Here is a 57671-nt window from a genome sequence, read left to right as displayed (position 1 = left end):
AGAACCAATGCCGCAACCCAACCAATCCGCCACAGTTCCTACCGACTCCCACAGCCCGCCAGGCACCAAGGCTCGTAAGCCCACCTTCCTGAGCAACCTTGGCGCAGACCTCCCGGCGTCACTTGTCGTCTTCCTTGTCGCCCTCCCGCTTTCCCTCGGCATCGCCGCAGCCTCAGGTGCTCCCGTCATGGCCGGTCTCATTGCCGCAGCCGTCGGCGGCATTGTCGCAGGCAGCCTGGGTGGCTCCCCACTGCAGGTGAGCGGCCCGGCCGCCGGACTGACCGTCGTCGTAGCTGGTCTGGTTGACGAGTTCGGCTGGCAGGTGACGTGCGCCATCACCGCCGCTGCCGGCGTCGTGCAGCTGCTCATGGGTGTCAGCCGCATAGGCCGGGCGGCGCTGGCCGTGTCGCCAGTGGTGGTCAAGGCGATGCTTGCCGGCATCGGTATCACCATCATCCTGCAGCAACTCCACGTACTTCTTGGCGGTCAAGCCGCTGGATCGGCCATCGAAAACCTCACTGCGCTTCCTGCAGCCATCACCAACGTCGAGCTACACTCGGCGCTCCTGGGCCTGGCCGTCGTCGCAATTTTGCTGACGTGGAAGTTCCTCCCCGCCGCAGTCCGGAGGATTCCTGGGCCGCTTGCTGCCGTCGTCGCGGTTACTGCACTATCTGTTGCCGTAGCGCCGGGTGTTGAGCGCATCAGCTTCAGCGGATCCATCTTCGACGCCATCGCCCTCCCAAGCCTGCCCGACGGGAACTGGCGTGCCGCAGCCATGGCCGTCATTACGGTGGCACTTATCGCGAGCATCGAGTCGCTCCTCTCAGCCGTTGCCGTGGACAAAATGGGCGGCTCGCGCACCAACCTCAACCGCGAACTCGTCGGCCAAGGCTCCGCGAACGTCGTTTCCGGCATGCTTGGCGGCCTTCCCGTGACGGGAGTAATCGTCCGCAGCGCCACCAACGTTGAAGCGGGCGCCGCAAGCCGCACATCGGCCATCCTGCACGGCGTCTGGGTTCTGGTGTTTTCTGCCCTCTTTGCCGGCCTCATCCAACTGATCCCGTTGTCGGTACTGGCCGGCCTGCTGTTGGTCATTGGTGCGAAACTCATCAAAGTCGCCGACATCCGGACCAGTCTCCGCACCGGCGATCTCCTGGTCTACAGCGTCACGCTGGTGTGCGTCGTGGTCCTCAACCTGCTCGAAGGCGTCATTATCGGCCTCGCGCTTGCTGCTCTCTGCGTGCTCTGGCGTGTGCTCCGGGCGCAGATCCACGCGCATGCTCCTGCTGCTGAGGCGACGCCGTGGCGCGTCACCATCGCCGGCTCGTGCAGCTTCTTCGCCCTGCCCCGGCTCAACCGCGTCCTCCACTCCGTGCCCGAAGGCCAGGATGTCGTGGTGGAACTCAACGCCGACTACCTCGATCACGCCTTCCGCGAAGCCTTGGTCGCGTGGCAGAGGCAGCAACGGAATTCCGGCGCCTCCGTGATCCTTGAGGAGCACGGCACCACTGCCTTCAGCGACGCCGAGGACAACACGCCACAGCGCCAGGACCCGCGCGAATTCCCGCTGCCGCCCCGTACTTCCTGGCAGCCGCTTTCTGCGCGGGTCAACCAGGTAGATGATGACGAAGACGGCGGGCAGCCGCCGCTGCGGTCCATCCTCCTTGGCATCGATAAGTATCACCGGCGGCACGCAGAGAAGGTCCGCCCGTTGGTTCAGGACCTCACCGACGGTCAGAACCCCGACACCCTGTTCGTTGCATGTGTAGACTCCCGGGTGAACCCCAATCTGATCACCAGCAGCGGACCGGGCGATCTCCTCACGCTCCGAAATATCGGCAACGTGGTGTGCAATGACGGGCGCGATGCCTCGATCGACTCCGCACTGTCCTTCGCCGTCAAGGGCTTGACCGTGGACTCGATCGTGGTCTGCGGCCACTCCAACTGCGGCGCGATGAAGGCTGTCATTGCCGATGCTGAGGGTGCTTCGCCTGACATGGGCGACGGTTTCGATGAGTGGCTGGAGCATGCACGGCCGAGCTACTCTGCCTTGCTGGCCGGTCACCCGGTGGCTCTGGCTGCTTCCGCTGAGGGCTACAGCCGCCTCGATCAGCTGAGCATGGTGAACGTTGCCCTCCAACTCCGGAAGCTGGAACAACACCCGGTTACCGGCCCGGCCCTGGCTTCCGGTCGGGTGCAGGCCACTGGATTGTTCTACGACATCTGCACGGCGCGCGTTGTCTTGGTGACACCGGAAGGCATCGAGCAACTGGATCCGAGCATGGCGGTCCGTTCCTGATTCCGCCGGGGGACGGCCACCACCCACATTGAGCTGCATTCAGCCCCGACACGCCCCTAGTGGCGGCGTGTCGGGGCTGCTGCAATTTCATAGTGGGTGGTGGTGGTACATGCGCAGCCGCGGGTTTCAAACGTCGAGCGCCGGGGTACGGGGAATAACCTCAGCAACGTGCGGAATACTGGATTCGGAACCACGAATTCCGGCAGGCGAAGGCTGCCGTGTGAGGAGGTGGCGGGAACGTGAACGCCGAGAACAACGCCTTCAGGCGGAAGCTCGAGCGGGGTGCGGAACTGCGGGCGGTGCGGTCTTGGGGCGGAAGTGCCGAGGAAGACGCAGAGCTTGAGGCCGCGGATGCCGAAGAACGCGAGAAACGTCGCAAGGTGGATGACGCTGCCCGCGTTGAGTACCTCATCCGGGACGCCATGAACCAGGGCAAGTTCGACAACCTGAAGTATGCCGGCAAGCCAATTCCCGGCTTGGGGGAGCACTACGACCCCGACTGGTGGGTCAAGGGACTCATCCAGCGGGAACGGCTGAGCGGGATCGGCCCGCCCGCCATTTTGCTGCGGATCGAGGACTCTGAGCTCGACGCCAAGCTGGACCAGCAGTACACGGACAAGCAGGTCCGGGACATCCTCGAGGACTTCAACAAACGCGTGATCGAGGCGCGCAGGCAACTACAAGGCGGGCCTCCAGTGATCACCAGGCTCCGTGATGTGGAGGCCGAGGTGGAAAAGTGGCGGAAGCGCAGGGCGGCCGCAGCATCTCCCGAGCCGGAAACCGAACCGCCGGGCAAGCGGACGTGGTGGCAGCGCCTGTGGAACGGCTCCGGCTAATCCAACTGAGTCGCAGTTGATGTCGTTTTGAGACGTCAGAACGACATTAACTGCTACCTACTTGGGCGGGGACGGCACAAACAGCAGCCGACGGCGGGACTGAACTTCCGCCGTCGGCTGCTGTTCTGCGAAGGGTCCCTTAGGCGAAGCTGTCCTCCTTGGCCTCCGGAACGGCCGCAGCCGGCTTCCGCGCAACCAGGGCCGAGAGGTGCGCCTGCTGTTGGCGGAAATGGCCGTGAGCGGTGAGGCCGAACTCGTAAGCGGACTCGGCGTGCTGGGTGAGGTCGACGCCGGTGACTTCGTGCTCCAAGGGAACCCGGAATCCGATGGTCTTGTGGATAGCCCGGCCGATCACCAGCGTGCCCAAACCGGACAGGGCGATGGTGATCAGCACGGCGACTGTCTGGGCAATGAGCTGCTGCGGGCCGCCACCGTAGAGGAGGCCGCCGGCCGTGCCGTCGGTGGGGAAGGCGATGAATCCCAAGGACAGTGTGCCGATGACGCCGGCGCCGAAGTGGACGCCCACCACGTCCAGGGAGTCGTCGAAACCGAACCTGTACTTCAGATCAACGAACACTGCGCAGGCGGCGCCGGCCACCAGGCCCAGGCCGAGAGCTGCAAGCGGGCTGATGTTGGCGCAGGAAGGGGTGATCGCCACCAAGCCGGCCACGACGCCGGATGCCGCACCCAGGGAAGTGGGGTGTCCGTGGCGGATCTTCTCCACCACGAGCCAGCTGAGCATCGCCGCTGCCGGTGTCACCAAGGTGTTGATCCAGATGAGGCCGGCCTGCTCGGCCGTGGTTGCTGCGCCGCCGTTGAAGCCGAACCAGCCGAACCAGAGGATGGCCGCGCCAATCATGATGAACGGCACGTTGTGCGGGCGGTGGTTGGGGTCCTTGGCGAATCCGTGACGCTTTCCCACGATCAATGCGAGGACGAAAGCGGCGGTTCCGGAACTGACCTCAACCACTGCGCCGCCGGCGAAGTCGATGACCTGGCCGAAGATTTGGGTCACGGCACCCCCGGCGCTCATGAGGCCACCGCCCCAGATCATGTAGGCCAGCGGGCAGTAAACCACGGTGATCCAGATCGGAACGAACAGTGCCCAAGCGCCGAACTTGGCGCGGTCGGCGATCGCACCGCTGATGAGGGCCACGGTGATGATGGCGAAAGTGGCGGCGAAGCCGGCCTTGATGAGATCGGGCGAGCCGATCAGGTCCTGGAGGCCGAAGTGCGCGAAGGGGTTGCCGAACAGGCCGAGGAAGCCGTCGCCGGTGGTCATCGAGTAGCCCCACAGGACCCACACCACGCCCACGATGCCCGCCGAGATGAAGCTCATCATGATCATGTTGAGCGCAGCCTTGGCTCGGGTCATGCCACCGTAAAAAAGGCCGAGGCCGGGGGTCATGAACAGCACCATTGCCGCCGACAACATCATCCAGACGTGTTGCGCAGAGATCTCCACCTGCGTTCCCTTCTCATTGAGCCTGTCCGAAACGGGGCCGTTGTTCCGGCCCACGCCAACCCCCCGATCAATATTCGGTGAGCTATGTTTCCGACTCAGAAGAGCTAAGTTGCAGGTAAGTTACAGAAATCCCCCGTTCGTGAAGATCACGTCACTGCCATGTTTCGGGAATGTTAACGGCGCTTCTCTTGCGGCCCGGCTGGATAGCCTCCGCGTCGGCTGGCGATGATGATCACCAAGGCGATCGCTGTGGGCAGGGCTGCGGCCAGTGGCACAAGTTGGGCACCTACTGTGGTGAGGGCGAAAGCTCCGTACACGGCGCCGACGGCGATACCCAGCTGGATGGTCACCACGGTGAGCCCGTTGGCAGCATCCTTGTGCTCGCCACCTGCACGGAGAATCGCGGCCTGGTTGTAAATGCCCACCGCACCGAACGCAATGCCCCACAGCGTCATCAGCCCGAACGCCCCCACCCAGGTGCCGCCCAGCGCAGGCAGCAGGGCGAACGCAAGGGTCAAAAGTCCGACGGCGGCAATCACCGAGGTGCGTGGGCGGGAGTCTGCCGTCATGCCGGCAATCCAAATACCTACAAGGCTGGCGATTCCCACCACGGACAGGGAGATGCTCGTTGCAGATTCCGGCAGACCGGAGGCGAGCAAGAACGGAGCCACGTAGGTGAACAGCGTGAAGTGGGCAAGCAACAGAAGTGGCCACGCGACGGCCACAGCGATCACGCCGGGCAGTTTCATTGCCGCACGGAGGGATGGAGTCTTCTGGCTGGCTTGGTCATGCGCGCCCGGGAGAAGCCAGAACGCCAGAACTGCCAGGAGCGCGCCCACTCCGGCAAGGACCAAGAACGAGGCCCGCCACGTCATGAGTGAACCCATCAGCGTCCCAATGGGAGCGCCGACGGCCAGCGCGATGCTGTTGCCGCTGAACACAACAGCCATGGCCTTGCCCACGGAATGTGCTGGAACGATGCGCGCCACATACGGCGCCATGCTGGACCACAACATTCCGTGCGCGATGCCGCCAAGGAGCCGCGCCCCGATCGCCCAACCCAACGTGGGGCTGAGTGCGAGGAGTACGTTGCTGAGGGCAAACGCCAGAACAGTGGCGATCAACAAGGTCTTGCGGGGAACCCGTCCAGCCAGGAACCGGGAGAGCGGAAGGGCGGTAAAGACGATGATCGCAGCGTAGACCGCAGTGAGATAACCTACGGCCGATTCGTCCACGTCGAGATCCCGGCTGATCTGGGGGAGCAGACCCGAGGGCAGGAGTTCGGTGGTCACTGCAGTGAAACCGGCAGCCGCCAGTACCAAGAGGCCGCCCCACGGGATCTTCTTCGGTTGCTGCGTTTCAGCACGCGACGCCTTGGATGATGGCGTTCCGACGACCACGGGGTGCTGCTTCAAAGATTGCTCCTCTGGAATGATTCTGGGGGTGTTGTAGGGATCCCTACAACGTTATGCAGCCACGGTGATGCGAGGGAGTCTCTGTCAGAAACCCCCTCAGGTTTGCAACACACTTTGTCCGTCAGCCATTCCTCGCGCAGACTGGGCCTGTGAAGCCCTTCCTCTTGCTGGCCACCCGCGCCGAAGATGCCGCAGCCGATGACGAATACCAGGCCTACCTCCGGTACTGCGGCCTGAAACCGGAGGAACTGGTCCGTATTCGGCTGGAATCCGGGCCTTTGCCTCCCTTTGAACTGTCCGACTATTCCGGCGTGATCGTTGGTGGCAGCCCTTACACGTCCAGCGATCCTGTGGAGGAAAAGAGCGCGGACCAGATCCGGGTTGAGACGGAACTCTCATCACTCCTGGACCGAATCGTGGCCGATGACTTCCCTTTTCTGGGGGCTTGCTACGGCGTCGGCACCCTGGGCGTGCACCAAGGGGCCGTGATAGATCGCCGATTCGGCGAAGCAGTGGGGCCAACGGAGATCACGCTGACTGCAGAGGGGGAGCAGGATCCCATGCTTAGCGGCGTCCCCCACACCTTCGAGGCGTTCGTTGGGCACAAGGAAGCGTGCAGCCAACTTCCCGAGCACGCTGTGCTGTTGGCCAGTTCGGAGGCGTGCCCGGTGCACATGTTCCGAATCAAGAACAACCTCTACGCCACGCAGTTCCACCCTGAACTCGACGCCGACGGCCTGATCACCCGCATCAACATCTACAAGAATGCCGGTTACTTCCCGCCCCACACAGCCGATGAACTCATCGAGACGGCCCGCCAGTCATCCGTGACCGAACCCATGCGGGTGCTCCGGAACTTCACGAAGCGCTACGCCCGCTAACCCCTTGAGTTGTGGGGCCTGCTTTGCAGCCTTTGGCGAAGGAATTGTGCGCAGAATAGGCCTCGCAACGTGGGTGGTGGTTTGTTGTGGGGCCTGCTTTGCAGCCTTTGGCGAAGGAATTGTGCGCAGAATAGGCCTCGCAACGTGGGGGTGGGGGGTCACCGCCGGGTCAGCTGCGGAGTCGCCGGTGTGGTGGGCGCGGGGGAGGGCGGCGGAGCCGGTGCCACGAACGGCCCGCTCGGGTACAGTGCCACAGCTTCCACCATGTAGTTGGCCCATTGCGGCCCGGCGATCATGTACCCGTCCAAGGATTTGTAGAACTTGCCGTTGATGGTGACGTTCTGCCCCGCCCGCTGCTGTCCCGCCGTCGTATCGCCAAAGAACGACGCCGTGGCGAGGGTCGTGGTGTAACCGGCCACCCACGTAGCTCCGTTGTTGTTGGACGTCCCCGTCTTTGCGGCCACGGGGACCTTGGTGTGGACCTTGGGTTCAATCCAGACGCCGGAACCCACCTTCATCACATCCTGAAGGACGGCGTTCACACCGCGGGCCACGGCCGGTTTCACAGCTTCCCGGCATTCGGGTGTTTGAGCTTCGAACTGGCGCCCTTGGGAATCGCTGATCCCGGTAATGGCAATGGGTTTGCAGTAGGTGCCGTCATTGGCAAAGGTGGCGTAGGCGCTGGCCAGAACCATCGGGGCCACGCCGATGGAACCAAGGAGATTGCCGATCTGGTGCATGTTCACCGGCGCGTTGTCCAAACCGCTGTGGAGGCCAACGGCGTCCACCATTTTCTGGATCCCGCAGAAGTCCAGTTGGGCTGCAGTGGCGAAAGTGGCGGTGTTGATGGAGTTGTAGAGGCCGTAGTTGATGGGCATCGGGCGGTAGTAGCCGTCGTCGTTATTTTGCAGGTCGTCGTCGGCACCCAGGTTCTGGGCCTTCTGGGCTGTGCTGTAGCCGCCAAGGACCTTGCCACAACTCGAACGCCAGGGGAAACCCACCGGGTACACCCTGCGCGAGGCGTCGACCGTGGCGGTGGGGTGCTTGCCCTCATTGAGCCACTCGGCGTAGATGAACGGTTTCATGGTTGAACCGGGCTGGAAACCGCCCGCCCCATTGAGGTCGTAGCCGTTCTCGTCTTTGGCATCCACATTGAAGTTCAGCTGGGTGTCGTACTTTCCTTCCTGGGGTACGAACACCGTGTTTTGGGCCATCGCCAGGATCTTCCCCGTGCCCGGCTGAACAGTGGTCATCGCCGCGCCCCACTTGTCCGGGTTGGCTCCGGCGGACGCGTCCACTTGTTGCTGGGCGAGATTCTGGAGGCGACTATCCAACGTGGTGGTGATGGTCAGGCCACCGCGGTAGAGGAGCCGCTCACGTTCCTCCAACGTTGAACCGAAGGCTTCGTTGTTCAGGATGAGGTGGGAAACGTAGTCACAGAAGTAGGTGGCGAAGGATGTGCCCGCACACCCTTGCAGGGAAGGAGTTATGTCCAGTTCGATAGGTGTGGCCACCGCTACGCCGTGGTCCACAGCCGTGATCTTGCCCTGTTCCAGCATCCGGTCCAACACCAGATTGCGGCGGTCGAGTGCAGCCTGGGGATCGGCAATGGGGTCGTAAATGCTGGGACCATTGACCAAACCGGCCAGGAGGGCTGCTTGGGGCAGAGTCAGATCCATGGCGGAGGTACTAAAGAAGTAGCGGGATGCGGCCTCGATGCCGTAGGCGTTCCGGTTGAAGAACACGATGTTCAGGTAACCCTCAAGGATCTGGTCCTTGTTGAAGCGCTTCTCCAGTTCCAGGGCAAGCTTGATCTCGCGCAACTTGTCGCCCACGGTCTTCTGGCCGCTGAGCACCACGTCCTCCGGCCGCCCGTCGGACAGGCGGGACTCGTTGAGGACGTTGGTGACGTACTGCTGGGTGAGCGTGGAAGCGCCTTGCCGGGTGCCTTGGGTCAAGTTGGAGCTCAGGGCCCGCATGATGCCTTGGGCGTCCACACCCGCATGCTCGTAGAAGCGGCTGTCCTCGATAGCGATGATCGCCTCACGGATGAACGGCGACATCTCCTCCAGGGGGACTTTCACCCGGTTCTCGGCGAAGAAGGTGGCTATTAGTTGCCCGTCTGCAGAGACTACCGTGCTGGAAAGCGAGGGGGAATCGACGTCGAGCTCGGCCGGCAGGCTTTGATAAAACCCTACGGACCCGCCCACGGTGGTGCTGGTGAAGGCAACCACGGGGGCCAGGAATCCTGTGATCAGCACCCCGCAGAGAATGCTCACGAAGAAGAACCCGAAGACCCTCAAGAGGACCTTGCCCAGACTTATCTTTGGACCCTTGTTCCGCTTCATTTTCGTGCCACTCCCTAGGGATGTCAGGCTGAAAAGTAGCTACAGAATACGTCCGCCAACGCTGTGGGGCTATGGGTTTGACGCCCTAATATGGTCCCAAATCGGACTCAATCCAGCGGCAGCGTAACCCTCACAGTGGTGCCCCGCCCAACCGCAGAATCGATGTCTACTGTCCCGCCGGCGTCGTGCACTGCAATGGACATCAGCAGCAATCCGAAACCGTGCCGCCGGCCACTGGGGGCGGCGTGGATTTCGAAACCGCTGCCATCGTCCGTGATGGTGATTTGGATGCCGTGGTAAACGGCGTTGAGCCGGACGGTGAGCTGGCTGGCGTTCGCGTAGTTGAGGGTGTTGCTGAAGGTCTCCTGCGCCACGTGATACAGGAGGGCGGCGGCTGAGGAAGAGATCTCGATGCCGTGATGGGGAGTGTGCCAGTGCACTGTGACGCCTGCACGCCGGAGCGGTGCGGCCAGCCGGTCGATGCATCCTGCGACACCCAGCGCGTAGAAATCCACGGGGTGCTGGTCCTGGATGATGCCCTTGACGGAGACCACCTCGGTTAGTGCTGATGCCTGTTCCATTGCTTCCCCCACATCGTCGTGTTTCATACTGGAAATTCGTTGCCGAAACGCCTGTGTATTGGTGCTCCGTCTGTTTCCAGCGTGGCGCTGCTATATCAAGGAAGCTTTTCGATTGGCTCAAGTTCTCATCAAGTTTGCGGGGGAGGCTTGCGGACCCTTGCGGGGTTCTTCAAAAAGCGCCCGACGACGGCATTTGAGTGCCGTCGTCGGGCGCTGCTCTTTGTGTTTAGGACAGAGCCGCGAGCACCAGCCGGCAGGCGCTTGGGATCGGTTGGATGATGTCGACGGCGGTTGTCTCCGCCAGCCGCCGCGCGGTGGCGCTGAGTGGGCCGCCGGCGATGATGACTGCCTCAGTGTTGTCAGTGGCCGTAGCCTCTGTGACGGCCTGCGCCAACTCCTGGAACTGGTGTTCAGGGTCTGCCGCCAAGACCAAGGGTTCGGACAGCGTCAGCCGTACACCGGTGAAGTGCTCCTGGAACCCGTGGTCTGCCACCAGCTTGCCCAGGGCTTCCACCAACAATGGTGTGCTTGTTGCCATACCGAAGTGACGGAGCCCGCCGTGAGAGTTCTGTGCGGCGGCGTAAACGGAGCCTTGTCCTATGCCGATCACCGGGATATCCAGTTCGTCGTCCAACTGTGCCCGCCCCGGATCACCTATCGCTGCAACGATCACAGCGGCCACCCTGCCGCCGTCGGGCCCGGAAAGGTAGCCGTTCACAGCATTGCGGACGTGCACCTCAGATTCGGACAAGGAGACCGGATCCACGATCATGGAAGGCCCGGCGGCTGCGGTAATGCCCACAACCCGGAGACCATGCGCCGCCAAGGTCTCCTCAGCCAGGTCCACCATCATGGTTGTGGTGTCGCCATTGGTGTTCGGATTTACCAGGAGGACAGTGTCCGGGGTTGGAAGGTCAGTGTCCATAGATCGCAGCTTCCTCGTCATCGCCCGGTTCAGCGTCCTCTTCCAGTGGCTTGTTGAAGGTCTCGGGCGGGAATTGGACCACGATCGCCAGGACGACGAACAGCACTGCCAGAGTGGTGAACATGCCCGGCAAACCGGCGGAGTCGAACACGGCCCCGGAGATGAGCGGGAACAGGCCTCCGGACAAAGAACCCGCTGCCAGGATGATGGACGTGCCGAAACCACGGGTGCGCGTGGGGTAGAGCTCCGGCGCAAACAGCCAAATGGTGGTGTTAAGGATGATCACCGAGAAGTTGAAGAGGACTCCAAAGATCACAACGAGCACGATGTCGGTGGCAAGGAAGGCCATGGACAGCCCGGACAGGCAGCCAAGAATTGCGGCCGCTGTGAGCACTTTCTTCCGGGGCAATCGGCTGGCGAGGTAGGCGGCTGTGCAGGCACCCAGCAATGAACCCGACTGCATGATCAGCGTGAACCAGAGGCTCGTGTTCACGGCATAACCGCGGGACACCAGGATGGTGGGCATCAGCGTCAGCATGGAAATCTGGGCGGCGTAGGACATGCAAACGGCAATGCACAGCAGCACCGTACGCTTGAGGAGCTTGCCGCGGAGGGCGTCCTTCCAGTGGCCGGACGATTTCACCACCACAGGATCGGGTACTGCCGTGATGTATGTTTCCGGGTCCTTGATGGGGCCGGAGAGCTTGTTGCGGGCAAGCCGGGTGATGACGAGGTTTGCCTCATCGATTTTGCCTTGGGAAGCCAGGAAGCGCGGCGTTTCCGGAACGTACCTCCTGAAGAACATCACCAGCAGGGCGGGGATGAAGAGCAGGCCGAACACCCAGCGCCACTTGTCCGGGCCGTCGAAGAGCGTGAAGACGAGGATGCCGAAGGCCGGTGCAAGCATGTTGCCCAGACCGGCTGCGGTGACGTTGATCAGTCCCACAGCGGTGCCGCGGTGTTTGGCGGCGAAGAACTCCGCCATCATGATCACGGCAACGGCTATTTCACCACCGAGCCCGAAACCGACAATGAAGCGGCCCGCGGCCAAAATGGGATAGTTCGGGGCAACGGCGCAGAGCAATGAGCCACCGGCGAAAATGATGAGGTTAATGACCAGCATGTGCCGCCGGCCGTATTTATCGACGATGAGGCCCGTCGCGAGCCGTCCAAGTGCAGTTGCCGTAAACGTCATTGTGTTCAGCAAACCGATTTCGGTGGCTCCCAATCCCCACGATTGGCGGAGGATGGGGCCGGTGATTCCTACGGCATTTTGTTCGAGGGCGTCGAAGAAGACGCCCAACAGGATCATGAAGACAATCTGGCGATGTGCGCCAGTCACCCCAATCCGTTGATACGCGCCTTCGATTTGTTTGGCCAGGGATCCGGTCCGCGGTGTTGCAGCCTCCTGGGCAAGGTCTTTTTCCACAGTGCGCTCCTATCTGAGCTCTGAAGGTTTCATTCATTGCCACGCGAATGGTTCCGTCATGCGGAATGCGAATATCACATGAGGGAATGTGATGGAGATTACACTTTGGGATACCAAAAGGCTATGGTTGGCGTGTAAACAGAATGTGACCGGGAGCTCATTGAGAGGTGGAGCCGGTGCGGCGTGACCCGCTTTAGAAGGATAGATGCCCGAATGCACCCGAAATAAGTTGATTTTCGGCACCGTTGGAGTCAAAGGTGGTCAGGAAGCCGCAGCCCACAGCCACCGAACTTCGCTTGGAAGAATCCAGGCGATAGTGGCCTGTGAGCCCGTTAGTATGCCAGCGCCTCCCCGAGCCGCCTATGAAGGTTTAGGCGGTGTTTTTGCCTGCCTGCAGCGCCGCCTGCTCTATGCGGGCACAGTGGGCTGCCCACTCTTCCGTGGACCGGCCCGGGATGTTCGGGTCGCTTGGTCTCTGCCCAATGTTGCCGTCAATGAGTTCGCGAATAATGTCCGCGTGCCCCGCATGCCTCGACGTTTCCACGCACATATGGACCAGGATCTGGTGGAGAGTGACGTTCTTTTTCTCCTCCGACCACCACGGCACGACGCCCGGCGCATCCAGCGGGAGGGATTCGATGGTCTCATCGCTATGCTTGGCGGAAAAGTGGTGAAGCTCCATGATGTCCTCGCGGCTCTCACTTGCCGGAACCCACATGTCCGAATCCGGTGCCGCATCGTCCGCAAACCACGGCAGCTCCCTGCCGCTGGACCGGCCGAAGGTCTCGCCGAAATACCCCAGCTCCACACTGGCCACATGCTTTACCAAACCCAGTAGGTTGGTTCCCGTGGGGGTCATGGGCCTGCGGGCATCGTACTCGCTCAGCCCGTCCAGTTTCCCGAGCAGGTCTGCCCGGCGGAGGCGCAAGTATGTGAGCAGCGTCGCTTTTTCATCCATGCTCAGGACTCTACCGAAGGGGTCCGACAGTTCCGGGACCGCGACCGCGACTTCGCGGGAACCGTGCTGGATCGCCGGAACGCTCGGGCGGCTTGGCAGCTTTCCCGCCGACCGTGCACGTTTCCGGCGACTTGGGACCCCAGCGTGGGATCCGACGGCGCTGCTACCGCGGGCTTTTGTCGATGACACAGAAGCCGATGGTCAACATTCGCCCAGCCGGATCGCGGGAGGGTCTTGTGGCAGAACAAGGGCGGATGCGACAGTGAACCATGGCCACCGAGGACGATGTAAGACGCATCTGCCTGGGCATGCCCGGAGTGACCGAGCGCCGGAGCTGGGGGCAGCCCGCGTGGTTCGCCAAGTCCCTCATGGCCCGCATGTGGGAAGAAGGCGTGGGCACGGTGAAAACCGAAGAACGCGAAGCACTCGCAGCCATGGAACCCGACACCTTCTTCTGGACGCCGCATCACGAACAGTCCCCGAAGCTGATGCTGATCCGGCTGGAACGAATCGACACGGAAGAGCTCGACGAACTGCTCCAGGAGTCGTACCGAATCGCCGGCGGCCCGGGCAAACCCAAACCCAACTAGGTAACAGCAAACGTTCCATTGAGGGCTCAGTAGGACGTTTGCTGTTACCTAGTTGGGTGAGGACGCGCAGGCTAGACTCGGCTGCATGGGGGATTACAACAAATTTGGGGAACAGAGCACACCGCAGCCTGCCCGCAGCGTCTCTGCCGTCGTCGTGCCTTTGCTGGGGCTGCTCGCTGTGATCGTGGGGCTGATCGTGGCGTGGACCAACCAGAGCACGAACTTCGGCTGGTTCGCCTACGCACCGTTGAGTGACACTGTCTTCGTCGGGAACGGTGGGGCCATGGTCAGCCAAGGCACACAGCTCGGGCTGGTCGTGACGGTCGTTGGCCTGCTTGTCCTCGCGTTCCGGGCCGGGCTCACCATAGGCCGCCGAAGCCGCTGAGATCGCCGGACCGCTGAGTTCGCCGGACCCGCGCCGAAACCGCCCGAGAAACGCGAAATCGCCGGAAAGCTGCCAGCGAACTGGCAGCTTTCCGGCGATCCCGGCGCAAGCGAAGCGAGGATCAGGTGAGCTTCACCTGGCGGTTCATGTCCTTGTACAGCAGGTAACGGAACTCGCCCGGGCCACCCGCGTAGCAAGCCTGCGGGCAGAACGCGCGCAGCCACATGAAGTCGCCGGCTTCCACCTCAACCCAGTCGTTGTTGAGCAAGTACATGGCCTTGCCCTCAAGCACGTACAGGCCGTGCTCCATGACGTGGGTCTCCGGGAAGGGGATCACGCCGCCGGGCTGGAAGGTGACGATGTTGACCTGCATGTCGTGGGCGAGGTCGCTGGAGTCCGTGAAACGTGTGGTCTTCCAGACGTCGTCGGTGTCCGGCATGGAGGTGGGCTCCACGTCCTTCTCATTGGTGACGAAGGACTTGGCCTCGAAGCCTTCAAGGCGCTCGTAGGCCTTGCGGATCCAGTGGAAGGAGACGATGTCGTCGGACACGTTCTCCAGGCCCCATTCCGCGCCGGCAGCAAGGTAGGCGTAGCCGCCCTCTTCGAGGTGGTGCAGTTCGCCGTCCAAGGTCAGGTCGACCTGGCCCTTGGTGACGAAGATGACGCCTTCAACGCCTGCCTCAAATTCGGCCTTGGGTGCCCCGCCGCCCGGTGCGATCTCCACGATCAGCTGGGAGAACGTGGTGGCAAACCCAGAGATCGGGCGTGCGATGATCCACGAACGAGTGTTGGAGAACCCCGGCAGGTTGCTGGTGACGATGTCCGTCATGACGCCCTTGGGGATCACCGTGTATGCCTCGGTGACGATGGCCCGTTCGGTGGTCAGCTGGGTCTGCGGCGGCAGGCCGCCCTGAGGGTAGTAGTACTTGCCCATGCGAAATGCTCCTATCAGTGCGAAGTTGGTTGTGCGAGCCGCGGGTGCGCCAGTGCGGTCAGCTGCGAAAGTTCGACGCCGGCAAGCGCCTTGACCTCGTCGGTCCCCACGGCGCCGCACTGGACGCCGCGGAGGACGAAGCCCGCAAGCGCGCGGGCCGTGGCTGGCTCGTCCATGACGCCGCCTTCGGTGCGCTCCACGTAGTTCCGGAGGCGCAGGGCTGCGGCCGGGAGGCCTTCGCGGTAGAAAGCGTACGACGCCGAGAAGCGGCTGGGCAGTTGGGCTGCATGCAGGTCCCAACCCTGGTAGTAGCCGTTTTCCAGGGAGCGACGAACCAAGCGGCCGTGGAGCTTCCAGGCATCCTCCACGCCATCGCCCACGGGGATGATGTTGGTGGAACCGTCGGAGAGCCGGATGCCCGTGCCGGCGACGGCGAGCTGCATGACTTCCTTGGCGAAGTCGGCCACCGGGTGCTCCATGGACTGGTATTCCGCGGAGATACCCAACGAAGCGCTGTAGTCGTAGGTCCCGTAGTGCAGGGCGCTGATGCGTCCCGGAACAACGTGGGGGAGCTGGGCTACCGGTGAGGTTCCGTCAGCGCCGATGATGAGCTGCGGTGTTTCCACCTGCACCTCAAAGCGGAGCCGGCCGGCGGGAAGCCCGTGGACTTCTTCAAGGCGGGACACCGCGAAGTCCATCGCCTGCACCTGGGCCACCGTGGTGACCTTGGGCAGGGTGAGGATCAGGCCGGCCGGGAGTTCGCCAGCCGCGGCCAACGTGGAGACGAACAGGTCCAGCGTCTTCAGGCCGCGGGCCCTCGTGGGGGCTTCGAAGCACTTGAAGCGGATGCCGATGAACGGCGGAGCTGTTCCGGCCGAAACTGCAGCGGCAACAGCCTTGGCGGCAGCAACGGCGTCGGCGTCTTCTGCCGCATCGCCGCGGTCGCCGTAGCCGTCTTCGAAGTCCAAACGGAGGTCCTCGATCGGCTCAGCCGAAAGCTTCGCCGTCACACGGGAAGCAACAGCCGCCGCGAGGTCGGGCTCCTGGCCCAACAGCTGACCGAGCTTTTCGAGACCGCCGTGAGCCTCCGCCGCCGCGAGTGCCTGGGCGCCCCACTCTGCCGCAAGGGAAGGCGTGAAGCGGTCGGCCGGGATGTAGACGGTGTGGATGGGCTGGCGTGAGCCGTCGTCGCCGGGGTAGTTGCGGTCCAGCAACTGGTCCGTCGCGGCGAGCTGCGACTCGATGTGGGCCAGGTCAGAGGAAGAGAATGAGCCCATCTCAGCCCACCAACTCATACGCGGGAGTGGTGAGGAAGTCCGTGTAATCGTCGGACAAACAGATGTCCTCGATCAGCTTGGACGCAGGCTCGTAGTACGCCTTGAAGTTCTCGTCGCCGAACTCGATGCGCAGGCGCTCGGTTTCTTCGCCCAGGATTCGGGTGACGAGTTCGCGGGTCACGGTGTTGCCCGTGTCAGCGAGGACGGACTTGTTGCGGATCTGCTGCCACACCTGCGAGCGGGAGATCTCCGCGGTGGCAGCGTCTTCCATGAGGTTGTGGATGGCAACGGCACCGCTGCCGGAGATCCAGACGCCCGTGTAGGCGACGGCGACGTACAGGTTCAGGCGCAGGCCCGCCTCGGTGACGTGGCCTCCGGCGGACGCGACGTCGATGAGCTGCTCAGCGGTGACGCTCACCTCGGGGCGCTGCTTGTCCAATTGGTTGGGACGGTCGCCCAGTACGGAGTCGAAGACTTCGCGGCAGGTGGGGACCAGGTCCGGGTGTGCCACCCAGGAGCCGTCGAAGCCATCGTTTGCCTCGCGGGTCTTGTCGGCGCGGACCTTGTCAAAGGCTGCGGCGGTGACGTCGGGCTGCTTCCGGTTGGGGATGACGGCGGCCATGCCCCCCATGGCGAAGGCGCCGCGCTTGTGGCAGGTCTTGACCAGGAGTTCGGTGTAGGCCCGCATGAACGGTGCCGTCATGGCAACGGTGGCGCGGTCCGGGAGGACGAACTCTTCGCCGGCATCACGGAAGTACTTGATGATGCTGAAGAGGTAATCCCAGCGGCCGGCGTTCAGGCCGGAGGCGTGGTCGCGGAGTTCGTAGAGGATTTCGTCCATCTCGAACGCGGCCGGGATGGTCTCGATGAGGACCGTGGCGCGGACGCTGCCCTGCGGGATGCCGAGGAAATCCTGGGCGAACACGAATACATCGTTCCAGAGGCGGGCCTCAAGGTGGCTCTCCATCTTGGGCAGGTAGTAGTACGGGCCCTGGCCGTTGAGGAGCAGCTGCTTGGCGATGTGGAAGAAGTGCAGGCCGAAGTCCACCAGCGCACCCACGGCGGGTTCGCCGTCGATCAGCAGGTGGTTCTCTTCCATGTGCCAGCCGCGGGGACGGGCAACAACAACAGCCAAGGGAGCGTCGGTGCGGAGGCGGTATTCCTTGCCCTCGGGCGAGGTGTAGCTCAGGGTGCCCTGGGCAGCGTCGCGAAGGTTGAGGATCGCGTCGATGACGTTGGGCCATGTGGGAGTGCTGGCGTCCTCGAGATCCGCGAGCCATACCTTGGCGCCGGAGTTGAGGGCGTTGATGGCCATCTTGGCGGGGGTTGCCGGGCCGGTCATCTCGACGCGGCGGTCCTGCAAAGCTGCCGGTGCCTCGGCGACCGTCCAGTCGCCGTCGCGGATTTCCTGCGTCTCCGGGAGGAAGTCGAGGCGGCTGGTGTCAGCAACTTTCTGGCGCTTGACGCCGCGTGCTTCCAGCAATTCGTTCCGGGTGCCGGCGAAGCGCTTGTGCAGTTCCTCGATGAAGGCCAGTGCCTTGGGGGTGAGGATTTCCTCGGCGCGATCGATCGGCCCGGGATCAGTGACTGTGATAGCCATGTGGCGGTGTCCTTTTCTAGAGTGCGCTGGCGGCGTTGGCGTGCGCCGCATTGGCCACGGCGGTCGCTACATCGGCGGCAACATGGGGATCGAAGACGCTGGGGATAATGTAACTCGCGTTCAGCTCATCGTCAGCTACCCGGTTGGCAATTGCCTCAGCGGCGGCCACCAGCATGTTCGGCGTAATGTCCGAGGCTCCGGCGTCCAGCAGGCCCCGGAAGAAGCCGGGGAAGGCCAGCACGTTGTTGATTTGGTTCGGGAAGTCGCTGCGGCCGGTGGCAACCACGGCTGCGTGCTTGGACGCGACAACGGGATCGATTTCCGGCGTCGGGTTCGCCATGGCAAACACGATTGCGTCCTCGGCCATCGAAGCCACCTGCTCTTCGCCGATCACGTGCGGGGCGGAGACGCCGATGAAGACGTCAGCTCCCTTGAGGGCGTCGTGCAGGGTTCCGGAGAAACCTTCTTCGTTGGTGTTCGCGGCGATCCAGCTCCGGTGCTCGTCGTCGTACTTTTCACCCGAGTGGATGGCGCCGGAACGGCCGGCGGCGACGATGTGCTGCGCGCCCTGGGCCTTGAGGAGCTGGATGATGGCCGAGCCGGCAGCGCCGACGCCCGAAACCACGATCTTGACCTCGGAGAGCTTCTTGTCCACTACACGGAGGGCGTTGACCAGGGCAGCGAGCGTGACGATCGCGGTGCCGTGTTGGTCATCGTGGAAGACGGGAATGTCGAGTTCTTCGCGGAGGCGGTTCTCGATTTCGAAGCAGCGCGGCGCGGCGATGTCTTCGAGGTTGATGCCGCCGTAGACGGGCGCCATGGCCTTGGCGATCATGATGATTTCTTCGGTGTCCTGGGTGTCCAGGCAGACCGGCCAGGCGTCAACGTTGGCGAACTGCTTGAAGAGCGCAGCCTTGCCTTCCATGACGGGCAGGGCGGCGGCGGGGCCGATGTTGCCCAGGCCCAGAACGGCCGAACCGTCGGTGAGGACTGCGATGGTGTTGCGCTTGACCGTCAGGTTGCGGGCTGCGGCCGGGTCCTCTGCGATGGCCATGCAAACGCGGGCGACGCCGGGAGTGTAGGCACGCGAGAGATCGTCACGGTTGCGCAGGGCTACTTTGGGGACAACTTCGAGCTTGCCACCGAGGTGCATGAGGAAGGTGCGGTCCGAGACGTGCTGGACGGTGACGCCGTCGAGGGCGTTCAGGGCGTCCTTCACGCGGCCTGCGTGGTCGTCGTCGGTGGTGTTGCAGGTGACGTCAACAACGATCGTCTCGTGGTGGGATTCCGTGACGTCCAGCGCGGTGATTGCTGCACCGGCTGCGCCGACGGCTGCTGCCAGTTCGCTGGTAGCGGTGAAGCTCGACGGTGCGGCGACGCGCAGGGTGATCGAGTTTCCGGGGCTCGGATTCGCCATTGAAATTCCTCCTGTAAGGCCCGTTCCCGGGCCGCCGTTCCAAACTGAATGTTTTCGTATTATGGATATTATTATCTACAAAGTGGAAACACAACCCCTTGCTTGGTCATGTTCGGTGTCATCGCGCAGGTGGGCCCTGTGCTGTATGTTGGGTGTTCTAAGCAATTCTTTTCACGATGCGGATAAGAGTTGTCGGAATCTGAGTCATTGGAGACAAGGGAATGGCTGAAAAAGCCTCCGGAGGCGTGCAGTCCGTTGAGCGCGTCTTTGAACTGCTGGAACTGATCACGGACGCGGGCGGCGACGTCACCTTGAGCGAGCTCTCGTCGTCCACTGACCTCCCCCTACCCACCATCCACCGCTTGCTGCGCACGTTGGTGTCACTCGGCTACATCCGCCAGCTGCCCAACCGCCGCTACGCCCTGGGGCCGCGCCTGATCCGGCTCGGCGAAGGTGCCAGCAAGCAGCTCGGTGCCGTGGCCCGTCCGCAGTTGAAGACCCTTGTGGAACGCCTTGGCGAGACCTCCAACATGGCCGTGTTGGATTCCGACATGGTCATCTACGTTGCCCAGGTGCCCTCCATGCACTCCATGCGCATGTTTACCGAGGTCGGCCGCCGCGCCCACACGCACGATACCGGCGTGGGCAAAGCCATCCTCGCCCAGTTGGACGACGAGGTGGTCCGCGGCATCGTGGCCCGCACAGGCATGCCCACTCCCACGGCCAAGAGCATCGGCGACATCGACTCCTTGCTCGCGGACCTCAAGCTGATCCGCGAACGTGGCTACTCCATTGACGAGGAAGAGCAGGAGCTCGGCGTGCGCTGCTTCGCCATGGCCGTCCCCAACGCTCCCACTCCCACCGCGATCTCCGTGTCCGGTCCGATCACCCGCGTGGACCAGAGCTTTGCCGACCGCGCCGTGCCCATGCTGCGTGAAGCTGCGATGGCGATCTCCGCGGAGCTGAACCAGAACTGATTTTCTTTCGCCGAGTTGGCACTTAATGCCCATGTTTTCCAAAAACATGGGCATTATCTGTCATCTCGGCGCCTTCACCACGATCGGGTGAACCGGCCGCACGACGCTGAAGTACAGCTTCCCCCTCCACCCCTTAAGTACGACGGCGGTGGTCACCCTGATGAGTCGGCCCACCGGGTCGACCCCGACGGCAGCCGCGAAGTCCAAGTGCTTATCCCGGACAAAGATCAGGGCTTCTTCGTCGGACTTATCCGTCACTCTGAACGTGTCCCGCGGGGCCTTGGGGATGCCGATCAAAGGGACCAGTGCCTGTCGCAAACCCATCGCCGCAGCAACCCAGCAGGGCACGGACTCCAGGGAGAACAGCCGCTCCGCCCACTCCGCAGGTTCCGTGCTGGCTCCGTCTGGAAGGACGGCCAGGCAAACGTCCGTGTAGTCCGGAGTCGGGATCTCGCGGAAGGCCAATGAGCGGAAGCAGGGTGACTGTTCGGTCATGAGCTGATCCAACGGTGCGAAGCGTGCAGGTGAGCTTCCCACGCGGGTGAGTGCCGCCGTCGTACGTTCTGCCCGAGATGACACTTGACGCCCATGTTTTCCGCAAACATGGGCGTCAAGTGTCATTTCGGCGGACCAGAAAGTTAGTGCTCCGACGCGCTGGACGTCTTGAGCGGGACTTCCTTGCCGTCGGCGTCGATGAGCTTGCCGTTCTCGAAGCGGTCGCCTTCGCTGAGGCACTTGATGTCCTCTTCGCTGACGATCCGGTCTGTGCCGGCGACGAATACCGACTGGTTGTCCGAGTTGCCGGCTTTGAGGTGGTTGAAGAGGATGTTCAGCAGGATGGCCATGACGGCTGCCGAGCTGATGCCGGAGTGGAAGATCGTGGAGAACCAGGACGGGAACGCGTCGTAGAAGGACGGCGCGGCGATGGGGATCATGCCGAAGCCGATTGACGCCGCCACGATGATCAGGTTCATGTTGTTCTTGTACTCAACCTTGGCCAGGGTACGGATACCGCTGGCTGCCACCGTACCGAAGAGCACGACGCCGGCGCCGCCCAGGACGGGCGTCGGAACCGCTGCCACAACGCGGCCCAGGATCGGCAGGAGGCCAAGGATCACCAGGATGAGGCCGCCGGCGCTGACTACGAAGCGGCTCTTGATGCCCGTGATGGCGACGAGGCCGACGTTCTGGGCGAAGGCGCTCTGCGTGAAGGAGTTGAACAGCGGGGAGATGGCGCTGGAGAGCATGTCGGCGCGGAGGCCGTCGCCGATGCGGCGGGAGTCCACCTTGGTGTCCACGATCTCGCCCACTGCGATGATGTCTGCCGAGGTTTCGGTCAGGGTCACCAGGATGACGATAAGCATGGAGATGATGGCGGCGATTTCGAAGGTCGGAGCACCGAAAGCGAACGGCGTGGGGAATGCGACGATGTCGCCCTGGCCAACCTTGGAGAAGTCGGCCATGCCTGCCACGAACGCGATGATGGTGCCGATGACCATGGCCAGCAGGATGGAGAGCCTGGAGATAGCGGCGTTGCCCACCTTGCTCAAGAGCAGTACGACGCCCATGGTTGCTGCTGCGAGGCCGATGTTGGCCATGCTGCCGTAATTGTCCGCCTTGGCGTTGCCGCCCATGGCCCAGTTTGCTGCCACTGGCATCAGTGTGAGGCCGATAGTCGTGATCACGGTTCCAGTAACCACCGGTGGGAAGAACTTGATGATCTTGGAGAACAGGGGAGTGATCGCCAGGCCAATCAGCGAGGCCACAATGACCGAGCCGAACACCGCCTGGATCCCGCCACCGCCTTGGACGATCGCCACCATGGTGGAAACACCGGCGAAGGAAACGCCCTGTACCAATGGCAACTGCGAGCCGAAGAACGGAATGCCGACGGTCTGCAGGATGGTGGCCAGGCCGCCAACGAACAAGCAGGCGGCAATGAGGAGGCCGATGTCCTGCGAGGACATGCCGGCGGCCGCGCCGATGATCAACGGCGGGGCAATGATTCCGCCGTACATGGTGAGAACGTGCTGGAAGCCGTAAGCGAAGGTGCTTCCGATGGAGAGTCGCTTATCCTCGGGGCGTTCCGACTGATGCGTCTGCGAACGGGTGGTATTCGCAGGGCGGGATTTCTTCTTGATGTTCATGGCAGACTTTCTGGGTTCATGGCAGACGTCTTCGTCTGGCTAACTGTGTCTGGCTAACAAAATCTTGGGTTGTTTGGGGTTGGGGTTGTGTGCAGGCCCGGCCGTTACGGGGCGCCGTTGGGGGGCCTGCACACAACCCCGTGGGTGGTGCTTTTTAGTGCTGGTTTGGTGCGGGCTTAGCAGAAGCCGGCGATGCCGCTCCAGGCAACGGGTGCTGCTTCGATGTTCTCGCGCTGGACAGTTGCTTCGATGAGGCCGTACGGGCGATCCGCGGCGAAGAAGACCTCGTTGGGGTTGTCCAGGCCGAACGGGCTCAGGTCAACCAGGAAGTGGTGCTTGTTGGGCATGGAGAACTTGATCTCGTCCACTTCGCTGTGTGCTTCCAGGACCTTCTTGCCCATGTCGAACAGCGTCTGCTGCAGGGCGTGGGAGTAGTTTTCCGTGAAGCCTTCGAGCAGGAGGGCTTTGATGTCCTCGTAGCTCTTGTTGAAGTCCGTGCCGGCGAAGTCCAGGTTGGTGTTGTAGCGCCAGCGGGCGGATACATCGGTGGCCAGGATGCGGTCGGTGGTTTCCGGAAGGGTGGTGTACTTGTCGCGCGGGTAGCCGACAAAACCGGACTGCGTGGTCTTCAGGACGGTCAGGTCCTTGAGGCCGGAAATAAGGTGGGTGGTTGCCCCATCACGGACGACGACGGCGGTACGCACCTCTTGTCCGTTGCGGACGAAGCTGTGGTCGTGTCCCTCACCGTGGGCCTGGATGCGATCCCAGCTGTAGGCTTCGGCTTCCCAGCGGCCGCCGGTGACCCAGTCGAATCCGCCGGTGAAGTGGTTTGCGAGGCGAAGCAGGAAGGACTCGGGTGAGCCGACGCCTTCACGGGCAAAGGCGTAGACCGTGTTCTTCTGGGTGTCGGTGGCAACGACGTGGCCGTTGTCGCCTTCGAGGTGGGCCGCCTGGAAGTCGCCGCGCAGCTGCGAGGTGACGTTCAAGTCTTCAATGTGGTGGCGGTCGGTATCCCGGGTGACCTTGACGACGCGGACTTCTGCTTTGCCGTACTGGTTTTCGCCGAGGACGATGTTGTTGCTCATGGTCATATCCCAACTTCTGTGAGGTGGAACCTACGTTCCATCAATGAAATTAAGCGCGTGTTTCCACTGCGTTTCTGGTGGAGCCGACCCAACAAAAAAGAGCCAGCATCCATGGATGCCAGCTCATTACGACCCTGCCTGCTGCTCTCAGGTTACGTGACCTACGCCACGAACTGATTCGAGAGTAGCGCACTATTTCGTCTTGTGTATACGGGTATCGAAGGATCGTTATGAACCATCCAAATGTGACCGGGGCAACTCACTTCGCCTCCCAGGGGGTCTTGACGACTGCTTTCGCCGCTGCCTACACTTTCCACATAACAATAAAAGTTTTCCGAAGAGCGGAAACTGTAGGCATGAGAAAGAGGAGGAACAGATGGACTCGAAGGATACGAACAACGTCGTGGAATTCCCGGCGCCGGGTCAGGAGCTGTACCTGCCCTTCGGTGCGACAGATCCCGACTTCTATATTCCGGCCGACTGTGACCGCAAAGCCGGCGGGTTCTCCCGTTGGCTGCGCGCGCTCCCGGTATTCGGCCGGCAGCGCCCCTAGATCCCCGGCGGCCCCTTTCCTCGCAAGCTCGGACAGGGAACCCTGCCGCCGTGGGCCCTTATGGGGACGGACTCTGCGCAACAGAGCCAACGAGGCGGGCGGTACCTGGGGAGGTATCGCCCGCTTTTCCGTGTGCTGCCTGACCGTCGCGCCCGCTCGGTCCCCGCCCGTTTCGTGGGTTCCCTGCGCAACGTGCCGTGCGCACCAACGAATGCGCAGCTAATCCCCGAGATGGGCTCTAGCTTGCTCCCCGCAGTACCCTCAGCACTGTTGTTTTGAACTCCTGCTCCCGAAACAACTGCTGCCACTTGATCCGGATGAACTTCCAGCCGAGCTCGGTGAGGGCCTTTTCTCGCTGCCGTTCCTGGTAGATCACCTCGGCGGTGGGTGCGTAGTCGAAGTACTTCACCTTTCCATCGAACTCCAGGGCCACCTTCTTTTCCTTCCATGCAAAGTCCAACCGATGGTGGCCTTCGGCTGACGCCACCTTCACCTGTAATTCGGGCGGCTCGATCCGCAACCGCTGCAGCAGCTCGCGGGTCAGGGTTTCGCCGGGTGACTCGGATCGGGCATCGGCATTCTCCAAAGCCCGGCGAAGAGTGAGAACTCCGTTGCGTCCGGCCAGCGATGCGCACATCTCTTGCAGTTTCGAGGCATCGGCACCTTTTCGGAGGGCGTGATCCATGAGCACCAGGGCTTGTTTGTAGTTGAGCATGAGGCAGCAGTCCACCACCGTCTGTTCCAACGTGGTGCAAGGCATCCCCTTGACGAAAACAGCCCGTATCTTCGCCAGCGGGCGGGTGTGCGGCACCACATCTTTGCCGTGGGAAGTGGTGGACGCTGTTGTTTGCGTCGTGATGTGGACTTTGTCTCCAACATCCCACAGGAATAACCCGTGGAGACGCGCCGCTGAGGTGTGGCTGTAGACCAAGCCGCCAGACGACGTCGAAAGCGTCCCGTGTGCGTGTGCAGCAATCAATTGCAAGCTGCGAACCCAGGGCTTTTGGGCTGCCCACGTGCTGCCTCGGATATAGCAACCGCGACGTAGTCGTCTTAAGGCGCCGGAGCGAACCAGCGCGGCAATCCTCCGATGGTTGAAGCCTGCTTCGTGGAGCTCATCGGTCCGCCACAAATCCATCCCCGCGGGAAGCTCGTTGCTGTTGTTTGGTGTCATGAGTCAAGACTTCAATGAGCCGGCGTGCGAGGACAGGGGTGCGTAGGCCTATGTGGACAAGCCCGCTTAGTGGGCTCGCTGCGGACTGTGCCGTGCGAACGGCATGTTGCGCAGGGAACCCCCGAAACGGGCCCAGCCGGGCAACCAGAACCTACCCAGCAACCAGCTTCCGGGCCGCCGCCGAGTGCTCGGCGATCAGCCCGGCGACGTCCAGCCCTGGAATCGCACCGTCCACAACGCGCCAAGAACCCCCGACCATCACCCGGTCGGCACGGTCCGCCCCGCAGAGCAGCAATGCGGCGACGGGGTCGTGGCTTCCGGAGAAGCGCAGCTCGTCGGGCTTGAACAAGGCCAGGTCCGCTTGCAGTCCGGGTGCCAGTTGCCCAATGTCGGAGCGTCCCAGAACGGCGGCAGATCCACGAGTAGCCCATCCCAGTGCCCGCTCCACGGGAACCGAGGCGCCATAGCGGAGCCGCTGCAAATACAGGGCCTGACGAGCCTCGAGGATCATGTTGGAGGCGTCGTTCGACGCCGATCCGTCCACCCCCAGCCCCACGGGAACGCCCGCTGCCTCAAGTTCCAGGACGCGGGCAGTCCCGGAGGCGAGGCGCATGTTGGAAGTGGGGCAATGCGCGACGGCGGTGCCCGCGGCTCCCAGCCTGGCGATCTCGTCGTCGTTGAAATGGATGCCGTGCCCAAGCCAGGTGCGGGAGCCCAACCAGCCCACGGATTCCAGATAGTCCACGGTCCGCAGCCCGAACATGGAGCGGCAGAAATCTTCCTCGTCAATGGTCTCGGCAAGGTGCGTGTGAAGCCGGACATCGAAGCGTTCGGCCATGGCTGCACTCTCGGCCATGATCTCCTTGGTCACCGAGAAAGGCGAGCACGGGGCAAGCGCGATCTGCACAACAGCCCCATCGCCGGTCTCGTGGTACTGACGAATCAGCCGTTCGCTGTCCGCAAGGATCGCCTCAGGCGACTGGACCGTGGTCCTGGGCGGCAGCCCGCCGTCGTCCTCTCCCAGGGTCATGGACCCGCGGGTCAAGGTGGCGCGCATTCCCATGGCGCGCACCGCAGCTACTTCGATGTCGATTGCGTCTTCCATGCCGTCGGGGAAGAGGTAGTGGTGGTCGGCGGCAGTGGTGCAGCCGGAGAGCAATAGCTCGGCCAGTGCCACCTGCACTGCGAGCTCCAGGCTGCGGGGGGTCAGCCGAGCCCACACCGGGTACAAGTTTTGCAGCCAGGGGAACAGCGGCGCGTTGGCCACGGGGCCCCAAGCGCGCGTGAGGGTTTGGTAGAAGTGGTGGTGCGTGTTGATGAGCCCCGGGAGGACCACGTGGGCGGAGGCATCAAAGACAGTCGCGGGAGAAGAAGGCTGACCGCCCGTAGGCACCAGCTCCACGATTTTTCCGTCGGAAACCACCAGGCCGCCGCCGGCGTCGAGGTCGTTTGCGGTGAAGATACCCAGCGGGTTCTTGATCCAAAGAGGGGTCATGACAGGTTCCTTGTCTGGTCGGCGTGTACGCGTTCCAGCTCAGTTAGGCCCTGTCTGCTGATCCAGGTGGCCGGTCCCGCCAGAGGGGTGGCCCGGTCTTCAAAGCGTAAAATGCCCGACGGCGGCAGTCAACGCCCGCGGGGTGCCTGCGGTCACATTCGGGCACCAGCGCCGGCACCAGCCCCGGCACCAGTCCGGCGCCTGCCCGCAGCACAGGTAATTTCGCATCACGAAATTAAGTTTTCAAAAAACTATGGCGCGGCTCACAAACCTGGTGCTACGCTCTAACTGCCAAAGGCGGGCACCCGGACCTCGGGAAGCTATCTACCAGGCGCAACTTAACCTTCATCGCACATGCTGAAGCCTGGTAACCAAGCTAACTGGAGCTCCTCTCTGTAGCGCCCCCAAACAGGTCACCTGGCTTCCTCAGCACTAAGGAAGTCGCAACATGAGTACAACCGTCACGGCCGAGCAATTCCTGGCCACATCCATTGAGCTGGCAACAGCCAATGTCCTTAACAGTGGGGGCCCCTTCGGCGCCGTCATTGTCACCGCGGACGGACGAGCCTTCGAAGGCGTCAACCGCGTCACCGCCACGAACGATCCCACCGCACACGCAGAAGTCACGGCCATCCGTAATGCCTGCCGCGAACTGGGAACCTTCGATCTCAGCGGAGCAACCCTCTACACCAGCTGCGAGCCATGCCCCATGTGCCTGGCCTCCGCACTTTGGGCACGCGTTGACCGCGTGTTCTTTGCAGCAGACCGTCACGACGCCGCATCCGTCGGCTTTGACGACGCCGTCTTCTACGAGTACTTCGAGAACGACAACCGGGACGCGCTGATGCCGGTAGCCAAGCTGGAACTGGGCGACCCCCAGGCTCCGGCGGCCCTCCAGCCGTTCAACACATGGAACACGCTTGATTCCAGGATTGATTACTAGGGCCCGGTGGCTGACATGACAATCCTGGACAATTCCGCTGAAAAGCAGACAGCAGCTGAAAAGCAGGCTGCGCTCTTTCCCCAAGGAGACGGCGCAGAGCCCACAGCGGCAAAGCACACGGCAACCGGCCTGGCAGATGGAAACAAGAAGCCCCCGGTGTCGAACTCCTTCCTGGATAAGTTCTTCCAGATCTCGAAGCGTGGCTCAACGTTGGCCCGCGAATTCCGCGGCGGCCTGGTCACCTTCTTCACCATGGCGTACATCGTCATCCTGAATCCGCTCATCCTGGGTGGCTTCTCGGCAGAAAACGCCCCTACCGACGTCGCCGGTGGCTGGCTTTCAGCTGCACAGGTTGGAGCCGTCACAGGCCTGACCGCCGGCGTCATGACCATCATCTTCGGTCTCGTCGCCAACCTGCCTTTCGGCCTCGCAGCCGGCTTGGGCATCAACTCGTTCCTCGCCGTCGCGGTCATCCAGGAAGTTACGTGGCCCGAAGCCATGGGCTTAGTGGTCATCAACGGCATCCTGATTGTCATCTTCGGTGCTACCGGCGCCCGGACGGCGATCTTCAAGGCAGTCCCGAAGGAACTCAAGGCCGCCATCACCGTTGGCATCGGCTTGTTCATCGCCTTCATCGGCTTTGTGGATTCCGGATTCGTTCGCGCAACAACGGGCGGCCCACCGGTCCAGCTCGGCGACAACGGCTCCATCACGTCCATCCCCACCCTTGTCTTCATCATCGGACTGCTGACCATGGGCATCCTCGTGGCACGCAAGATCCAAGGCGGCCTGCTGATCGGCATCGTCGCCACCACTGTCCTCGCCGCCGTTGCCGAGGCCGTGTTCCGCATCGGTCCAGGCAGCGCCGACAACCCCGGCGGCTGGCACCTCAACGTGCCCATCCTGTCGAGCCAACTGGTGTCCGTCCCGGACCTGAGCTTGGTAGGCCAGTTCGATCTCTTCGGCTCCTTCGCCAGGATCGGCGGATTGGCTGCGACGATGTTGGTCTTCACCTTGGTGTTCACCAACTTCTTCGACGCCATGGGCACCATGACGGGCCTGGCCAAGAGCGCAGGCGTGGCACACAAGGACGGCACGTTCCCCAAGCTGAAGTCAGCCTTCATTGTTGAAGGCATGGGTGCAGTGGTGGGCGGCGCAACGTCCGGTTCGTCCAACACCGTGTACATCGACTCGGCGGCTGGCATCGGCGAAGGCGCACGAACCGGCCTGGCCTCGGTGGTCACCGGCCTGCTGTTCCTGGGCTCCATGTTCTTCACACCGCTCACCTCGGTGGTGCCGCTGGAAGTTGCGGCGTCAGCCCTGGTGGTGGTGGGTGCGATGATGATGGCGCAGATCCGCGAGATCAAGTTCACCAAGTTCTCCATCGCCCTCCCGGCGTTCCTGACCATCGTGACCATGCCGCTGACGTACTCCATCGCCAACGGCATCGGCGTCGGCTTCATCTCCTTCGCGGTGATCAGTGCGGCGTCGGGCAAGGCCAGGAAGGTGCACCCGCTCATGTGGGTGGTCACGGCAGGCTTCATCATCTACTTTGCCCGCGGCCCGATCAACGCGCTGATGGGCGTCTAGCCCGGAGCCGCACCCGCGCCGGCGGGCATACATTTCCGGCACTTCGATCGGCGGTCCGCCGGTACCCACCGCACGAATAGGCGTCCGCCGTCGTCGTCCCTAAATAACAGGCACGACGGCGGGCGGCGGCCCTGGTGATTCAGGGACGGGCACCGACGCTCCGTCAGGGAACGGGGGCAGGGAGATGAAGCCCTTGCCCCCGTTCCTATGAACTCCACTTTTACTGAATAACCGCGACTACCTCCTCTGGAAATGAGAATATGAGGCAAGATCGCGCACTGCTCCGGCCGGGCCACCCGGCCGGGACACCTGGAATAAGGATGTGTTGCCATGCTGGATCTGATGCCTTCACTGGGCAGCTGGCGGCCTGCGGTCTCCGGCCAACTGTGTGCTGTGGCCACGATCGTGGGGACCGGAGGCTCCGTGCCGCGGCCCATGGGGACCTCCATGATGGTCTCCGAAAACGGCGAAATCCTGGGCAGCTTGTCCGGAGGTTGCGTGGAAAGTGCCGTGGTGGAGGCGGCCTTGGAAGCAATGCGCGACGGCGGCCCTCGCCTTGAGTCTTTTGGCTACAGTGCCGAGGATGCGTTCGCCGTCGGGCTCACCTGTGGAGGAGAACTGGAAGTCCACATCCAGCCGCTCCGGGCAGGATCGCCTGAACTGTCTGTTTTTGCTGAAACTCAGCGCCCTGCAGCCCTGATCCGCCGGCTCGATGGCCAGGGCGGAGTCATGGTGGTCAACGATCCCGTGCGGTTCCGTGCCATGGAATCCGAGGAACTGGCCAAATTGCTGGGCGACCACCCTTCCACACTGTTCGCCGCCGCCGCCCAGGTTGAGCCCCTGCTCCAAGGTGGCCGCGCCGGGTTGGTCCGGCTGGCCCCGCCCGAGGGGTGCATCGACGGGTGGGTCACTACCGAGCGGTTGGCCTTGCCCCCACAAGAGGAAACGCAGCCCGAGCCCATCACCTTGTTCGTGGAAAGCCGGTTGCCGGCAGCTCGGATGCTGGTCTTCGGTGCCAACGATTTCGGAGCGGCCCTGCTCCCGGCCGGGCAACTCCTCGGATACAACGTCACCCTGTGCGACGCGCGGCCTGCCTTCGCGACGCAAAGCCGCTTCGCAGGCGCAGACCAAGTGGTCGCCGATTGGCCGCACCGTTACCTTGAAACCGAGGCGGCCGCCGGGCGCATCGATTCCCGCACAGTGGTGTGCATCCTGACTCACGACCCCAAATTCGACATCCCGTTGCTCGAGGGTGCCCTCCGGTTGAACCTGGCGTACGTCGGTGCGATGGGTTCCCGTCGCAGTCACCGCCAACGGATCGAGGCCTTGCTCGAGGCAGGCACTCCACCGGAGTCCTTGGAACGGTTGCATTCGCCCATCGGGCTGAACCTCGGCGCCGTGACTCCTGCCGAAGTAGCAGTTTCCATCACGGCAGAAATCATCGCTGAGCGTGGAGCTGGCCAGAAGACTTCCAAGGCACCCGGGTTCCCGTCGCTCAAGGACAGCACCGGCCCGATCCACTCAGCCCCGACTCACGCAGCAGCCCAATACCTCACTCAGGAGGACCCATGGACATGAACACCATCGAGGCCGTGGTCCCCACCACGGACCCGGCACAATGGCGCGACGGCGATGCCTGGCTCGCCGGAGGCACTGTCCTTTTCTCCTACGGCAGCACGGTCCTCAAACGGCTCCTTGACCTCGGCCAAGCAGAGTGGCCCGCCATCACCGTCACTGACCAAGGCATCGAGCTGGCCGCCACCTGTACCGTCGCCGAGCTCTACGCCCTGCCGCAAACCGTGGAATCCGCCAGCCGCGAGTGGCCTGGATTGGCGCTGATCCGCCCGTGCTGCGATTCGTTCGTGGCCTCGTTCAAGATCTGGAACATGTCCACGGTGGGCGGCAACATTTGCACCGGCCTGCCGGCAGGGCCCATGACATCACTCTGCGCAGGACTCGACGGCGTAGCCACCATCCTCAGCCCCGACGGCACCAGCCGGGACGTTCCGGTGGCCGATGTCGTCACAGGCGATATGCAGACTGTGCTGGCACCGGGGGAGTTGCTCCGCAGCATCCATCTGCCCGCCAGCGCACTCTCCGCCAGGGTTGCCTTCCGGCGCTTGTCGCTCAGCAACCTGGGCCGCTCCGGCGTGCTGTTGATCGGGCGGCTCGACCCCGACGGCGGCTTGGTCATCACGGTGACTGCTTCCACCAAAAGGCCGGTACAGCTGCGGTTCCCCGTCGGGCAGGTTCCCGACGCCGGGACGCTGGCTGACGCCGTCGGCGATTCCATTCCGTGGCCGCTGTACCACGACGATATTCATGGGCTGCCAGCATGGCGGCGCGACATGACGTTCAAGCTGGCCGAGGAAATCCGGGCCGAGCTGCTGGGCGAATCGATGACTGTTTCCGGTGATTTCTGGCCGCCGCATAACACCTCGCCCCAGCCGTCCACCCAGCCAGCCGTAACAACCATCAAGCAGAAGGAGGCCCGGAATGGCAATTGAGATCAACGGCGCTGCCTCGCAGGCCACACCCCGCCCCGGACAATGCCTCCGCACCTTCCTCCGCGAGGAAGGCAACTTCGGCGTCAAGAAAGGCTGCGACGGCGGCGACTGCGGTGCTTGCACCGTGCACGTTGACGGCACGCCCGTTCACAGCTGCATCTACCCTGCAGTCCGCGCGGAGGGCAAAGCGGTCACCACCATCGAAGGCCTGTCCAAGGACGGCGAACTACACCCTGTGCAGGAGCAGTTCCTCGAGGCCCAGGGCTTCCAATGCGGCTTCTGCACGGCGGGCATGATGATGACGGCCGCGACGTTCGACGACGAGCAACGCGCCAACCTGCCCCGGAACCTCAAGGGCAACCTGTGCCGCTGCACCGGTTACCGCTCCATCGCGGACGCGGTCTGCGGTCACAGCGGCGATCACCAGCACGACGCCGGAGCGGACGTTTCAGGGGCGCAGTCAGTTGCCGCAGTCCCAGCCACACCCGGCCAGCTCGGGGACAACGTTCCCGCCCCCGCCGGTCAAGCCGTGGTGACAGGAACCGCCCGCTATGCCCTCGATGTCCCGGCGGAACAACTCCCGGGCCTGCTGCACATGAAGCTCCTGCGTTCGCCGCATCCGCATGCCCGCATCGTGTCCATCGACAAGGCTCCCGCCTTGGCTGTTCCCGGCGTCATGGCGGTCTTCACCCACGAAGACGCACCGCAGCTGCTGTTTTCCAGTGCCCAACACGAGAATTACACCGACGACCCGGACGATACGCGCGTGCTGGACAACGTGGTGCGGTTCATCGGGCAGAGGGTTGCCGCCGTCGTGGCCGAATCCGTGGGCGCAGCTGAGGCCGGTGCCCGGGCGTTGACCGTGCAGTACGAACTCCTGGAGCCCGTGTTCACTCCGCAGGAGGCCATCCTCCCCGGTGCCCCGGTAATTCATGGGGAAAAGGACGGCGTCTTCTCCCGCATTTCCCGCCCGCTCCAGAACGTGGTGGCCGAGGTCCATGCCGAACTGGGCAGCGTGGCCGACGGCTTTGCGGCCGCAGACTTCATTCACGAGCACACGTACAAGACGCAGCGCGTGCAGCACGTGGCGATGGAAACCCACGCCTCCATTGCCTGGCTGGATGAAGACGGCCGCTTGATGATCCGTTCCTCCACGCAGGTACCTTTCCTGGTGAAGCGGACGCTGAGCCGGGTGTTCAACCTGCCGCCAGAGAGTATCCGCGTGGTGGCAGGCCGGGTTGGCGGCGGCTTCGGTGGCAAGCAGGAAGTCCTCACCGAGGACCTGGTGGCCCTCGCAGCCCTTGCACTCCGGAAGCCCGTGCAGCTGGAGTTCACCCGGACCGAGCAGTTCACGGCGACTACCACCCGGCACCCCTTCACCATTCACCTCAAGGCCGGGGCCAGCCGCGATGGTTCGCTCACTGCGCTGCAGTTGAACGTCCTCACCAACACCGGTGCCTACGGAAACCACGCACCCGGCGTCATGTTCCACGGGTGTGGAGAGTCATTGGCCGTCTACAAGTGCGTGAACAAGAAAGTGGACGCACACGCCGTCTACACCAACACGGTCCCCGCGGGTGCTTTCCGTGGGTATGGTCTGAGCCAGATGATCTTCGCGATCGAGTCTGCCATTGACGAACTCGCCATCGGCATCGGGATGGACCCGCTTGAGTTCCGGCTCAAGAACATGGTCCGGCCCGGCGATCACATGCTCTCCACAACACCCGAGCCCGAGGAAGACGTCCACTACGGAAGCTACGGTCTGGACCAGTGCGTTTCCTTGGTGCGGGACGCCCTGGACCGCGGCAAGGAACGCTACCGGGTAGCCGGTTTGGATGACCTGGGGCCGGATTGGGTGGTCGGGGAAGGGGCAGCCCTGTCCATGATCGACACCGTTCCGCCCCGCGGCCACTTCGCCCACACCCGGGTGAGCCTGGAGGCGAACGGAAGGTTCGCCGTCGACGTCGGTACTGCGGAATTCGGGAACGGCACCACAACCGTCCATGCGCAATTGGCTGCCACGGCCTTGGCTACGACGGCGTCCAAAGTGACGGTGCGGCAGTCCGATACCGACCTCCTGGAGCACGACACCGGCGCGTTCGGTTCGGCCGGAACAGTGGTGGCAGGTAAGGCGACGTTGGGTGCGGCGCTGGAACTCGCCACCCGGATCCAGACGGTCGCGGCTTCACTGACCGGAGCCGCCTTGACTGATTGCCGCTTGGTGGACGGCGCCGTTCAGTGCGGAGATCGCACGTTGCCGCTGACGGAAATCGTCGACGCCGCCCGGCTGCAAGGCGTTCGACTCGCCACGGACGGCAACTGGGGAGGGACTCCGCGGTCGGTCGCGTTCAACGTTCACGGCTTCCGGGTTGCTGTTAATGCAGGAACCGGTGAGCTGCGGATCCTGCAGAGTGTCCAGGCCGCCGACGCCGGTGTGGTGGTGAATCCGCGGCAGTGTCGGGGGCAGATCGAGGGCGGCATTGCGCAGGCCCTGGGTGCGGTGCTTTACGAGGAAGTGAAAGTGGACGACGCCGGACGCGTCACCACGGACATCCTGCGGCAGTACCATATTCCGTCGTTCGCGGACGTTCCACGCAGTGAGGTCTATTTCGCCACCACCAACGACTCCACGGGTCCCCTCGGTGCCAAGTCCATGAGCGAGAGCCCGTTCAACCCCGTGGCTCCCGCCCTGGCGAACGCGATCCGCAACGCCACCGGGATCCGCTTCGGCGAGCTGCCCATCGCGCGGGACAAGATTTACCTGGCCCTCCGCGACCGCACCACTGCACCCGTCTAACCCAACTAGGTGACAGCAAACGTCGGTATGAGCGCTCATTGAGACGTTTGCTGTTACCTACTTGGGGAAGACGGCGAGCTCCATGAACACACTGTTGGGGTCCAGGGTGTAATCCCCGAAGGGCGGGCATTCCGTGAATCCGTGCCTGGCATACAAACGACGGGCCGGAGCGAAGTAGTCCTCGGTCCCCGTTTCCAGGCTCACCCGCTCGTAACCCAATCGGGCAGCTTCGGCCACGATGTGTTCCAGCATTTGGGTGGCCACTCCACGTCCGCGGGCAATGGAAGTAGTGCGCATTGATTTGATCTCGGCGTGCCCGGAGGACAAGGCCTTCAAGGCTCCACAACCCAGCAGAACGCCGTCCTCCCGGGCTGTCCAGAACGTCATCGACTCATGCTTCAACGCCGAGTGGTCCAGGGCATGAACGCTTTCGGCCGGGGAAGTGGCGAACATATCGGCCAGGTGCTCGCTGAGGAGCTGGTGGACATCCGGGCGTGCGGGATCATCAGTTGCGATGCGGATCATGTCCCTAAATTTACCCGCCGGTACCCGTCCGAACCGCCGCTACCCTTCCAAAAGATGCAGCTGGTCCTTCGTGTCCAGGTCCTCGCCGGAGCAGAGGTCGCTGCAGTCCACCAGATCCACGAGCCCCGGATGCGCCTTCAGGAACGAACGCGCGCCCGTGTCGCCATTGGCGGCTGCAGCCGCTTCGGAGCGGAGTCCGACGTCGAAAATCACCGGGTGCCGACGCTTCAGGTGGCCGGACTCGTCGGGGTAGGCGGCCGCAGTGACCCGGCCGGGACGGTGGCTGCCCAGCAACCTGCTCACCGCCGTCGGGGTTAACCCGGGCTGGTCCACCAGCGCCACCATGATGCTGTTGCCTGCCATGGCCGCATCAATGCCGGCGCGGAAGGAGCCAGCCATTCCCTTGGCCCAATTCTCGTTCTCGACCACCACATGCGCGCCCAAATCGGTGCTTTGGCGGACGACGTCGGCCTCAGCGCCGAGCACCACAACAACCTCGCGGCATCCGCCGTCGAACAGCGTGTCGGCGAGTACTTCCACCAGGGTCCTGCCCCGGAAAGGGAGCAGCGCCTTGGGGCCACGACCCAGCCGTGTTCCGGCGCCTGCAGCGAGGAGCACGCCCGTGGTGGGGGCCGTGCCGGTGTCAGTCATATCCTCACGATACGCGCGGGGCTCCATGCGGTCTGTAGCTCCTTGGGTTTCTTTCCAAGAGATCTACCAATATCGGTTGTAAATTAGCGATCAGTAGGGCTTTTGGTGGTCTGAATTGGCCGATATGGTCGGTGAGGGAGTTATGAAGTCAGCTCGGATACGCAGTGTCGCGTGAAAGAACAGGGGAAAATGGCTGGCAGTTTTGAAATTCTCAAGGCAGGAACCAACTCATTCCGGTTCCGGCTGACCGCGGAGGATGGAACGGTTGTGGCAGTGTCGCCACAGTTCCCGAACCTGAAAGCGGTAGTGGCTGGTATCAACGCGGTTCGCGAGAATGCGGCGACCGGCTTCGTGGTCGATAGAAGGAACCTGGGCACCTAAGTCCGGTTCAACGAAACCCGCTCAACGACAATTGGCGGAAGCGTTCTTAACGAACGCTGCCGCCAATTTGTCATGCGGGCTGTTTAGGCGTCGCCGCCTGCTCCGCCGGTGGTGCCGGCGTTGACGTCCAGCAGCTTGTAGCGGTCAATGGCGTACGACGGCGCGCCCTCCTCTACTTCGCCCCTCGCCGCCAGCAACTGGAGGGTTTTGGCGACGATGGAGTGGGTGTCGTTTTTGAAGTAGCGGCGTGCGGCTTGGCGGGTGTCGGAGAAGCCGAAGCCGTCTGCTCCGAGGGAGGCGAAGTCGTTGGGGATGAATTGGCGGATTTGGTCGGGGACGGCTTTCATGTAGTCGGACACGGCGATGACGGGTCCGGTGGTGCCGGCGAGTTGTTCGGTGATGAACGGGGTGCGGGCGGGTTGGCCGGGGTTCAGGAAGGCGTGTTCTTCGGCGGCGAGTCCGTCGCGTCGGAGTTCGTTCCAGGAGGTTACGGAGTAGATGTCGGCGGCGACGTTCCAGTCTTCGGCGAGGATCCGTTGGGCTTCGAGGGCCCAGGGTACGGACACGCCGGAGGCGAGGATGTTCGCGGTGGGCCGGTTCCCGGTGGTGCCGTCGCTTTGGGGAGCGGGGGCGAGGCGGTAGATGCCTTTGAGGAGCCCGTTGATGTCGAGGTTTTCGGGTTCGGCGGGTTGGGTGATGGGTTCGTTGTAGACGGTGAGGTAGTACATCACGTTCTGATCAATACTGTTCTCGCCGTACATTTCTTCGAGGCCGTGGCGGATGATGTGGCCGATTTCGTAGCCGTAGGCGGGGTCGTAGGTTTTCACGGCGGGGTTGGTGGAGGCCAGGATGGGGGAGTGTCCGTCGGCGTGTTGGAGTCCTTCGCCGGTGAGGGTGGTTCGTCCTGCGGTGGCGCCGATGATGAAGCCGCGGGTCATTTGGTCCGCGGCGGCCCAGAAGGAATCGCCGGTGCGTTGGAAGCCGAACATGGAGTAGAACACGTAGATCGGGACCAGGGGTTCGCCGTGGGTGGCGTACGCGGTGCCGGCGGCGGTGAACGCTGCGACGGCGCCGGCTTCGTTGATGCCGGGGTGGATCAGTTGGCCGGCGGGGGATTCTTTGTAGGCCAGGACGAGGTCGCGGTCCACGGAGAGGTAGTTCTGGCCTTTGGGGTTGTAGATTTTCGCGGTCGGGAAGAACGCGTCCATGCCGAAGGTCCGGGATTCGTCGGGGACGACGGGCACGAACCGGGCCCCGAAGTTCTTGTCCCGCATCAGGTCCTTCAACAAACGGACGAAGGCCATGGTGGTGGCGGCTTGTTGTTTCCCGGACCCGCGTTTGGCCACTTCGTAGGATTTGGCGTCCGGGAGGGTCACGGGGGTGTGGGTGCGGCGTCGTTCGGGCACGAACCCGCCGAGTTCGGCGCGGCGTTCCATCAGGTATTTGATTTCCGGGGCGTCCATGCCGGGGTGGTAGTACGGGGGCCGGTAAAGGTCAGCGTCGAGCTGGTCATCGCTGATCGGGATGCGGAGGTGGTCACGGAAGGCTTTGAGGTCGTCCATGGTCAGCTTCTTCATCTGGTGCGTGGCGTTACGGCCTTCGAAGTGCGGGCCCAGGCCGTAGCCCTTGACCGTTTTGGCCAGGATCACGGTGGGTTTGCCCTTGAACTCGGTCGCTGCCTTGTACGCGGCGTAGACCTTGCGGTAGTCGTGGCCGCCGCGTTTGAGGCCCCAGATCTGCTCGTCGTCCAGGTCCGCGACCATGTCCTTGGTCTGCGGGGACTTGCCGAAGAAGTGTTCACGAACGAACCCGCCGGACTCGGCCTTGTAGGTCTGGTAGTCACCATCGGGGGTTTCGTTCATGATCTTCACCAACGCCCCGTCCTTATCGGCTTCCAGGAGGGAGTCCCACTCCCGGCCCCAGACGACCTTGATCACGTTCCAGCCCGCACCGCGGAAGAACGCCTCCAACTCCTGCATGATCTTGCCGTTACCGCGGACCGGTCCGTCCAGGCGCTGGAGGTTGCAGTTGATCACGAAGTTCAGGTTGTCCAGGTTCTCGTTCGCGGCGAGCTGGAGCAGGCCACGGGACTCGGGCTCGTCCATTTCCCCGTCGCCCAGGAACGCCCAGACCTGCTGGTCGGAGGTGTCCTTGATGCCACGGTTCTGCAGGTACCGGTTGGACTGGGCCTGGTAGATCGCGTTCATCGGGCCGATACCCATCGACACGGTCGGGAACTCCCAGAAATCAGGCATCAGGCGCGGGTGCGGGTACGAGGACAGGGCATGACCGGCCTTGGACTTTTCCTGACGGAACCCGTCCAGATCCTCTTCCGTGAGACGGCCTTCCATGAACGCCCGGGCGTACATGCCCGGCGAGGCGTGGCCCTGGAAGAACACCTGATCCCCGCCCGAGGGGTGGTCCTTGCCGCGGAAGAAGTGGTTGAAACCCACCTCGTACAACGTCGCGGCACCGGCATACGTGGAGATATGCCCGCCGACACCAATATCCGAACGCTGCGCACGATGAACCATCACCGCGGCGTTCCACCGCATGTACGCCCGGTACCGGCGCTCGAACTCCTCGTTCCCCGGGAACGCAGCTTCCTGGTCCACCGGGATCGTGTTCACATAATCAGTGGTCGTCACCATCGGCACACCCACCGACCTCGCACCGGCACGTTGCAGCAACGAACGCATAATGTACTGGGCACGCTCGGTACCCTGCTCCGCGATCAACGCATCAAGTGACTCAATCCACTCCGCGGTCTCTTCCGGATCACGATCAGGCAGCTGGGCAGTCAACCCGCTGAGGATGTGTGAGGTCTCTTCTCCTGCAGCCACGTCCAACCTCTCTTCATTGAATGTCTGGGCGCTTGCTCTGTGGGGGCGCTCAAGGAATTTCGTATTGTGAGAATAAAATTCTGCAATTCGAGATTACGTCTGCTGGTTGGGCAGCGTCAACACGGATTGCCTAACCAAGACAGTCAACTGGGAAAGCTTCGGCCAAGCAACCGAATGTGACCCTGCATACACGGAGAACCTTGACGTTACGTGACCTGAGTCATAGAGTGCTTTCACTATTCAATAACTAGATTCCGTATTGTGGAATCAGTACGAAGTGGAGATCCACGATGCAGACGACTTCATCAGTCGGCGTCACTGGGGCTCCGGGAGACGGAAACGCAGGTGGCCCCAACCATCCGGTCGTGGGAAACACCGACCTCTGCGCTATTGCTTCCGAAGCCGCAGGCCGTACCATCAGTCCCAGCCTTTACAACATCGACCTCGCACCCACTAAGGCCAAGGGCCGGAAGTGGACCAGCTACAGCATCTTTACCCTCTGGGCCAACGACGTCCACAGCCTGGGTAACTATGCCTTCGCCATCGGCCTGTTCTCCCTCGGTCTGGGTGGTTGGCAGATCCTGGTAGCCCTCGGTATCGGCGCCATTCTCCTGTTCGCGCTCCTGAATTTCTCTGGATTCATGGGCGAGAAGACCGGTGTTCCCTTCCCTGTCATGAGCCGCATCAGCTTCGGCATCAGGGGAGCGCAGATCGCCAGCCTGGTTCGCGGCGCTGTTGCCGTTGCTTGGTTCGGCATCCAGACGTATCTGGCATCCGTGGTCCTCCGCGTCATGCTGGTGGCCATGGCGCCGGGTTTGAAAGACCTGGACAGCAACTCCATCCTTGGCCTTTCAACCCTGGGCTGGTTGTCGTTCGTGGCGCTCTGGATGGTTCAGTTGGTCATTGTCAGCTTCGGCATGGAGATGATCCGCAAGTACGAGGCCTTCGCCGGTCCCATCATCCTGGTGACCATGGCAGCGATCGCCGTGTGGGTCTTCATCGAAGCCGGCGGCGCCATCCAGTGGAGCGGCATCAAGGGCCTAGAGGGTACCGAAATGTGGCTCACCATCTTTGCCGGCGGTGCCCTGTGGGTTTCCATCTACGGAACGTTCGTCCTGAACTTCTGCGACTTCACCCGGTCCTCGGCTTCCAAGAAGTCCATCGTCAAGGGCAACTTCTGGGGCATCCCCATCAACATGCTCGTCTTTGGCGCCATCGTGGTGGTCATGGCCGGTGGGCAGTACAAGATCAACGGCACAGTGATCGAGAGTCCCTCAGACATTGTGGAGAGCATCCCCAATACGCTTCTGTTGGTCCTTGCCTGTCTGGCCCTGTTGATCCTGACCATCGCCGTGAACCTGATGGCCAATTTCGTAGCTCCGGTCTACGCCCTGACCAACCTCTTCCCGCGGCACCTGAACTTCCGCAAGGCGGCCTGGGTCAGCGGCACCATCGGGTTGATCATCCTGCCGTGGAACCTCTACAACAACCCGATCGTGATCGTGTACTTCCTGGGTGGCCTTGGTGCCTTGCTCGGGCCCCTGTTCGGTGTGGTCATGGCCGATTACTGGCTGGTCCGCCGCGGCAAGGTCAATGTCCCGGAGCTCTACACGGAGGATCCCAAGGGCGCCTACTTCTACAAGCGCGGCGTAAACCCGAAGGCCATCATCGCCATGCTTCCGGCAGCCGGCCTCGCCATTGCCATAGCTTTTATCCCAGCACTGGCCGCGGCTGCTCCGTTCGCTTGGTTCATCGGAGCCGGCGTGGCAGCGATGACGTACTTCGCTGTCGCGGACAAGAAGCAGGTCCACCAGGACGTCTCGGGCGAGCCGATCGCCGTCGCCAGCACCCACTGACACTGAGGAAACCCATGCGCATCCTTGTCGCAAACGTCAACACCACCCAGTCCATGACGGACTCCATCGCAGCGCAGGCTCGTGCCGCAGCGGCTCCTGGCACCGAAATCATCGGCATCACGCCTCGCTTCGGCGCCGACTCCTGCGAAGGCAACTTCGAAAGCTACCTCGCCGCGATCGCCGTCATGGATGCAGTGGTGAACTATCCCGAACCGTTCGACGCCGTCATCCAGGCCGGCTACGGCGAGCACGGCCGCGAAGGCCTTCAGGAACTGCTCGACGTCCCCGTGGTCGATATCACCGAGGCAGCAGCAAGCACCGCGATGTTCCTGGGCCACAAGTATTCAGTGGTCACCACGCTTGACCGCGCCGTACCGCTGATCGAGGACCGGCTCAAGCTCGCCGGTTTGGAGGCGCGTTGTGCCTCGGTCAGGGCCAGCGGCATGGCCGTGCTGGAGCTCGAGGAATACCCGGAGCGTGCTGTTGAAGCCATTGTGAGCCAGGCGGAACAAGCTGTTCACGACGACAAAGCGGAAGTTATTGTTCTTGGTTGCGGCGGCATGGCCGGTCTCGACGAACAAATCCGCCAGCGCACCGGCGTCCCCGTAGTGGACGGAGTGGCTGCGGCGGTGACCATCGCCGAGTCCCTGGTCCGCCTTGGGTTGTCTACGTCCAAGGTCAGGACCTACGCCACTCCGCGCCCGAAGACTGTCATAGGCTGGCCGATAACAGCCGCCCAGCCAGCTGAAGCCGCACGCTGACGCTGCCACAGGCAATTCCCCGAAAGGCAACCACATGACTGACTCCAGCCCTCCCGCAAACCCGAGGGTCGCCGTCGTGACCGGGGCCGGTTCCGGAATTGGGCGGGCTGTCGCCAGGCTCATGCTCGCCGAGGGTTACCGCGTTGCGCTAGCCGGCCGCCGGGAGGCGCAGCTCCTGGAAACGGCCGGCGACCATCCGGACGCGCTGGCGGTTCCGTGCGACGTGACAGTGCCCGACGACGTCGCGCGCCTTTTCGCGGAGGTCCGCCAACGCTGGGGTCGGGTTGATGTGCTGTTCAACAATGCCGGCATCTTTGGGCCGGCGGGCGACGTGGGTGACATCAGTGTGGACGAGTGGGAAGCAACGCTTCGCGTGAACGTCACGGGCTCCATGTTGTGCGCCGCGGAGGCTGTGCGAACCATGAAATCCCAAGACCCGCAAGGTGGCCGCATCATCAACAACGGCTCCATTTCGGCGCACTCGCCCAGGCCCAAATCCGTTGCCTACACAGTCACTAAGCACGCGATGACGGGCCTGACCAAGAGCATCGAGCTCGATGGTCGGGAGTTCGGTATTACGTGCGGGCAGATCGACATCGGTAATACCCGCACCGAAATCATGGACACCATTGGCGTGGGCTCCGGGGCGCTGCAGGCTGACGGCAGCCGCAAAGTCGAGCCCATGTTCCCCGTGGACGATGCAGCCCGTGCCGTGCTGATGATGGCCAACATGCCGGCGTCGGCCAGTGTCGGATCCTTGGTGGTGACCGCTGCCGGGATGCCCTTCGTGGGCCGCGGCTAGCCTCACAGCACCGCCCCAAACCGCGGGCCCGTGCCGCCACCACCCACTTTGCTTTTCGAATGCCCGTGACACGCCTGTAGAAGGGTGTGTCCCGGGCATTTCTGCGTCAAAGAAGGTGGTGGGCGCACCAACGGCCAAGCTCCAAACCGAATGTGACTTTCCATAATATGGAAATCTTATTTCCCCTTGCGGAATGGTGTGAGCAGGCTTACATTTGAAAAACCCCCTCAAAATGTGGGGCCGTTCCCAACTGATTGGTTCAGATCAATGAAGATCCCAGACTCCGCGGCGCTGAAGGCGAGTTCGGCCCCGCAGAAGAAAAAGCGGCTGTACCAGTCGCTCTTTTTTCAAATCCTGATCGCCGTCGTCGCAGGTGTACTCATCGGTCATTTTTGGCCGACAATTGGGTCCGCCCTCCGGCCACTGGGTGATGGATTCATTCAACTCATCAAGATGATCATCGCCCCGCTGATTTTCCTCGTGATCGTCACAGGCATCTCGGCAGTGGGCGACGTCAAAGCGGTCGGAAGGGTCGGGGTCAAAGCGCTCCTGTACTTCACCGGCGCCACTCTCTTCGCCCTCGTCTTCGGGCTCATCGTCGGAAATATCGTTCAGCCTGGTGCTGGCCTTAATATCGACCCCGCTACGCTCTCCCAGGACGCACTCAACGCCAAGACCGGCAATGCGCCTCCCAAGGACGCTGCAGCCTTCATCCTGGATGTCATTCCCGTCAGCGTGATCGGTGCTTTTGCCAACAACAGCCTGCTTCAGGTGCTGTTCTTCTCCGTGTTCTTCGGCGCAGCCATCGTGGTCATCGGCCGCGAACGCTGCATGCCGGTCATCAGCCTCATGGAAACCGTCCTGGAGCTGATCTTCAAGATCATGTCCTGGATCATGAAAGTGGCTCCCATCGGTGCATTTGGTGCCATGGCCTTCATCATCGGCCAGTACGGACTTGGCACGCTCAGCACTTATGCCCTCCTGATTGCAGCCTGCTATGGAGCGGCGATCATCTTCATCGGCCTGCTGTTCCTGGTGGCTTGGGGGTTCGCCCGGGTTCCCCTGTGGGCGTTCCTGAAGTACACCCGTGAAGAATTCCTGCTGGCACTCGGCACCGCCTCTACTGAAGCAGTCATGCCGCGTATCATGACCAAGCTGACCAACGCCGGCTGCTCCCGTGCCACCACCGGCCTTGTGGTTCCCACGGGTTACTCCTTCAACCTGGACGGCGCCGCGATCTACCTGTCCATTTCACTGCTGTTCCTGGCGCAGGCCTTCGGCCACAACCTTGACCTTGGCCAGCAGTTGGCGGCGTTGGGCGTCCTGCTCCTGACCTCCAAGGGCATGGCCGGCGTGCCGGGTTCGTCCTTCCTGGCACTCTCCGCCACGGCTGCTGCGCTGGGCATCTTCCCGGTAGCCGGCGTCGCACTCCTCCTCGGAGCCGATCGCCTCATGGACTCCATGCGCGTCGTGGTGAACCTGCTGGGCAACTGCGTGGCAACGTTCGTGGTGGCCAAATGGGAAGGCCAATTCGACCGCAGCGTCATGCTCCGCGCCTTCAACGGCGAGATCACCAACCACGATTCCGCCATCATGCTCGGCAAGGAAGAAGTCTTCGAGGAGCAGGAACTCGAACGCATCAGTGGCGGCCAGGAGCCTTCGCCCAAGTTCCGTGGCGGTCCCGTCGCGGAGGACATCCCGCAGTTCGAAATGAGCAAACGGGGCCAACCATCCGCCCCGGTCTGCCCGGACTAGTACAGCCCAAAGCATGAGGCCCCTCAAGAGGATTCTTGAGGGGCCTCAGCTGTGCAAAACCTGTTAAAGGGGCAGCAACTCCGAGAGGTCGGCACGCAAACCGGACGCAGTCACCCTGTGGTCCGATACTGCGTCTGCCCACGAAATCCGGCCCGTCACCAACGAAAGCCAGGTGGCGGCGTCGCACTCGATCACGTTCGGGGGAGTGCCGCGCGTGTGGCGGGGCCCCTCAACGCACTGCGTCACACCGAACGGCGGCACACGGACTTCCACCGAGTTGCCGGGCGCGCGGGCGGTGACTTCCTCCAGGGAGTAGCGGACCGCCGTCGCAATCAAAGTGCGCGACGGCGGCGGGCCGGCAACGCTGCCTGGCTCACCTGTACTGCCGGAAGGCTCGACGGCGGCCTGCCAGGCTGCCAGCGCGGCGCGGCCTTCCTCGATGTTGACGCGGCGTCGTGCAACAGCCATTTGTTCCTCTCCTCAGAAGTTTTAGTCCAGCAGGGCGGAGACAGCGTGTCCCAGCCGGATCTTGCCCACCTCGTGGCCGCCGCCGAGCACGGGCTCCACCACGCGCTCCAGAACGCTCGAAACTGCAGGGATGTCCACGGCACCGCTCACGGCCAGCAGAGTCAGTCCTACCAAGGATGTGGCGCGAAGGTTGCCGTCCAGCATCTTCACGGCCACGGTTGCGCCGGTGGGAGTCGCCAGGACCAGGACGCCCTCGGCCCCTATCTTGGCCAGGACCTCCAGTTCCTCCATCACGATCGTGTTGGACTCACCCTTGCCCTGAACTGCCCAGGGGTAGTCCAGCATGGAGGTGGCGATGGTGGCGGCACGTGCGTTGGACGACTTATCGCCCGGGGATTTGGCCAGGCGGGAGTAGGCGCGGGCCAGGCCGGTCAGCGAGATGGCGGCAACGGGTGCTCCGCAGCCGTCGATGCCCAGGTGGGAGATCGTTTCGCCGCTGTATTCCTCGATCACCGAGCGAACGCGCTGCTGGAGCGGGTGGTTTGGTTCGAGGTAGCTGCGCAGGTCCCAGCCGTTTTCGGTGCACGCCCACAGGAATGCTGCGTGCTTCCCGGAGCAATTGAAGGCAAGTTTGGATTGTCCGCGTTCGGAGCGGACCATCCAGTTGCGGGCGGTTTCGTCCTGGGGCCAGGCGGCGGGGCACTGGAGGTTTTCTTCTTTAGCACCCGCTGCCTTGAGCATCCCTTCCACAACGTCCATATGATCCAGGGAACCAGTGTGGCTGCCGCAGGCGACAGCAACTTGCGCGCCACGGAGGGGCACGCCGGATTGCATGGAAGCCAGGGCCTGGAAGGGTTTGAGGGTGGAGCGGGCGAGGACGGGAGCATCGATGTCACCAAGACGGGTGACCACCGAGCCATCACCGGCAAGAACCACGGCCGCGCCGATGTGCCGGGACTCAATAAAGCCACTTCGTTCGATCACTGCCAGTTCCACCGCGGACTCAACGTTGAACGTTTCATGCGAACTCATGGGCATGAATCAAGTCTAGGGCGCGGCGGGTCGGTTCCCCGGTCATCCGCGTGCCCGCGCGCGTGATCCGTGCACGCCGGGCCTCACGCCGGGCCTCACGCCGGGCCTCACGCCAGGCCCGTGTCCACAGGTCCGGTGAATGACACAGCTTAGGCCCCGCGCCCTTCACAAAGTACCCTTGAGGACTGTGAAGGTACTCGTCATTGGCCCAGGCGGCCGCGAACACGCCATTGTCCGCTCTCTGCTTGAAGATCCCAACGTTTCCGAGGTCCACGCGGCCCCTGGCAACGCGGGCATCAGCAAACTCGTTCCCACCCATGCGATTGACGGGAACAACCCGGAAGCTGTGTCCGCCCTCGCCACCAAGCTGGGCGTGGACCTGGTTGTCGTAGGACCCGAGGCACCTTTGGCCGCCGGTGTGTCCGACGCCGTCCGAGAAGCCGGCATCCCGGTGTTCGGTCCCAGCAAGGAAGCAGCCCAGCTGGAGGCTTCCAAGGCGTTCGCCAAGCAGATCATGGCTGAGGCCAACGTTCCCACGGCTATGGCACGCGTTGCCACCAACGCTGACGAAGCTGCCGACGCCTTAGACACCTTTGGCGCCCCGTATGTAGTCAAGGACGACGGCCTGGCCGCCGGTAAGGGCGTGGTGGTCACCAAGGACCGCGCAGAGGCCCTGGCACATGCCCAGGCGTGCTTCGACGCCGGTGGAACAGTGGTCATCGAGGAATTCCTCGACGGCCCCGAGGTTTCCCTGTTCGTCCTCTGCGACGGCCGCAACACCGTCCCGCTGTCCCCGGCGCAGGATTTCAAGCGCATCTTCGATAACGACGAAGGTCCCAACACCGGCGGCATGGGCGCGTACACCCCGCTTGAATGGGCTCCTGAGGGCCTGGTCCAGGAAGTCATCGACCGCGTAGCCCAGCCCACCGTCGACGAGATGGCCCGCCGCGGCACGCCCTTCGTTGGTGTGCTGTACTGCGGCCTCGCCCTGACTTCCCGCGGCATGCGCGTCATCGAGTTCAACGTTCGCTTCGGCGATCCCGAGACGCAGGCCGTCCTCGCTCGCCTCAAGACCCCTCTCGGTGCGCTGCTGCTGGCAGCTGCCAAGGGCGAACTGGACACGGCAGAAGAGCTGCGCTGGTCCAAGGACACGGCAGTCGCCGTCGTCGTTGCTGCCGAAAACTACCCGGACGCACCCCGCACGGGCGATCGCATTCGTGGACTGAAGAAGGTGGACGAACTGGACGGTGTCCACGTAGTCCACGCCGGCACCAAGCTGGATGACGAAGGCAAAGTGGTCTCTGCCGGCGGCCGTGTCCTTGCTGTTGTCGCGCTCGGTTCGGATCTGGTTGAGGCCCGTGAAAAGGCGTACGACGGCGTTGAGCTGGTTCAGCTTGAAGGCTCACAGTTCCGTACGGACATCGGAGGCAAAGCCGCCCGCGGCGAAATCCGCGTTCCGTACACGGCTACAGGAACCATCCCGAAAGTGCAGGCCTGAGCATGACTGAAGGCATCCCTACGGGCGGCTTCGAAACCGAAACGCTGGAACTTCCGGGCTGGACGCACGTCTACTCCGGCAAGGTCCGCGATCTCTACGTCCCGGCCGACGAAGCCATCACGGAAAAGATCGGCCAGGAATGCGTGCTGGTTGTCGCCAGCGACCGCATCAGCGCCTACGATCACGTGCTGAGCAGCGAAATCCCGGACAAGGGCCGCGTCCTGACGCAGCTGAGCCTGTGGTGGTTCGATCAGTTGGATGTTGAGCACCACGTGCTGGCGTCCACGGTTGAGGGCGGCGTTCCTGCCGCCGTCGAGGGCCGCGCCATGATCTGCAAGAAGCTGGACATGTTCCCTGTGGAATGCATCGCGCGCGGCTACCTCACCGGCTCCGGCCTGGCTGAGTACAAGGAATCCCGCACGGTGTGCGACATTCCGCTGCCCGAGGGCCTGGTTGATGGTTCGCGCTTGGAGAAGGCACTCTTTACGCCCTCTGCCAAGGCCGAAGTGGGCGAGCACGACGTCAACATCACCTATGACGATGTCGTGGCCATGGTGGGTGACGACATCGCTGCCCGCCTGAGTGAACTGACCCTGAAGATCTACACCCGGGCCGAGGAGATCGCCCGCGAACGCGGCATCATCCTGGCCGACACCAAGGTGGAGTTCGGCATCGACGCTGCCACCGGCATCATCACGCTGGGCGACGAAGTCCTCACCCCGGACTCTTCACGGTTCTGGGATGCGTCCACGTACGCGCCGGGTCAGTCGCAGCCTTCGTACGACAAGCAGTACGTCCGCGACTGGCTGACCTCCGCCGAGTCCGGCTGGGACAAGTCCTCGGACACTCCTCCGCCGGCACTGCCCGCCGACGTCGTGGAGCGCACCCGTGCCCGCTACGTGGAGGCTTACGAGAAGCTCACGGGCCGCACCTTCGCCTAGAAGCACCCAACTGAGTCGCAGTTAAGCGCGTTTTGACCCCTCAAAACGCGCTTAACTGCGACTTACTTGGGTCAATCAGGCTTCCGAGTGTTCCTTTGCGGCACGACGCTCGGCCAGCCGGATCTCCAGGACTGCGTCCATGGCCTGCTGAACCCGGTCCGACGCTCCTGCCGCACTGAAGTCGTGCTGCGCCTCTTCCAGGAACTGGAGCGCCTCCGCGGCTTCCCCGGCTGCTTTCAAGGACTTGCCCAGCAGCAGCGACACTTCGCCTGCGGTGTGCCGGGCCAGTACCTTACGGTCTGCGTAGATTTCGCGGAGCTTCTCGACGGCGGCCGGGATGTCCCCGGTCAGGTACAGCCAGCGGGCGCGGATGAAGGCGACCTCAAGCTGGTCTGTCTTGTTTCCGCCCACAATGGACAGCGCGAGTTCTGCACGCTCAATGGCGGACAACGTTTCCGGTTCCACAATCCCCGAGGACAGTCGAACTGCTGCGGAGGCCTTGTTGAAACGGGCCCACAGCTCAATGTCGTTGGCGGGGGAGAGGAGCTTGGCTGCACGCTCGTGGTGCTTGATGCCCTCTACATAGTCGTGGCGCATGAAGGCGACGTTGCCGACCACCCAAGCGACTTCGCCGGCCAGTTGCGACATGGAGTGCTCGTCCATGTGCTCGATCATCGCCAGGCAGTACTGCCAGGCTTCGTCCAGCTTGCCGCTCTCGGCCAGGGCACCGATCAGCGCGCGGTGCGCACCGATGATGAGCGTGGACCCCTTGGGCAGCTGCTCGCTGAGCTTTACGGCTTGCTTGGCATGCTCGACGGCGGTGGCCAGTTGGCCTTGTCCGTGACACACCGCGGCAAGCATCTGCCAGGCGCGCACCCCGAGGCCAGCGGATTCGGTGGCCATGGGGTGCTCCAGGAGGTGCTCAACGATTTGCTGGCATTCCTTCAGCTGGCCTTGCTTCATCACGCACTCGGCCTGCATGTACGTCATGTTCCACCAGGCGCTGTTGTTCTTGGCCTCGAGGGCAATCTGCGCAGCTGTGGCAGCGTGGCTGGCGGCGAGTTGGTAGTCGCGAAGATCCCAGGCCTGTCGGGCGTAGAGACCGGCGAGGACATACTCGGCATCACTAACGGAGACCGGCTGGCTCCACGCTTCCAAGGCCTTCGGTGCAAGTTCGAGCCTGCGGGCCAGCTCCTCGATGACTTCGGCCGTGGGCTCGCGCCGGCCTGTCTCAAGCAGCGAAATGTAGCTCGGTGAATACAGGTTTTTGCCGAGCTCTGCCTGCGTTAACCCACGTTCGAGCCGTTCGGCACGTAGCTTCTCGCCGAATCCGTTTCCCACGGGTCCCTCCTACAGGTGTCTTTTGACCAAAACCTTGACAGTCTCTGTGGAAAACATTTTACAATGTATGTCAACAGGGACCGTGCAATTTCCGTAACGAATCCGACTCGCATTGGGGTACTACATCATGTTCAAGAAAATCATCGCTTCAGTGGCCGTGGCGGGCGCACTGACGTTCGCGGTTGCGGCTCCCGGGGTTGTATCTGCTGCTCCTGCAGCAGATACCAGCACAGTAAGCGCCATTGGCAACTGGCCGGACCCTATGCGGTCCACCACCACAACACCCAAGAAGGACAAGACCGAAACGACAGTCACCACGATGTCCATTGGTAACTGGCCCGACCCTATGTAAAACAATTGTAGTAAAGAAACCCCCGAAGCGTGACGAGCGATGCTTCGGGGGTTTCTTTTTTGCCATTTCCCGTGGATGTGGGCGGCAAGGGGTAGTTCCGGGCAAACAAAAATGGCGCCGATTTCTCGACGCCATTCTCGTGTTTGGTCGGGATGACAGGATTTGAACCTGCGACCTCTTCGTCCCGAACGAAGCGCGCTACCAAGCTGCGCTACATCCCGATCCGCTGCGAAAGCAACTGTTCAAGGATAGCTGAATAGGTGCGTGATGCGAAATCGAGGAGCGGGTGTCGCTCCTCACAGCGGCAGGAGGGGAAAGGCTAGACCAATGAGTCGCGCCAAGCCCCATGAAGCTGGGCAAACCGTCCGCCACCGCTGATCAACTCGGCCGGTGTCCCGTCCTCCACAATGCGGCCGTCGTGGACCACCAGAACCCTGTCAGCCGTCTCCACCGTTGAGAGGCGGTGGGCGATGATGATGGCCGTGCGGGCCCCCCTGCCACCAGCCACTCCCTCCAACAAGTTGGACAATCCCTGTTGGACCATACGCTCAGAAGGAATGTCCAAGGAGGACGTTGCCTCATCCAGGATCAGTACGGCCGGCGCGGCCAGGAACGCTCGGGCAAAGCCGATGAGCTGGCGTTGACCTGATGACACCCGCCCACCCCGCTTGTTGACGTCCGTGTCGTATCCCTCGGGGAGGCTCATGATGAACTCGTGAGCTCCCACTGCTGCAGCTGCGGCCTCGATTTCAAGCCGGGAAGCCTCGGGACGACCAAGAGCTATGTTGTCCGCCACGGAGCCACTGAACAGGAACGCTTCCTGGGTCACCATCACCACGGCGCGGCGGAGGTCTGTGGTGGACAGGTCACGAAGATCTACGCCATCCAGCGTGATGGCCCCGGACGTGACGTCGTAGAAGCGTGCCACAAGCTTGGCCAACGTCGACTTTCCCGCACCCGTCTGGCCTACCAGGGCAATCGTCTGGCCGGCAGGGATGTGCAGGTCAAGCTTTGGAACCACAACTTTGCCGTCGCTGTAGCCGAACTCCACACCCTTGAAATCGATCTCGCCGCGTGAGCTCTTGAGCGGTACCGGGTTCTTTGGTGGACGGACGGTGGGCACTTCTTCGAGGAGCCCGGACACCTTTTCCAAGGCAGCTTGAGCACTTTGGAACGAGTTGTAGAACATTGCCATCTGGTCCACCGGCTGGAAGAAGCGCTTTGTGGACAGGATCAGTGCCAGCAGGACGCCAACGGCAAGGTCACCATCCAGAACCCGGAAACCGCCAAACAGCAGGACCACGGCCACACAGACATTGCCGATCAGCACCAAACCAGGCTGGAAGATGCCGTTCAAGTTGATGGAGCGGACGGTGTTCTTGCGGTAGTCTTCAGCCAGCTCGCCGTATCGGGAGGCATTCTCGCGCTCCTTGCGGAACGCCTTCACAGCACGGATCCCGGTCATCGTTTCCACGAAGTGGACGATCAGCCGGGCAGACACCACGCGCGACTCACGGAACGCGATTTGTGAATGCTTCTGGTACCACCGGGCAAGGAAGAACATGGGCACGCCGGCCGCGAGGACGATCAATCCACTCTGCCAATCCAGGGCAAAAACAGTCACGGCAGTGAACACCATGAACAGCATGCCCGACGCCAAGGAGCTCACCCCGGAGTCCAGGAGTTCGCGCAGGGCTTCGAGGTCCGAGGTCTGCCGGGCGATGATGCGGCCGGAGGTGTATTTCTCGTGGAACTCAAGGCTCAACCGCTGCGTGTGCCGGAAGACCCGAAGGCGCAGATCCAACAGCATGGCCTGGCTCAACCGGGCAGTAGAGGTCACGTACAGCGCCGTCATTCCTGCCGTGGCAATCGCAGCCGCCAAGTACAGGGAACCAGCCAGTACCAAGGGCCCGTTGTCGCCCGACTGCAGTGCAGGAAGGGCGCGGTCGATGCCGAACGCGATCAACGCCGGTCCCGCAACGCGGGTGAGCTGCGAGACCACCACCATCACGATCGTCAGCCAGAAACGCAAGCGCACAGGGCGGATGAGGGAGGCAAGCAAGGTGAGCGACCGTCGTCGTACGGCTTTGCTGTCTGCCCTGGTGAGGAGGGTGTTGTCCTCATTGGCGGTTCCAAACGTTGCGGCAGTCACCGGCGGGCCTCCTCAGCTTCTTCGAGCTCATCCAGTTCGGTGTCCAGGTCCTTCGGACCGGCGTCCAGGCTGGCGATGACGTAGCGGTAGTGATCATTCTCGGCCAGCAGTTCCGTATGGGTCCCGACGGCGGTGATGGTTCCGTTTTCGAGCAGGGCAACCCGGTCCGCCAAGGCCACGGTGGAGGGACGGTGCGCGACGATCAGGGTGGTGGTCTCGTGTAGGACCTCGCGCAAACGGGCCTCCACACGTTCCTCGGTATTCACGTCGAGTGCGGACAGGGGATCGTCCAAGACCAGCACCTTGGGTTTGGCGGCGATGGCACGGGCCAACGCAATGCGCTGCCGTTGACCGCCGGATAGGCTCAGCCCTTCCTCGCCGATCAATGTGTCCACGCCGTCCGGCAACGAGTAGGCGAACTGGGCCTGTGCCACATCCAGGGCCTCGTCCAAGGCGGCGTCGCTGGGATCGGGGGCTCCAAGGAGTACGTTGTCCCGGACCGAACTGGAGAACAGAGTGGTGTCCTCGAACGCCACGGCAACGATCTTTCGGAGTTCGTCGATGTCGTAGTCGCGAACATCCACGCCGTCGATGGTCACGGCGCCCTCGGTGACGTCATAGAGGCGGGGGACCAGCTGGAGCAGGGCGCTCTTGCCGCTGCCCGTGATGCCGACAAGGGCCATTGTTTCCCCGGGGCGTATATCCAGGGTGACGTCGTGCAGGAGGGTGCCGCCGTCGTCGAACCCGAAACCTGCGTGCTCAAAGCGCAGGGCGCCCTTCACGGATTCCGGAACCGTGGCCTGATCCGGCGAGGTGATGGTGTTGTCCGTATCCATGACCTCGAAGTGGCGATCCAACGCGGTCTTGGCAGTGAGCGCCATGGCCAGGAGCATGCCGGAAAATTCCACCGGAGTGGCCACCACGGCCGCTGTTGCGAAGAACGCCACCAACGCGCCGATGCTGAGTTCCCCACTCGCGGCGAGCATGATGCCCACCACCAGACCGACGCCCAGCGCCAACTCCGGCAGCAGCGTCACTACCAGCGTGAAGCCAGCCTGCTGTTTCGCCTTGGCGATCTCGGTCTGGCGCAGTTCTTCTGCCTGGCCGTTGAAGTTCTCCAACGCTTCGCGGCTACGCCCGAAGGCCTTCAGGACACGGATGCCGTGGACTGATTCCTCCACAGTTGTGGCGAGGTCGCCGGCTTGGTCCTGGCTGAGGCGGGTGACCAAGCTGAAGCGGCGGCGGAAGCGGAACGAATTGATCATGATCGGCACGGCCGCTGCGAGGAAGATCAGTGCCAGCTGCCAGCTCATGGAAAACATGACGCCGACGCCGATGATCACAGTAAGCGTGGTGACCACCAGCATAATCGCGCCAAACGCCATCCAGCGACGCAGGAAACTCAGGTCCGTCATGGCGCGTGAGAGCAGCTGGCCCGAACCCCAGCGATCGTGGAAAGCGACGGTCAGCTGTTGCAGGTGGCCGTACAAGGTCACCCGCATCCGGGTCTCAACCGTGGTGGCCGGGTTGATGACGAACTGCCTGCGCAAGGCCACCAGCCCGGCTTCGGCGATACCTAAAGCAAGAATCACGACGGCGGCAATCCAGACGGCGTCCGTGGAACCGCCGGGCTGCAAAGAGTTGTTGACAAGAACCCGCAGCACTTGCGGGATGGTCAGCGCGACGATGCTGGCCAAGAGGGCGCAGATCAAGCCCATGAATAGTCGGGGGAGGATGGGCCGCACATGAGGGTACAGGCGGCCGACGGAGGTGAAGAATGACGTTTGCTTGGACATGCCCGCTTCTCAACAGCTGGATCTTCAGATGGTGCGGAGGTAGTTTCCCGTAGCAACTACCCTATGCCATGGCGTGATTCGTTTCACAGGACCACGCAATGAAGGTGAAATGTTTGACCCAGTTATTGAGGATCGTAATGCTCGCCCGGAGTCCCGCTGGTGGACGGGGCTCTAGCTGCGTGACGTGAGTGTCAGCAGCACAGCTTCCGGGCGGCACGCGATGCGGACCGGTGCGAAGCGCGACGTGCCGATGCCGCCGGAGACGTTCACCGGCGTCGTGAAGCTGTCGCTTTCCCAGTCGTGGAGGCCCTTGGCGCGCCAGTTGGGGAGATCGCAGTTGGCGACGAGCGCACCGTAACCAGGGATGCAGATTTGGCCGCCGTGCGTGTGGCCGGCGAGGATCAGGTCCGCTCCGGCTTCGGTGAAGTGGTCCAGCACGCGCTGGTACGGAGCGTGGATGACTGCCACCTTCAGGTGCGGGCGGGCATCCTGGTTGACCGTTCCACGGGGCCAGCCGGCATAGCGTTCGCGGTTCAGGTGGGGATCGTCCACGCCAGAGAAGTCGAACCGCAGGCCGTTCAGCACCACTGACTGGGCGCGGTTGGTGAGGTCGATCCAGCCTCCCATCCCGAACGCTGAGCGGAGCTTCGGCCAGTCCAAGGCAATGGGGTCGGTTCGCATCCGCGAAGGACCACGGAAGTAGCCCACCGGGTTCTTGATCCGCGGGGCGTAGTAGTCATTCGAACCCGGAACGAAAACGCCCGGGAACTCCAGCAGGGGCCGCAGTGCCTGGATCAGGGGATCGACGGCCTTGGTGTGGCTGAGGTTGTCGCCGGTGTTGACCACGAGGTCAGGCTTGAGGTCCGCCAGCGATTGCAGCCACTGCGTCTTCTTGTCCTGGCCCGGTACGAAGTGGATGTCGCTTAGGTGCAGGACGCGGAGCGGGGCTGAACCGGCAGGGAGAATGGGCAAGGTTTCGTGGCGGACCTCGAACTGGTCCTTTTCCCACCACCCGTATGCGGCGGCTGCTGCGCCTGCTGCCGCACCGACGGCTGCAGTGACGGCGAAACCGCGCCCGATAGAGCGGACGCGGTTTGCCAATGAATAACTAAACGACATGATCAGTTCTTATTGCCGTTGCCGTTGTTACCGTTCCCGTTGTTGCCGTTTCCGGAGGACGGGGCCGGGTTGGGCGCGGTGGACGGCGTGTTGTTGGACGGGGTGTTGTTCCGCTGCGGGGTCGCAGTACCGAGCAGGTTCGACGGCGGCTGCTGGAACGGGTTGGTGCCGTAGGCAGGTGCAACAGCCAACATGTAATTGGTGAACTGCGGGCCGGCGATCATGTAACCGTCGATGCTCTTATAGAACTTGCCGTTTACGGTGAGGTCCCGTCCGTAGCGTGACTGGTCATCCAGAGGATCACCAAACCATGAAGCAGTCGCGAGGCCAGAGGTGTACCCGACTACCCACGTGGAGCCGTTGGTGTCGTTGGTTCCGGTCTTGGCGGCCACCGGGAAGTTCTTGGAGTTCAGGGCCGGGCGGATCAACGAGCCTGAGCCTTCATCCAGCACCTTGCCCATCGCGTAAGCGACGCCGCGGGCTACTTCAGGCTTTACCGCATCCTTGCAACTGGAAGACTGCGCGGGAAGTTGGGCGCCGGACTGGTCCTTCACCGAGGTGATGGCAATCGGCTCGCAGTACTTGCCGTCGGCCGCGAAGGTGGCAAAGGCTGCAGCCATGGTGAGCGGAGCTGTTTGTGTTGCGCCAATGAGGTTGGACAAACGTGTCATGGGAACCTGGGGGTTCGGATCCGTGACCTTACCAGTTTCATCGCGCGTGGGAAGACCGCCGTGAATGCCGGTGGCGTCTACGATTCCCTGGATGCCACAGAGGTCAACCTGCGCAGCTGAAGCGAACGTCGCCGTGTTAATGGAGTTCATGAGGCCATACAGAACAGTCATGTTCCGGTAGTAGCCCAAGTCGGAGTTCTGAAGGTCGAAGCTTCCTTGGACGTTACCGTCGTAGAACCCGTCAGTCGGCGTGGGACAGGTATTCCGCCAGGGGAAGTTCACCCCGTATTTCCGCTGGGCGGCATTTACGTTTTGATTCATCGACTTGCCCTCGTTCAGCCACTGGGCGAACGTAAAGGGCTTCATCGTTGAACCGGGCTGGAATCCGCCGATGCCGTTGAGGTCGTTGCCGTTGGCGTCCAGGACATCCACGTTGAAGTTTTGCGTCTGATCGAACTTGCCCTCTTGAGGCAGCCAAACAGTGTTCTGGGCCATGCTCACGATCTGGCCGGTGCCCGGCTGGACGGAGACGATCGACGCGCCCCACTTGTCCGGGTTAGCGCCAGCCGTTGCGTCGACCTGCTGCTGTGCGACGTTCTGGGCGGTGGGATCGAGGGTGGTCTGGATGGTGAGGCCGCCACGCTGGATGCGCTTGACGCGCTCTTCCGTGGTGTCACCGTACGCCGGGTTGTTGAAGAGCAGGTGGAGCACGTAGTCACAGAAGTATGGCGCCATGGTGGCATACGCGCAGCCCTGGCGTGCGGGGGTGACCTGCGTGGTGACCGGAGTGGCGACAGCTTCTTCGTACTGTGCCTGAGTGATCTTCCCCTGGTTAACCATGGAGGCGAGCACCAGGTCACGGCGAACCTTGGAGCTGTCAGGGTTGGCGATGGGATCGAAGGCCGACGGGCTGTTCACCAGGCCGGCCAGGAGGGCAGCCTGCGGAAGCGTCAGGTCCTTGGCAGAGGTGCTGAAGAAGAACTTCGAGGCAGCCTCAATGCCGTAGGCGTCACGGTTGAAGAAGACGATGTTGAGGTAACCCTCAAGGATCTGCTCCTTGGAGAACTTCTTCTCCAAAGCGATCGCAAGCTTCATTTCGCGAAGCTTGTCGCCCACGCCCTTTCCGCCACCGTTGAGCTTGACGTCTTCTTCGCGGTCGGACGCCACCAGGGACTCGTTGATGACGTTGTTCACGTACTGCTGCGTGATCGTGGACGCGCCCTGCTTGTTGCCGCGGGCGGTGCTGACGATGGCTCGCATAATGCCGGTGGTGTCAATGCCGCCGTGCTCATAAAAACGGCTGTCCTCGATAGCGATGACAGCGTCCTTGATGAACGGGCTCATTTGATCCAGCGGAACCTTGGTCCGGTTCTCTGCGTAGATCGAGGCGATCGGCGAACCGTCCTTCGCCAGGATCGTGGTGTTCTGGCTGGGCGGATCCACCTGGAGTTCCGCCGGCAGAGTGTCAAAGAACTGAATTGAACCACTTGCGGCACTGCCCGAAACGGCGGCTGCGGGGACCAAAAGGCCCGCCACCAGGACGCCACAAATCGCGCTCACACCAAGGAAGCCTAGAATCTTTCCGAGGGTGGTGGCAGTGTCGAATAGTGGGTTCTTGCGAGTCACCATGTTTTCCACTTTACCGGCAAGGGCTAGGCTTTCTGTCATGACCAAATGGGAGTACGCCACGATTCCGCTCATTATTCACGCTACGAAGCAGATCCTGGACCAGTGGGGCGAGGACGGCTGGGAGCTCGTCCAGGTCGTCGGTGGCCCCGATGGCAAAGGCCTTGTTGCATACCTGAAGAGGGAGAAGCAGTAATCATGACCACCCCCGCAGAAACCACGTCTGCCGCGGAATCCGGCGCCCCCACGTCTGCTGTTGAGCAGCGTCTGGCCGAGCTCGGATTGACCCTCCCCGAGGTCGCCGCGCCCGTCGCCGATTACGTACCTGCCATCGTCTCCGGCAACTACGTTTACACCTCCGGGCAGCTGCCGTTTATTAACGGCAAACTCGAAGCTACGGGCAAGGTTTCCCTCGGCGAGTTGGGCGCGTCCGACGAACCCACCGTTGATCCGGAAGACGCCAAGCGTTACGCAGCCCTGTGTGCCATCAACG

At 62.8% G+C, this 57671-nt stretch carries 48 protein-coding genes and 1 tRNA gene (1 of these 49 cut by a window edge); 22 read left to right on the top strand and 27 right to left on the bottom strand.

Annotation, left to right across the window (positions count from 1 at the left end; genetic code table 11):
- Positions 1–7: 7 nt before the first annotated feature.
- Together KCX59_RS18485 and KCX59_RS18480 are read left to right on the top strand one after the other, a co-directional pair.
- Positions 8–2299, top strand: coding sequence for a SulP family inorganic anion transporter (locus KCX59_RS18485; RefSeq protein WP_179017626.1), 2292 nt, complete (start codon positions 8–10; stop codon positions 2297–2299).
- A 239-nt stretch (positions 2300–2538) separates the two neighbouring features.
- Positions 2539–3135, top strand: a complete 597-nt coding sequence (locus tag KCX59_RS18480; RefSeq protein WP_179017625.1) for a DUF1992 domain-containing protein — start codon at positions 2539–2541, stop codon at positions 3133–3135.
- A 139-nt stretch (positions 3136–3274) separates the two neighbouring features.
- Here the strand turns inward: KCX59_RS18480 and KCX59_RS18475 are convergent, their stop codons facing one another.
- A complete protein-coding gene (locus KCX59_RS18475) occupies positions 3275–4600 on the bottom strand; it encodes an ammonium transporter (RefSeq protein WP_179017805.1) in 1326 nt (441 codons plus the stop codon).
- 173 nt (positions 4601–4773) lie between these two features.
- The gene (locus KCX59_RS18470) at positions 4774–6000 is read right to left on the bottom strand and encodes an MFS transporter (RefSeq protein ID WP_178994231.1); all 1227 of its coding nucleotides are present in this window, start codon (positions 5998–6000) and stop codon (positions 4774–4776) included.
- A 164-nt stretch (positions 6001–6164) separates the two neighbouring features.
- Between KCX59_RS18470 and KCX59_RS18465 the strand changes: the two genes are divergently transcribed.
- Positions 6165–6896 carry a glutamine amidotransferase gene (locus KCX59_RS18465; protein ID WP_179017624.1) on the top strand — a complete coding sequence of 244 codons (732 nt, stop codon included), beginning with the start codon at positions 6165–6167 and terminating at the stop codon, positions 6894–6896.
- A 158-nt stretch (positions 6897–7054) separates the two neighbouring features.
- Here KCX59_RS18465 and KCX59_RS18460 read toward each other — a convergent pair whose 3' ends face one another.
- The 5 genes from KCX59_RS18460 to KCX59_RS18440 all read right to left on the bottom strand — a co-directional run bounded on the left by KCX59_RS18460 (position 7055) and on the right by KCX59_RS18440 (position 13137).
- Positions 7055–9244, bottom strand: a complete 2190-nt coding sequence (locus KCX59_RS18460) for a transglycosylase domain-containing protein (protein ID WP_179017623.1) — start codon at positions 9242–9244, stop codon at positions 7055–7057.
- Positions 9245–9351: 107 nt separating this feature from the next.
- Positions 9352–9852: a sensor histidine kinase gene (locus KCX59_RS18455; protein WP_166660329.1), complete on the bottom strand. Its 501-nt coding sequence runs from the start codon at positions 9850–9852 to the stop codon at positions 9352–9354.
- 199 nt (positions 9853–10051) lie between these two features.
- Positions 10052–10750, bottom strand: a complete 699-nt coding sequence (locus KCX59_RS18450; protein ID WP_179017622.1) for an aspartate/glutamate racemase family protein — start codon at positions 10748–10750, stop codon at positions 10052–10054.
- Positions 10740–12179, bottom strand: a complete 1440-nt coding sequence (locus KCX59_RS18445; RefSeq protein ID WP_091470348.1) for an MFS transporter — start codon at positions 12177–12179, stop codon at positions 10740–10742. Before KCX59_RS18445 ends, KCX59_RS18450 begins: the two co-directional genes overlap by 11 nt.
- Before the next feature lie 370 nt (positions 12180–12549).
- Complete coding sequence (locus KCX59_RS18440; RefSeq protein WP_179017621.1) at positions 12550–13137, bottom strand: DinB family protein; 588 nt, start codon at positions 13135–13137, stop codon at positions 12550–12552.
- Positions 13138–13406: 269 nt separating this feature from the next.
- Here KCX59_RS18440 and KCX59_RS18435 point away from each other — a divergent pair, with 269 nt between their 5' ends.
- Both KCX59_RS18435 and KCX59_RS18430 read left to right on the top strand, forming a co-directional pair.
- On the top strand, positions 13407–13727 hold the full coding sequence (locus tag KCX59_RS18435; protein WP_179017620.1) for an MmcQ/YjbR family DNA-binding protein: 321 nt from the start codon (positions 13407–13409) through the stop codon (positions 13725–13727).
- Between the two features lie 85 nt (positions 13728–13812).
- Positions 13813–14112 (top strand): hypothetical protein, encoded by a 300-nt coding sequence (locus tag KCX59_RS18430; protein ID WP_179017619.1) that lies wholly within the window; start codon positions 13813–13815, stop codon positions 14110–14112.
- A 121-nt stretch (positions 14113–14233) separates the two neighbouring features.
- Here KCX59_RS18430 and KCX59_RS18425 read toward each other — a convergent pair whose 3' ends face one another.
- Genes KCX59_RS18425 through KCX59_RS18410 form a run of 4 tightly spaced genes read right to left on the bottom strand, consistent with a single transcriptional unit; the run spans position 14234 to position 19340 of the window.
- Positions 14234–15046: a bifunctional allantoicase/(S)-ureidoglycine aminohydrolase gene (locus KCX59_RS18425; protein WP_179017618.1), complete on the bottom strand. Its 813-nt coding sequence runs from the start codon at positions 15044–15046 to the stop codon at positions 14234–14236.
- Between the two features lie 14 nt (positions 15047–15060).
- Complete coding sequence (locus tag KCX59_RS18420; protein ID WP_178994233.1) at positions 15061–16323, bottom strand: DUF6986 family protein; 1263 nt, start codon at positions 16321–16323, stop codon at positions 15061–15063.
- 1 nt (position 16324) lies between these two features.
- A complete protein-coding gene (aceB, locus tag KCX59_RS18415; RefSeq protein ID WP_179017617.1) occupies positions 16325–17923 on the bottom strand; it encodes a malate synthase A in 1599 nt (532 codons plus the stop codon).
- Positions 17924–17939: 16 nt separating this feature from the next.
- Positions 17940–19340 (bottom strand): NAD-dependent malic enzyme, encoded by a 1401-nt coding sequence (locus KCX59_RS18410; protein ID WP_179017616.1) that lies wholly within the window; start codon positions 19338–19340, stop codon positions 17940–17942.
- A gap of 221 nt (positions 19341–19561) precedes the next feature.
- On the opposite strand from KCX59_RS18410, the gene KCX59_RS18405 reads away from it, so the two are divergent.
- A complete protein-coding gene (locus KCX59_RS18405; protein WP_011776026.1) occupies positions 19562–20317 on the top strand; it encodes an IclR family transcriptional regulator in 756 nt (251 codons plus the stop codon).
- A gap of 60 nt (positions 20318–20377) precedes the next feature.
- Here the strand turns inward: KCX59_RS18405 and KCX59_RS18400 are convergent, their stop codons facing one another.
- From KCX59_RS18400 to pucL, 3 genes are all read right to left on the bottom strand, one after another.
- Positions 20378–20812 (bottom strand): DUF2867 domain-containing protein, encoded by a 435-nt coding sequence (locus KCX59_RS18400; RefSeq protein ID WP_179017615.1) that lies wholly within the window; start codon positions 20810–20812, stop codon positions 20378–20380.
- A 143-nt stretch (positions 20813–20955) separates the two neighbouring features.
- Positions 20956–22464, bottom strand: coding sequence for a nucleobase:cation symporter-2 family protein (locus KCX59_RS18395; RefSeq protein ID WP_178994199.1), 1509 nt, complete (start codon positions 22462–22464; stop codon positions 20956–20958).
- A 176-nt stretch (positions 22465–22640) separates the two neighbouring features.
- A complete protein-coding gene (gene pucL / locus KCX59_RS18390; RefSeq protein ID WP_178994201.1) occupies positions 22641–23555 on the bottom strand; it encodes a factor-independent urate hydroxylase in 915 nt (304 codons plus the stop codon).
- Positions 23556–23925: 370 nt separating this feature from the next.
- Here pucL and KCX59_RS18385 point away from each other — a divergent pair, with 370 nt between their 5' ends.
- Positions 23926–24102: a hypothetical protein gene (locus KCX59_RS18385; protein WP_014922716.1), complete on the top strand. Its 177-nt coding sequence runs from the start codon at positions 23926–23928 to the stop codon at positions 24100–24102.
- A gap of 238 nt (positions 24103–24340) precedes the next feature.
- On the opposite strand, the gene KCX59_RS18380 is transcribed toward KCX59_RS18385, so the two are convergent.
- Together KCX59_RS18380 and KCX59_RS18375 are read right to left on the bottom strand one after the other, a co-directional pair.
- On the bottom strand, positions 24341–25276 hold the full coding sequence (locus KCX59_RS18380) for a type IV toxin-antitoxin system AbiEi family antitoxin domain-containing protein (RefSeq protein WP_179017614.1): 936 nt from the start codon (positions 25274–25276) through the stop codon (positions 24341–24343).
- Positions 25277–25427: 151 nt separating this feature from the next.
- The gene (locus tag KCX59_RS18375; protein WP_179017613.1) at positions 25428–26771 is read right to left on the bottom strand and encodes an 8-oxoguanine deaminase; all 1344 of its coding nucleotides are present in this window, start codon (positions 26769–26771) and stop codon (positions 25428–25430) included.
- Between the two features lie 448 nt (positions 26772–27219).
- On the opposite strand from KCX59_RS18375, the gene KCX59_RS18370 reads away from it, so the two are divergent.
- From KCX59_RS18370 to KCX59_RS18350, 5 genes are all read left to right on the top strand, one after another.
- Positions 27220–27714, top strand: coding sequence for a nucleoside deaminase (locus KCX59_RS18370; RefSeq protein WP_017200639.1), 495 nt, complete (start codon positions 27220–27222; stop codon positions 27712–27714).
- A gap of 15 nt (positions 27715–27729) precedes the next feature.
- Entirely contained in the window at positions 27730–29304 is a 1575-nt protein-coding gene (locus KCX59_RS18365) for an NCS2 family permease (RefSeq protein WP_218649238.1), read from the top strand.
- Between the two features lie 330 nt (positions 29305–29634).
- Complete coding sequence (locus KCX59_RS18360) at positions 29635–30882, top strand: XdhC family protein (protein ID WP_178994207.1); 1248 nt, start codon at positions 29635–29637, stop codon at positions 30880–30882.
- Complete coding sequence (locus tag KCX59_RS18355) at positions 30873–31811, top strand: FAD binding domain-containing protein (protein WP_179017612.1); 939 nt, start codon at positions 30873–30875, stop codon at positions 31809–31811. The genes KCX59_RS18360 and KCX59_RS18355 overlap by 10 nt, the downstream gene beginning before the upstream one ends.
- The gene (locus tag KCX59_RS18350) at positions 31801–34608 is read left to right on the top strand and encodes a molybdopterin-dependent oxidoreductase (protein WP_179017611.1); all 2808 of its coding nucleotides are present in this window, start codon (positions 31801–31803) and stop codon (positions 34606–34608) included. Before KCX59_RS18355 ends, KCX59_RS18350 begins: the two co-directional genes overlap by 11 nt.
- A gap of 57 nt (positions 34609–34665) precedes the next feature.
- Here the strand turns inward: KCX59_RS18350 and KCX59_RS18345 are convergent, their stop codons facing one another.
- Positions 34666–35133, bottom strand: coding sequence for a GNAT family N-acetyltransferase (locus KCX59_RS18345; protein WP_178994210.1), 468 nt, complete (start codon positions 35131–35133; stop codon positions 34666–34668).
- 39 nt (positions 35134–35172) lie between these two features.
- The gene (gene nboR / locus KCX59_RS18340; protein ID WP_178994211.1) at positions 35173–35811 is read right to left on the bottom strand and encodes a nicotine blue oxidoreductase; all 639 of its coding nucleotides are present in this window, start codon (positions 35809–35811) and stop codon (positions 35173–35175) included.
- Between the two features lie 162 nt (positions 35812–35973).
- Here nboR and KCX59_RS18335 point away from each other — a divergent pair, with 162 nt between their 5' ends.
- Complete coding sequence (locus KCX59_RS18335; protein WP_044569301.1) at positions 35974–36165, top strand: YegP family protein; 192 nt, start codon at positions 35974–35976, stop codon at positions 36163–36165.
- Between the two features lie 83 nt (positions 36166–36248).
- Here KCX59_RS18335 and aceE read toward each other — a convergent pair whose 3' ends face one another.
- Positions 36249–39008, bottom strand: a complete 2760-nt coding sequence (gene aceE, locus KCX59_RS18330; RefSeq protein ID WP_178994212.1) for a pyruvate dehydrogenase (acetyl-transferring), homodimeric type — start codon at positions 39006–39008, stop codon at positions 36249–36251.
- 290 nt (positions 39009–39298) lie between these two features.
- Here aceE and KCX59_RS18325 point away from each other — a divergent pair, with 290 nt between their 5' ends.
- The 4 genes from KCX59_RS18325 to KCX59_RS18310 all read left to right on the top strand — a co-directional run bounded on the left by KCX59_RS18325 (position 39299) and on the right by KCX59_RS18310 (position 44182).
- On the top strand, positions 39299–40864 hold the full coding sequence (locus KCX59_RS18325; RefSeq protein ID WP_179017081.1) for an NCS1 family nucleobase:cation symporter-1: 1566 nt from the start codon (positions 39299–39301) through the stop codon (positions 40862–40864).
- A gap of 14 nt (positions 40865–40878) precedes the next feature.
- A complete protein-coding gene (locus tag KCX59_RS18320; RefSeq protein ID WP_178995300.1) occupies positions 40879–41625 on the top strand; it encodes an aspartate/glutamate racemase family protein in 747 nt (248 codons plus the stop codon).
- A 34-nt stretch (positions 41626–41659) separates the two neighbouring features.
- Entirely contained in the window at positions 41660–42427 is a 768-nt protein-coding gene (locus KCX59_RS18315) for an SDR family oxidoreductase (RefSeq protein WP_178995298.1), read from the top strand.
- 267 nt (positions 42428–42694) lie between these two features.
- Positions 42695–44182 carry a cation:dicarboxylate symporter family transporter gene (locus KCX59_RS18310; RefSeq protein ID WP_178995296.1) on the top strand — a complete coding sequence of 496 codons (1488 nt, stop codon included), beginning with the start codon at positions 42695–42697 and terminating at the stop codon, positions 44180–44182.
- A gap of 63 nt (positions 44183–44245) precedes the next feature.
- Here KCX59_RS18310 and KCX59_RS18305 read toward each other — a convergent pair whose 3' ends face one another.
- Complete coding sequence (locus KCX59_RS18305; protein ID WP_178995295.1) at positions 44246–44650, bottom strand: sterol carrier family protein; 405 nt, start codon at positions 44648–44650, stop codon at positions 44246–44248.
- A 21-nt stretch (positions 44651–44671) separates the two neighbouring features.
- Positions 44672–45688: an asparaginase gene (locus KCX59_RS18300; RefSeq protein WP_179017080.1), complete on the bottom strand. Its 1017-nt coding sequence runs from the start codon at positions 45686–45688 to the stop codon at positions 44672–44674.
- 133 nt (positions 45689–45821) lie between these two features.
- Here KCX59_RS18300 and purD point away from each other — a divergent pair, with 133 nt between their 5' ends.
- Together purD and KCX59_RS18290 are read left to right on the top strand one after the other, a co-directional pair.
- Positions 45822–47180: a phosphoribosylamine--glycine ligase gene (gene purD / locus KCX59_RS18295; protein WP_178995291.1), complete on the top strand. Its 1359-nt coding sequence runs from the start codon at positions 45822–45824 to the stop codon at positions 47178–47180.
- Positions 47181–47182: 2 nt separating this feature from the next.
- Positions 47183–48121 carry a phosphoribosylaminoimidazolesuccinocarboxamide synthase gene (locus KCX59_RS18290; protein WP_179017079.1) on the top strand — a complete coding sequence of 313 codons (939 nt, stop codon included), beginning with the start codon at positions 47183–47185 and terminating at the stop codon, positions 48119–48121.
- 75 nt (positions 48122–48196) lie between these two features.
- On the opposite strand, the gene KCX59_RS18285 is transcribed toward KCX59_RS18290, so the two are convergent.
- A complete protein-coding gene (locus tag KCX59_RS18285; RefSeq protein WP_011776003.1) occupies positions 48197–49462 on the bottom strand; it encodes a helix-turn-helix domain-containing protein in 1266 nt (421 codons plus the stop codon).
- 127 nt (positions 49463–49589) lie between these two features.
- On the opposite strand from KCX59_RS18285, the gene KCX59_RS18280 reads away from it, so the two are divergent.
- The gene (locus KCX59_RS18280) at positions 49590–49814 is read left to right on the top strand and encodes a hypothetical protein (RefSeq protein WP_179017078.1); all 225 of its coding nucleotides are present in this window, start codon (positions 49590–49592) and stop codon (positions 49812–49814) included.
- Between the two features lie 144 nt (positions 49815–49958).
- Here KCX59_RS18280 and KCX59_RS18275 read toward each other — a convergent pair.
- From KCX59_RS18275 to KCX59_RS18255, 5 genes are all read right to left on the bottom strand, one after another.
- Positions 49959–50035, bottom strand: a tRNA-Pro gene (locus KCX59_RS18275).
- A gap of 98 nt (positions 50036–50133) precedes the next feature.
- On the bottom strand, positions 50134–51966 hold the full coding sequence (locus KCX59_RS18270) for an ABC transporter ATP-binding protein (protein WP_179017077.1): 1833 nt from the start codon (positions 51964–51966) through the stop codon (positions 50134–50136).
- Positions 51963–53762, bottom strand: coding sequence for an ABC transporter ATP-binding protein (locus KCX59_RS18265; RefSeq protein ID WP_178995248.1), 1800 nt, complete (start codon positions 53760–53762; stop codon positions 51963–51965). The genes KCX59_RS18270 and KCX59_RS18265 overlap by 4 nt, the downstream gene beginning before the upstream one ends.
- Before the next feature lie 171 nt (positions 53763–53933).
- The gene (locus tag KCX59_RS18260) at positions 53934–54881 is read right to left on the bottom strand and encodes a metallophosphoesterase (protein WP_179017076.1); all 948 of its coding nucleotides are present in this window, start codon (positions 54879–54881) and stop codon (positions 53934–53936) included.
- Between the two features lie 2 nt (positions 54882–54883).
- On the bottom strand, positions 54884–57220 hold the full coding sequence (locus tag KCX59_RS18255; protein WP_178995244.1) for a transglycosylase domain-containing protein: 2337 nt from the start codon (positions 57218–57220) through the stop codon (positions 54884–54886).
- Between KCX59_RS18255 and KCX59_RS18250 the strand changes: the two genes are divergently transcribed.
- Both KCX59_RS18250 and KCX59_RS18245 read left to right on the top strand, forming a co-directional pair.
- Positions 57219–57374 (top strand): DUF4177 domain-containing protein, encoded by a 156-nt coding sequence (locus KCX59_RS18250; RefSeq protein WP_011775990.1) that lies wholly within the window; start codon positions 57219–57221, stop codon positions 57372–57374. The two genes, KCX59_RS18255 and KCX59_RS18250, sit on opposite strands and share 2 nt — an antisense overlap.
- A 2-nt stretch (positions 57375–57376) precedes the next feature.
- Positions 57377–57671, top strand: partial view of a RidA family protein gene (locus KCX59_RS18245; protein WP_091470391.1) — the 5' portion only. The gene runs 242 nt beyond the window's last position; the window shows 295 of its 537 coding nt (coding positions 1–295); its start codon is at positions 57377–57379; its stop codon lies beyond the right edge, outside the window.

It is taken from the genome of Paenarthrobacter nitroguajacolicus (genome assembly GCF_051027655.1).
GTDB classification, from domain to species: Bacteria; Actinomycetota; Actinomycetes; order Actinomycetales; family Micrococcaceae; genus Arthrobacter; species Arthrobacter nitroguajacolicus.
This window is presented reverse-complemented; position numbering and strand designations above follow the sequence as displayed.

Excerpts from the sequence above, each read along its gene's own strand:
- KCX59_RS18485 (WP_179017626.1), top strand. The coding sequence starts at position 8 with ATGCCGCAACCCAACCAATCCGCCACAGTTCCTACCGACTCCCACAGC.
- KCX59_RS18460 (WP_179017623.1), bottom strand. The coding sequence starts at position 9,244 with ATGAAGCGGAACAAGGGTCCAAAGATAAGTCTGGGCAAGGTCCTCTTG.
- KCX59_RS18455 (WP_166660329.1), bottom strand. The coding sequence starts at position 9,852 with ATGAAACACGACGATGTGGGGGAAGCAATGGAACAGGCATCAGCACTA.
- KCX59_RS18450 (WP_179017622.1), bottom strand. The coding sequence starts at position 10,750 with ATGGACACTGACCTTCCAACCCCGGACACTGTCCTCCTGGTAAATCCG.
- KCX59_RS18440 (WP_179017621.1), bottom strand. The coding sequence starts at position 13,137 with ATGGATGAAAAAGCGACGCTGCTCACATACTTGCGCCTCCGCCGGGCA.
- KCX59_RS18435 (WP_179017620.1), top strand. The coding sequence starts at position 13,407 with ATGGCCACCGAGGACGATGTAAGACGCATCTGCCTGGGCATGCCCGGA.
- KCX59_RS18430 (WP_179017619.1), top strand. The coding sequence starts at position 13,813 with ATGGGGGATTACAACAAATTTGGGGAACAGAGCACACCGCAGCCTGCC.
- KCX59_RS18425 (WP_179017618.1), bottom strand. The coding sequence starts at position 15,046 with ATGGGCAAGTACTACTACCCTCAGGGCGGCCTGCCGCCGCAGACCCAG.
- KCX59_RS18420 (WP_178994233.1), bottom strand. The coding sequence starts at position 16,323 with ATGGGCTCATTCTCTTCCTCTGACCTGGCCCACATCGAGTCGCAGCTC.
- aceB (WP_179017617.1), bottom strand. The coding sequence starts at position 17,923 with ATGGCTATCACAGTCACTGATCCCGGGCCGATCGATCGCGCCGAGGAA.
- KCX59_RS18410 (WP_179017616.1), bottom strand. The coding sequence starts at position 19,340 with ATGGCGAATCCGAGCCCCGGAAACTCGATCACCCTGCGCGTCGCCGCA.
- KCX59_RS18405 (WP_011776026.1), top strand. The coding sequence starts at position 19,562 with ATGGCTGAAAAAGCCTCCGGAGGCGTGCAGTCCGTTGAGCGCGTCTTT.
- KCX59_RS18400 (WP_179017615.1), bottom strand. The coding sequence starts at position 20,812 with ATGACCGAACAGTCACCCTGCTTCCGCTCATTGGCCTTCCGCGAGATC.
- KCX59_RS18395 (WP_178994199.1), bottom strand. The coding sequence starts at position 22,464 with ATGAACATCAAGAAGAAATCCCGCCCTGCGAATACCACCCGTTCGCAG.
- pucL (WP_178994201.1), bottom strand. The coding sequence starts at position 23,555 with ATGACCATGAGCAACAACATCGTCCTCGGCGAAAACCAGTACGGCAAA.
- KCX59_RS18385 (WP_014922716.1), top strand. The coding sequence starts at position 23,926 with ATGGACTCGAAGGATACGAACAACGTCGTGGAATTCCCGGCGCCGGGT.
- KCX59_RS18380 (WP_179017614.1), bottom strand. The coding sequence starts at position 25,276 with ATGACACCAAACAACAGCAACGAGCTTCCCGCGGGGATGGATTTGTGG.
- KCX59_RS18375 (WP_179017613.1), bottom strand. The coding sequence starts at position 26,771 with ATGACCCCTCTTTGGATCAAGAACCCGCTGGGTATCTTCACCGCAAAC.
- KCX59_RS18370 (WP_017200639.1), top strand. The coding sequence starts at position 27,220 with ATGAGTACAACCGTCACGGCCGAGCAATTCCTGGCCACATCCATTGAG.
- KCX59_RS18365 (WP_218649238.1), top strand. The coding sequence starts at position 27,730 with ATGACAATCCTGGACAATTCCGCTGAAAAGCAGACAGCAGCTGAAAAG.
- KCX59_RS18360 (WP_178994207.1), top strand. The coding sequence starts at position 29,635 with ATGCTGGATCTGATGCCTTCACTGGGCAGCTGGCGGCCTGCGGTCTCC.
- KCX59_RS18355 (WP_179017612.1), top strand. The coding sequence starts at position 30,873 with ATGGACATGAACACCATCGAGGCCGTGGTCCCCACCACGGACCCGGCA.
- KCX59_RS18350 (WP_179017611.1), top strand. The coding sequence starts at position 31,801 with ATGGCAATTGAGATCAACGGCGCTGCCTCGCAGGCCACACCCCGCCCC.
- KCX59_RS18345 (WP_178994210.1), bottom strand. The coding sequence starts at position 35,133 with ATGATCCGCATCGCAACTGATGATCCCGCACGCCCGGATGTCCACCAG.
- nboR (WP_178994211.1), bottom strand. The coding sequence starts at position 35,811 with ATGGAGCCCCGCGCGTATCGTGAGGATATGACTGACACCGGCACGGCC.
- KCX59_RS18335 (WP_044569301.1), top strand. The coding sequence starts at position 35,974 with ATGGCTGGCAGTTTTGAAATTCTCAAGGCAGGAACCAACTCATTCCGG.
- KCX59_RS18325 (WP_179017081.1), top strand. The coding sequence starts at position 39,299 with ATGCAGACGACTTCATCAGTCGGCGTCACTGGGGCTCCGGGAGACGGA.
- KCX59_RS18320 (WP_178995300.1), top strand. The coding sequence starts at position 40,879 with ATGCGCATCCTTGTCGCAAACGTCAACACCACCCAGTCCATGACGGAC.
- KCX59_RS18315 (WP_178995298.1), top strand. The coding sequence starts at position 41,660 with ATGACTGACTCCAGCCCTCCCGCAAACCCGAGGGTCGCCGTCGTGACC.
- KCX59_RS18310 (WP_178995296.1), top strand. The coding sequence starts at position 42,695 with ATGAAGATCCCAGACTCCGCGGCGCTGAAGGCGAGTTCGGCCCCGCAG.
- KCX59_RS18305 (WP_178995295.1), bottom strand. The coding sequence starts at position 44,650 with ATGGCTGTTGCACGACGCCGCGTCAACATCGAGGAAGGCCGCGCCGCG.
- KCX59_RS18300 (WP_179017080.1), bottom strand. The coding sequence starts at position 45,688 with ATGCCCATGAGTTCGCATGAAACGTTCAACGTTGAGTCCGCGGTGGAA.
- purD (WP_178995291.1), top strand. The coding sequence starts at position 45,822 with ATGACACAGCTTAGGCCCCGCGCCCTTCACAAAGTACCCTTGAGGACT.
- KCX59_RS18290 (WP_179017079.1), top strand. The coding sequence starts at position 47,183 with ATGACTGAAGGCATCCCTACGGGCGGCTTCGAAACCGAAACGCTGGAA.
- KCX59_RS18280 (WP_179017078.1), top strand. The coding sequence starts at position 49,590 with ATGTTCAAGAAAATCATCGCTTCAGTGGCCGTGGCGGGCGCACTGACG.
- KCX59_RS18265 (WP_178995248.1), bottom strand. The coding sequence starts at position 53,762 with ATGTCCAAGCAAACGTCATTCTTCACCTCCGTCGGCCGCCTGTACCCT.
- KCX59_RS18260 (WP_179017076.1), bottom strand. The coding sequence starts at position 54,881 with ATGTCGTTTAGTTATTCATTGGCAAACCGCGTCCGCTCTATCGGGCGC.
- KCX59_RS18250 (WP_011775990.1), top strand. The coding sequence starts at position 57,219 with ATGACCAAATGGGAGTACGCCACGATTCCGCTCATTATTCACGCTACG.
- KCX59_RS18255 (WP_178995244.1), bottom strand. The coding sequence starts at position 57,220 with ATGACAGAAAGCCTAGCCCTTGCCGGTAAAGTGGAAAACATGGTGACT.